Genomic DNA, 57,269 nt, shown 5'->3' with positions numbered 1-57,269 from the left:
CATCAGCGTCCGTCGGCACCCCGCCCGCGTGGCCGTCGTCCTGGCTCTGCTGGCCCTCGCGGTCGGCGTGCTCTTCCTGACGGCGCGCGGCGCGTCGTCCCAGCCGTCCGCCGCGGCCGGCTCGGCGCTGAGCTTGCGCTGGACCGGCCAGCAGGATGACCTGGAGATCGTCGCGGTGGGTTACCGCAAGCGGGAGATCGCTCAGGTACGGGTTGGTAGCGCAGCGTGGCGGGACGTGCGCGCCGATGACAACGGCACGGTGCGGCTGACCGTACCGGTGGATGGTGCCGCGGCCGGGACCACGGTCGTGGTGGACGGGCGGGCGGTGGCCGGCGGGTCACGGTCCCTGGTGAGCGGGGTGCCGCCGGTCGTGGCCGCGCGCGGCCCGGCCGATCTGGTGCCGTGGCTGGTGGCCGGTGTGCTGGTGCTGATCGCGGCGGCGGCGGCGTTCTCGCACCGCCGCCCCGCCGGTGGCGCCCAGCCGGACGGCCCGAACCACGCGGGCCTGCCGTACGGCCTGAACCACGCGGGCCTGCCGGACGGCCTGAACCACGGGGGCCTGCCGGGTGAGCCGGGTCGCGCGTGCCGTGCGGGGAGCGGCACGCGCGGCCCCCGGCATGCCGCGCCCGCGCTGGAGCTGCCGGGCCGCTGGCACCCCGGCGCTCACCGGCGGCCGGTGGGCGGTGGCAGCCCTGCCGATACCCGCCCGACGGGCGTGATGACCACCCTATGATCAGGAGGAAATGACCGATTCACGGCTTTCCGGCCCGCCGCTGCCCGCGGCGCCCGACCGGTCCGACATCCTCGCCGCGGTGACCGCGGCCGTCGACCGCTGCGCGCGCCGCTGGGCCTGGCAGGGCCCCGCCGGATCGGCCGAACGGTGGCTCGGCGAGAACGGACCCAAGGACCTCGACCTCTGGTACGCGCCCGCCCCCGGCCCGCAGACCCCCGCCCAGGCCATCGCGGCGGCCCTGCCCTGCGCCGTGGTCGCCGAGGCGCACGACCCGCGCCGGCTGCGCCACGTCAGCCTCGCCGTGGAGACCGCGGCCGGACCCGCCGTCGTGGACCTGTCGTACGGCGACCTGCGCGTCGGGCCCGTGCTGCTGGCGCCGGTCGACGACATCGACGTCGACCCGGTCACCCACCGCCTCACCGGCGCCGCCGCGGTCGCCGACCTGCTCGTGCGGCCCGTGCTGCGCGGGCGGCTGCCGGAGCAGTCCCGCCTGGCCGAGGCGCGCGACGCGTGGGCCGCGACCACCCCCGACGCCCGGGCGGCGCTGCGCGACCGGCTGGCCGCCCAACTCGGCATCCGGGTGGCCGGCGAACTGGTCGCGGCGGCGGGCGGCGCGGCACCGGACCCGGGACTGCCGGGCCGGGCCCGGGCCCGGCTGGCCGCCCTGAGCCTCGCGCGCCGCAACGCCACGGCGACCTGGCGGCAGCGGCGCGCCGTGCTGCCCGCGGGACGCTCGGCGGGCCCGCTCGGGCTGCGCACCCGGGGCGTCGTGGTGGCGCTGGTCGGCACGGACGGCTCGGGCAAGTCGACCGTCGCCGACGGCCTGCGCGCGCGGCTGCAGCGGTACGGCTTCTCGACCGCCACGGCGTACTTCGGAATGGCCCGGGGCAACCTGCCCGGCGTCGGCCTCGCCCGCCGCCTGCTCGGCGTACCCGCCGTCCCCGCCGATCCGGCGGCGCGGCCGGTGTCGTCCCCGCCCGTACGCGGGTCGCCCGGCGCGGACCGGCCGGTGTCGTCCCCGCCCGCCCGGGGGTCTCCCGGCCCCGACCGGCCGTCCGGGAACCCCGGCCTGCGCCGCGCCGCCGCCTGGTTCTACGCCGCCGAGTACGTCTGGCGCTACCTGAGCACGGTCGCCCCCGCCCGGGCCCGGCGCCGCGTGGTGATCGTGGACCGCTGGGTGTACGACCTGCGGGAGTCTCCGTGGCCCGGCTCGCCCGCCGCCCGCGTCGCCGAACGGCTCGTGCCGTCACCTGACGTGCTGGTGCTCCCCGACGCCCCGGCCGAGCTCATCCACCGGCGCAAACCGGAGCGGCCGCAGGCCGAACAGGCCGCCCAGCAGGACCGGTTCCGGCGGCTGCTGGCCGAGCACCCGGCCCGGCACGCCGAGGTGGTGGTGGACACCTCCGGTGCCACCGCCGACAACCTCGCGCCGCTCGTCGCGGCGGTCGTGACCGCGGCCCACCGGTCGCGCCGCGGCCCGCGGTGACCACCGCCGTACTGACCTGGGTCTCGCGTCACCGGCCGCACATCGACACCCGCTCGGCGCGGCTGACGACGGAATCCGGGCTGCTCGGGCTCGCGGTCGGCATCGCCGTGGTGGCCCCGTGGACCCGCGACGGCTACCTGATGCTGCTCGACTGGGTCGGCGGGCCGCACCAGGCGGTCGCGCAGGGCCTGTACGGGCTCGACCCGGCCGCCCTGGACGCGTTGCCGTACCGGCTGGCCACCCACGGCCTGCGGGTGGTGGTGGGTGCCGGTGCCACCGGCTGGCTGATGGTGCTGCTGTTCTTCCCGATCGCGGCCAGCGGGGTGTCCGCCCTCGCCGGTGGCGGCCGGTGGCGGCGGCACCCCGCGGCGCTGTTCGCCGTCTGCAACCCGTTCGTGGCGGACCGGATCCAGGTCGGCCACGTGCCGTTCCTGCTGTCGGTGAGCCTGGTGGCGTGGGTGCTGGCCTCCGCGGTGCGGGCCCGGCGCCGCGGCAGCTGGTTCGCCGCGCGCCCCGCGGGCTGGTACGCCAGCGCCATGGCGATCGGCCCGCACGCGGCCTGGCTCGGCGGGGTGGGCCTGCTGGCGGTCGCCCTGCTGCCGCGACCGCGCCGCAACGACCTCATCCGGACCGCGCTGATCGTCGTCGCGGCCGGCTGCATCTACGCGTACGCGCTGACGGTCATCCTCAACGCGATCCTCACGGTCCGGGTGGGCGACGCCGATCTCGAGGTGTACGCCACCCGCGCCGGACCTGGCGGGATGTTCGTCACCCTGCTGTCGCTGCAGGGCTTCTGGCGCGAGGACGACCTCTCCGGCCCGATCGGCAGCGTCGGCGCCGTCCCGGCGGCGGTGGGGCTGGTGGTGCTGGTGAGCGCCGTGGTCTTCGGGCTGGTCCGGCTCTGCCGGCACGACCCCGACCTGGGCGCCCCGCTCGCCGCGCTGGCCGTCTGCGGGATCGTGCTCGGTGCCGGCACCCAGGGTCCGTTCGGTGTGGCGTACCGGTGGGCCTTCGACGCCGTCCCGCTCTTCGAGGCGATGCGGGAACAGCAGAAATGGGTGGCGCTGGCGATGCTGGCGTACGCGGTCGGCGTCGGCGCGGCCGCGGAGGCGCTGGCCGACGCGGTGCCCCGGCGCTACTTCGGCAAGCGGGCGTACCGGCTGCGCCGGCTCGGCGCCGCGTTGGCGCTGGTCGCGCTCGGCGGCGTGAACGCCATCGTGGCCACCACGCTGGTCTGGGGCCTCGGCGGCGCGGTGCGGGTCACGGACTATCCGGAGTCCTGGTACGCCGCCGACCGGATCATGGGGGACGGCAGCGGCCTGGTGCTGTTCCTGCCCTGGCACCAGTACCAGCCGTTCAGCTTCACCGGCGGCCGGACCGTGGGCACCCCGGCCGCCGCGTTCTTCCGGCGCCCGGTGCTCACCAGCGACGCGGTCGAGCTGGGGGAGGTGCGCACCAACTCGGTGTCGCGGCGCACCGCGTACATGTCGCGCCTGATCGCGGCCGGCGGCACCGGGCACTTCGGCCGCATGGTCGCCCCGCTGGGCGTGGAGTGGGTGGTGCTGGCGCGCGACCGGGAGGCCACCACGTACGACTGGCTGGCCAAGCAGCCGGATCTGCGGCGGGTGCTGCGCAGCCGGCAGCTCGACCTCTACCGGGTGCTCGTGCAGGGCACCGGCCGCGTGGTCGCCTCCCGGCAGGGCGGTTTCGACGACGCGGTACGCCTGGCCGACACCGGCCAGCTCGGCAGTGAGGCGATGCTGCCGGAGGGCCCGGCGCAGGGAAAGGTGCCCTCGGCCCGCTACGGCGGGATCGACCGGATCGGGCCGACCCGCTGGCGGGTGGAGCCGGGGCCGCCGGGGTGGGTGGTGATCCCGGAGGAGTGGTCCGCGGGCTGGACCTCCGGCGCCGACCCGCCCCGGCAGACCGTGGCCGGCACGGTGGCGGTGCGGGCGGGTCCGGACGCGGTGACCGTCGACTACGAGCCGTGGCGCTGGCTACGGGTGGGCCTGCTGGTGTCGATGGTGTCGCTGGGGTTGCTGATCGTCGCGGGCCTGGCCGAGCACCGGCGGGACCTCACCGACTGGTGGGTCGGTACGCCGTCCTGACGCGCCCCGGGCCGCGCGACGCGACCCGGCTGGGGTGCGTCTCGCGGCCCGGAGGGGGCTGCGCGGCTCAGGCGGCCTCGGCCAGCTGCGGCACGGTGGCGAACTGCGCCGGGGCCGCCTCCGCGATCGGGGCCGGGGTGCTCGGCACGGTCACGCCGCGGTACTGGCGGCGCACGTGCAGGCGGGTGTAGATGGTGAAGGTGTCCCGGATGGTGCGGACGATGGCGCTGCGGCCGACGGTGGAGCCGGCGGTGCGCTGCTCGAGGCGGACGGGGGCGCCGACGAAGTCGCGGATGCCGGCGGCCTTGGCGGCGACGAAGAACTCGAGGTCGAAGGCGAAGCGGCGCTCGCGCAGGCTGGGCAGCAGGCCGGCGAGGACGTCGCGGCGGAAGATCTTGCAGCCGGTCTGGCTGTCCCGGACGCCGAGCAGGAAGAGCAGGGTCACCAGGGTCGAGTAGACGATCGAGATGAGCTTGCGGAAGCCGGTCGCGCCGCTGGTGGACAGGTGGTGGCGCTTGTCGGCGTAGACGCCGGCGGGGTTGCTGGTGCGGGCGACCTGCAGGTACTGCAGCAGGTGGGCGGGGTCGATGTCGCCGTCGGCGTCGATGAAGCCGACCCAGGTCCCGCGGGCGGCGGCGAAGCCGGTGTGCAGCGCGGCGCCCTTGCCCTGGTTGACCGGGTTGGTGATGACCCGTACGCCCGGGATGCCGGTCAGGGTGTGCTCGGAGCCGTCGGTGCTGCCGTCGGAGACCGCGATGACCTCGTAGCCGACGCCGGCGTCCCGCAGGCTGGTGGCGATGCGCTTGACGGTCGGGCGCAGGGCCATGCCGGGGTTGTAGAAGGGGACCACGACGGTGAGTTCGACGCCCGCGTCGGCGGGGCTCCACAGCCGGACCGCGTCGAACACCCGGCCGTTGGGGGCGGTGGTGGCGGCGGCCGGGGCGGTCGCGGCGGTGGCGGCGGAGAACAGCGTCGTCGTCATGCCAGCTACGTCGGCGGGCCACCTCAACGCCAGCTCTAGCCGGTTTCAAGCGAGATGCAAGCTTGGGTCGAGCCATTCCTGACTTGTCAGCTTGAGCCTGATACATGGCATTATTGCGACATGACCCTTGCCCGTTTCCGCAGGTCGGGCCCGCTGCTGATGGCAGCCGGGACGCTGGCCGCGGTGCTGACGCCCGGCGTGGCGCTCGCGGACGGCCCCGGCTACGGCGGCACCGCGGACGCCCTGACGGTGCAGTGGGAGGGTCGTGGGAACAACAACGCCGGGCGGGCGGTGGCCATCTACGCGGTCGGATTCCGCGGCGGCTCGTCGGTCGCCGTACGCGTGGGCTCCGCGCCCGAGCGCAAGGTCACCGCGGACGCGTTCGGCGGGCTGCGGGTGGTCCTGGTCGCCGCGGGCCGCAAGGCCGGCGCCGCGGCCCGCTCCGCGTCCGGCGTCGGCGCCGCGGCCGGCTTCGGATCCGCCGCCATGGTCGGCGCTGTGCCCGGCCCGGCGTCCACCCCCGCGTCCGGTACCGCGTCTGCGGCCGTGGACGCCGCAGCCGTGGAGGCCGCCGTCGGCGCGAAGGTGCCGCCCGGCACGGTGGTCGTGGCCATGGACACCCCGACGGGCGGCGAGCTTTCGTCCGGCACCGTGGTGCAGGCGATCGGTCAGAGCCCGGCGGGCAGCGTACGCACCCTGGTCGGGGCCGTGCCTCCGCCCGCCGCGGGGGGCGGCGTGCACACCCTCGTTCCCTGGAGCGGCTTCGCCGCGGTCCTGGTGGGCATCGGCGTGCTGCTGCGGCGGCGGCTCCGCCCGGCCCGGCCCGCAGCGGCGGGAGACGTACGCCGCCACCGGTACGCACCCCGGCACCGGTAACAGCCCGGCAGAGCACACGAACGAGCCCTGATCCGGCCCGCGAAGCTGCGGGCTGGATCAGGGCTCGTACCGCGTCAGGGGCGCGGCCGCCACGGGAACGGCTGCGTCAGGGAGCGGGCTCGAAGCGGTAGCCGACCCCGCGCAGCGTGCGGATGTAGCGCGGCGACGACGCCGACTCGCCCAGCTTCTTGCGCAGGTTGCCGACGTGCACGTCGATGATGTGGTCATCGCCGTACCAGTTGTCGCCCCACACGTCCTCGAGCAGCTGGTTGCGGGTGAAGGTCCGCCGGGGGCTGGAGGAGAGCAGGTCGAGGATGCCGAACTCGATCTTCGTCAGGTCGAGGATCCGGCCGTCCAGGGTCACCTCGCGCACCACGGGGTCGATGCGCAGCGGGCCGTACTCCCGGCCGGCGGCGGCCTCGGCGGCGGCGCCGCGCGGGCGGCGGCGCATGGCCTGGATCCGGGCGGCCAGCTCGCGCGGCGAGAACGGCTTGGTGACGTAGTCGTCCGCGCCGACCGACAGCCCGACGACCTTGTCCACCTCGTCGGCGCGGCCGGTCACCATCACGATGTACGCGTCGGTGAACTGGCGGATGCGCCGGCACACCTCGATCCCGTCGACGTCGGGCAGGCCGAGGTCGAGGATGGCGAGGTCCGGCTTCTCCCGCTGGGCCAGCTCGACGGCGCGCTCGCCGTCGGAGGCGACCATGACGTCGAAGCCCTCCTTCTCCAGGAGGTGCTGGCAGAGGAGCACGAACTCCGGCGAGTCCTCGATGACGAGTGCGCGGGGCCTGGGCACGTGACCTCCAGTTTCCTCGGGCAGGCAGACGTTACCCATCACTCTTCGACCGGCGGACGGCAAATCGAAGAGATCGGAGCGAACCGATCGCGAACCCGGGCCGGGCACCCCGGCGGCCCGGCCCCGTCAGCCGCCCCCGGCGGCGGCGAAGATCCGTGCGACATTGTCCTCGGCGAAGAACTCCGGTGCCGGGGTCACCCCGGCGTTGACCCGGGCGAACGCGTCCATCGCGGCCTGGTTGCCCTGCATCGCGGCCAGCAGCTGGGCCAGCGGTGGCGGTGGCGGCTCCAGCGCGGCCAGCTGTGCGGTCAGCTCGTACATCGGCAGGACGTGCCGGTCGCGGGCGGTGTGGTAGCCGGCCAGCGCCGAGTCGAAGTCCCGTTCGCCCGCGAGCGCGGCGTGTAGGGCGTCGGCGCACGACTGCGCGTCCCGGAAGGCGTCACTGATGCCCTGGGCGGTGATGAAGTCCCGGTTGTAACCGGCGTCACCCACCAGCGCCCAGCCCGGCCCGTACGGCTTGCGCAGGTAACCGGAGACGCTGGCGCCCACGATGCGCTCCTCCCGCCGGGCCGCGCCGATCCGCTGCGCGAACTCCGGGGCGAGCTCGAACGTCTTGCGCAGGTGCCCTTCGACGTCGCCCCGGTTGGCGGCGAACTCCGCGTACGGCCAGCCGCCGATCACCAGGGTGAGCCCGTCGTTGGTGGGCGCCGCCGCGAAGCCGCGCCCGTCCCGGGCGTACGCCTCGAACCGGCCGTGCATCTCCAGCCCGCTCCAGTACGAGTAGTAGCCCACCGTCATGGGGGCCCGCTCGTGAGAGGCGGGGGCGCCGACCCGCTGCGCCACCAGGGAGTGCTGCCCGTCCGCCCCGACGACCACCCGGGCCCGTTCCTCGACCGGCGCGCCCCCACGGGTGTGCCCGCGCACGCCCGCGACCCGCCCGTCGGCGATGATCAGCTCGTCGACCGTGAACGCGGTGCGGACCTGCGCTCCGGCCGCGGCCGCCGCCTCGACGAGCACCTGGTCGAGGATCCGGCGCCGAGGCGCGTAGGCGACCGGGGACTCGGCCGTGCCGGGCGCCCCGGAGAGCCGGACCGCGCCGAAGTCGAAGGCGTACGTGTCGATCGGCGGGCATCCCGTCGCGGTCACCCGGTCCAGCAGACCCCAGCCGCGCAGCGCCGCGACGCCCGGCGGGTGGATGACGTGGGTGGAGACGGTGTCGCTGGGGAACGTCGACCGGTCGACCAGCAGAACCCGGTGGCCCCGCGCGGCCAGCAGCATCGCCACCGGAGAACCGGCGCACCGCGCCCCGACCACGATCACATCCCAGACGTTGCCCGCCACGTCGCCTCCTTACGGTGAGAACGTCAGCGCGAACAGTAGGCCTTCGCCGGTACGCAAGGGAAGCCAGGTCAGCCCATCGGTCCGCGCGGTTCGTCCGCACGGACGAGCCGCACCGTCCTCAGCGGTCGCCCGCCGACCGGCCAAAGAGGATCTAGGCCGCCACCACCGCGTCGGAACCCGGGCCGGCGCCGCCCGGCGGCCGGCGAGGGCTTGGCGGGCCCGCCACTCGCACGGACCGCGCCCCGATCGGGTGGCGGGGGATGGCGCGAACATCGACGCGAATCCGCGGCTGATCAAGGTAGCGGCGCGGGCGCCGGGGACCGATGATGGGTGTCGTGTCCGGTCGGCATCGACGCCCCTCGCGCCGCCGCGCGCCCGCTTCAGCGGCCGCCGCGGTGGCCGTGCTGGCTGTCGCCGCCGGGCTACGGTTCGTGTTTCCGCTGCTGGCGGGCGGGGGATGCGGCGAGCAGGTCCGGTTGGACGTGGCGGCCGCACCGGACATCGCCCCGGCGGTCCAGGCCGCGGCGCGCGACTGGATCCGTACGGGGGCGGACGGCGCCCGGTGCGTGACCGTCGACGTGCGCGCGGCCGAGTCGGTCGACGTGGCCTCGGCCGTGGGCCGCGAGCAGCGGGCCACGTTCGGTGGGTGGGGCCCGGGTGCCGCCGGGGTCGCGGTCCCGCAGGTCTGGATCGCGGACTCATCGACCTGGCCGGTGCGGCTGCGCGCCGCGGTGCCCGGCTTCACCCTGGCCGAGCAGGGCCGGGTCGCGGTGAGCCCCGTGGTGTTCGCCGCGCCGGAGCCGGTCGCACGCGACCTCGGCTGGTCCGGTGGCGACGTCGGCTACCAGGACCTGACCACGCAACTGACGTCCAGTACGACCCTGCGCGCCGGCACGGTCGAGCCGTCGCGGGACGCGGTGGGCCTGTCCGGACTGCTCGCCCTCGACGCCGCGGCCGGTTCCGCCGGGCCACGGGTGCTGGGCGGGGTGCTGCACGCCCTGGCCGTCGGCCGTTCGGCGCTGCGCGCCAACCTGGTCCAGCAGTTCCCGGTGGCCGACGACCCGGCCACCCTGGCGAGTGGCCTCGGGCTGGCGGCGCTGTCCGAGCGCGACGTGGTCACCTACAACGCGGGCAGCCCGTCGGTGCGGCTGAGCGCGTTGTATCCGCGGCCCGCACCGGCGACGCTGGACTTTCCGTACCTGATCCTGCCGGGCGCCTCGCAGGGGCAGGGCACGGCGGCCCGCGCGTTGTTCCGGGCGCTGGGTGGCGCGACGTTCCGGGACCAGCTGGGTCGGCTCGGGCTGCGCGGGCCGGACGGTGCGGCGCGCGGCTTCACCGCGCCCGACGGCGCGCCGAAGGTGGCCGATCCCGGGGCCGGTCCCGCCCCGGACGCGGCCGCGATCGTCCGTGCGCTGGCGGGCTGGTCCGGCGTGGTCGCGCCGGCGCGGGTGCTGGCGGTGGTGGACGCGTCCGGCAGCATGCGCGCCCCGGACGGCACCGGCCGGGGCACCCGGATGGGTGCGGTGCTGCGGGCCGCGCGCGACGGCCTCACGCTGTTCAGCGACGACTGGCAGGTCGGGCTGTGGCGGTTCGCCGGCACCCGGCCCGGCCATCAGGAACTGGTGCCGATCGGCCCGCTGGCGGCCAACCGTGGCGCGGTCGAGGACGCTCTGGCGGGCATCACCGCGCAGGACGGCGACGCGGGCCTGTACGGCACGATCCTCGACGCGTACCGGACCGTGCAGGACGGCTGGCAGGCGGGCCGGGTCAACTCCGTCGTGGTGCTGACCGACGGGGTGTCGGCGGCCGGTGACCTGGCACTGTCCGACCTGCTGACCCGGTTGCGGTCGGTCAAGGACGACGCCCGTCCGGTGCAGGTCGTGGTGGTGGGGGTCGGCGACCGGGTGGACCGCGCGTTGCTGGACCAGATCACCCGTACGGTCGGTGGCGGTGTCTTCGTCGCGCGCGACCCGGCACAGGTGGGCGACGTGTTCCTGCAGGCCATCTCGTTGCGGGTGGCGGTCGCCCGCTGAGGGCACGCACACACTTCTTTTCCTATCTGCGATGTAGGTATTCTGGATGCCGACAGAGCGGAGACTGTGATGAGGACGCAGGTGCCCGGCCGGATCGGTGGTCGTGGTGACGCGGCGGCGGTTCGCCACCAGTTCGAGCGGGACGCCATCTGGAGCCGGATGGTGGCACCGGGCGACCGGCTCCCGGCGGTCCCGGTGGTGGAGGTCGACCTCGGACCGATCCATCTGGACCGGATGCGCCAGACCGGCCCGGTCGTGCTGGTCTTCTTCCACCACGCCACCTCGGCACCGTGCCTGGCCGCGCTGCGCCGGTACGCGACGACCCTGGCGCCCGCCCTGGACGATCTCGGCGCGCACCTGCTGGCGGTCAGCCCGCAGGAGCGGGGCCGGCTGGAATCCCTCAAGTTCCGGCTCGGCGCGGACATGTTCGTGACCTCCGACCCCCGCCACACCCTCATCGACGCGCTGAACATCGGGTTCACCTCGCCCGCCGCGGCCGGCGTGCTGGGCACCGGCCGTACGGTGCTGCCGTTCCCGGCCGTGGTGGTCGCGGACCGCCGGGGCGTGGTCCGCCTCGTCGACGTGTCCGCCGAACGGACCCCGGCGGCGACGATCACCCAGGCGGTTCGGACCATCCAGGGTGGACCGTCACGTACCGGTGGCCTCTCGCGTATCCGGTGACCGCCGCGACCTGCGCCGCGTGCGTGACGACCGCATGAGGCGTCGCCGACAGCCCGGACCGTCGCCCTTTCGGGCGGGCTTCGACGGGCGCCGCGCCGTTACCGTCCGGGGAGATTCCCCGAACGACTCACGAGGGCGAGAACATGGCGGGCGAACCGGAACTGCATCCCCACACCTCCAGCGAGTGGGTGACCTATCTGCAGCAGCTGCTCAATCACTACGGCGTCTGGTCGGGGCCGGAGGACGGCGACTACGGTGACGAACTGCTCGCCGCGGTTCGCGGCCTGCAGCAGCAGTATCAGCTGACCCCCGCGGACGGGGTGGTCCGTGCCGACCTGTGGGCCCTGCTCGCCGGCGAGTCGAGCTCCGCCCCCACCGACGGCGGCCACCCGGACGGCGGGCACCCCGACGGCGGCCACCCCGACGGCGGCCACCCCGACGGCGGGCCGCACGGCGACAGCCACACCCTGCACGGTACGGGGGCGCACGCCGAGGAGTTCCCGGCGTCGATGATGGCGGGCGGCCTGCCCGCGTTCAAGTACAACCTGCCGAGCGTGCCCATCGCCGAGGTGTCGTTCGACACCGGCAACGCCGCGGTCGACATGCGGCTCTCGCTCATCGGCAGCGTGACCGTCACGTTCGAGCACGCCGCGCAGGGCGTCACCACCACGGTCAACGACCAGACCTGGCGCCTGGCCGCCCAGCAGTCGCTGGACGGCATCACCGAGGGCATCCAGATCCAGGGCGTCGGCGGCGACCGGGTCAGCTTCAGCACGACGTTCGGCAACCAGTTCGAGCAGACCGAGGTGCGGTTCACGCCGCCGAACACGATGTCCTTCCTGGGCAGCTGCCTGATCGGCTACCACGTCGACACCGAGGTCGGACAGGCCACCGTACGCGGCTCGGTCGGCTTCCAGCTCGACGTCACCGTGACACCGCACCCGACGTCCGAGCCCGCCCCGGAGGTCCAGGACGAGCGCGGCTGGTTCGAGGAGTACGCCCCGGTGATCCTGACCGGCACGGTGATCGCGCTGGTGGTGGTCGTGGCGATCGCCGCGGCCCCGGAGACCGGCGGCGGCAGTCTCGAACTGATCCCGCTGGCGGCGGGGGCGCTGTAGCGACCTGTCAGGCCGGCCGGGGCAGCCCGGCCAGCGCCGACACGAGCCGGTCGACGTGTTCGGCCCGGGTGCCCAGACCGAAACTGGCCCGCACCGCGGCCGGGGCCGGGGTGGCGCCCGGGTCGAGCCGCGCGGTGGCCTCGGCCAGCAGGCGCCGGGTCAGCGGGTGCGCGCAGAACAACCCGGTCCGTACGCCGATGCCGTGTCCGCGGCCGAGGGTGGTGGACAGCTCGTCGGGGTCCGCGCCGAGCACGGTGAACGAGACGATCCCGACGCGCGGTGCCGCCGCGTCGAACAGCCGCAGCTCCTCGACGTGTGGCAGGGCGGCCAGCGCGGCGCGGAACCGGGTGACCAGTGCCCGCTCCGCCGGGTGGTCCTGCCCGGCGAGGACCCGGCATGCGGTGGCCAGCGCGACCGCGCCGAGCAGGTTCGGGGTGCCGGCCTCGTGGCGGGCGGGCCCGGTGTGCCAGCGCACCGCGAAGTCGGACCGTACCTCGGCGCTGGCCCCGCCACCGGCCAGGTAGGGCGCGGCGGCGTCGAGCCAGTCGGCGCGCCCGGCCAGCACGCCCGCCCCGAACGGGGCGTACAGCTTGTGGCCCGAGAACGCGAGGTAGTCGGCGCCCAGCTCGGGCAGGCGGGCGGGGGCGTGCGGGGCGAGTTGCGCGGCGTCGACCGCCAGCCGGGCGCCGTGGCGGTGGGCGACCTCGGCGAGCCGGGCCACCGGCCACAGCTCGCCGGTGACGTTGCCCGCCGCCGTGACGGCCACCAGCACGGGACCGTGCAGCCGGGACAGTGCGGCGTCGAGCGCGGCGACCGCCTCGGCCGGTGTGCCCGGGGCGGGCAGCCGTACCGGGTGGCGCCACGGCAGCAGGTTGGCGTGGTGCTCGGCGTCGAAGGTGACCACCGTCGTGCCCGGCGGCAGCGCGTGCGCCAGCAGGTTGAGCGCGTCGGTGGTGTTGCGGGTGAACACGACGTGGTCGTCGGGGCCGCAGCCGACGTACTCGGCGACGGACTCGCGGGCCTGGTCGTACTCGCGGGTGCAGCGCTGGGCGAGGGCTCCGGCGCCACGGTGCACGCTGCCGTAGAACGGCAGCAGGTCCGCGACGGCCTCGGCGACCGGGGTGAGACAGGGGGCGGTGGCCGCCACGTCGAGGTTGGCGAACTCGACGCTGCGGCCGTCGGGGAGTTTGACCTCGCCGGGACTGAGGACAGTGAGCACGGGGTGACCTTCCGCTCGCAGCCGGTGTGCTCCGCCACTGTGCGACAGGACCGCCCAGGAAGTCAATTATCCCTATAGCCTAGGTATGGAATGTTCACCTCGGTCCAGCACGTCGTCGGCGGGGCAGCGCCCGCGCAGCACGTACCGTTCGAGGTACCCGGCCACCGCGTCGCGCAGCGGCCGGGCGACGCCGTGGCGGGCCAGCGCCGCGTACGCCGCGAGGAAGCACTGGCGCGCCGCGACGGCCAGCGCCGGGTCGGTCAGCGCCGCGCGGGCCGCCCGGCTCCACAAGCCCGGCGTGCCGGCCAGCGGCGCGGTGGCGGCGAGGGCCGCGTCCCCGGCACCCGGGTCGTCGACCAGCGCGGCGATCACCGCCAGCGGGACGCGCCAGCCGTCGCCGGGCTGCCGGTCGGCCACGTCGATCTCCAGGTGCCCCCGGGCGGCCACCGGCGGCCGTACGGTGCGCAGGTGGCGCTCAAGGTCGCGAAGGGTAGGTGCCGCCGTGCCGCCGGTGCGCAGCCAGTCCCGGAAGCTCGGCGGCGTCGACCCGGCACCGGCCACCGGCGCGTCGAGGACCACGGCGGCCCAGTCCGCGCCGGGATCGCTCGCCCGCGCCGCCGCGCCGGACCGACGCGACCCCGCCGCGCCCGGTCCGGGTGTTCCGGACAGGCGTGCTCCACCCACGCCGCCCCCGGCCGGGTGCCGCAGGGCCAGGCGGGTGCTGCGCCACCCGGTCGGGCGGCCACGCCGCAGCGGCGAGTTGGCGAACGCCGCGGCCAGGACCGGGGCGACCGCCTGCGCCACCTGCCAGCGGCGGGCGGTCCCGCCCGGCCCGGCGTCCTCGGTGCCGGCCTCCAGCGCCACCCGCACCCCGGCGGTCGCGTACGCCTGCGGGGCGCCCGGTGTGGCGTCGGCGGCGGTGTCCAGGACGCCGAGTCCGTGGCCGGTCACCAGGGCCCGGGCGGAATCGAGGTCCTGGGCCATGCGTTCGGCGCAGCTCTCGATGCCGGGGGAGGGCGGGCCGCTGGCCACCAGGACGCGGGCCGAGCGGGCGGTCAGGTAGCCGTGGCGCATCCGGGGGCGGGCGGCCAGCGACTCCACCAGGGGCTGTGGCAGGCCGGGGCGCTCCAGCAGCAGCTCGACCGTGAGGCCGAGCAGTCCCGGGGCGGCCGGGGTGAACGCGGTCGCGGCGAGGTGCTCCTCGGCGGCGGCCTCGGTCAGCGTGATCACGGGGGTCTCCTGCTCGACGTGGGAGTAACGATCCTATCCCGCCGATGGGATTTGTGGGTAGGGCGTCGCGTCGCCCTTGACGGACCGTCCACATACCGGGACGCTGCCTAGAGAACCGATAGGAGAAGAGGTGGGAGTGATGGCGGTCGGGGTGGCGGTGGTGGAGACGTCCTCGCTGGGGGACCGGAGCTACCTGGTGCACGACGGCGACGCGGCGGTCGTGGTCGACCCGCAGCGCGACATCGACCGTGTGCTGGCCCTGGCCGGACGCCTCGGCGTCACGATCACCCACGTCGCCGAGACCCACCTGCACAACGACTACGTCTCGGGCGGGCTCGCGCTGGCCCGCCTCACCGGCGCGGACTACCTGGTGGCCGCAGCCGAGCGGGTGGCCTTCGACCGCATCCCCGTCGCCGACGGCGACGAGATCACGATCAGCGACGAGCTGCGGCTGCGCGTCGTGGCCACCCCCGGGCACACCTTCCACCACGTGTCCTACGTGGTGCTCGGCGACGGCGCCCCGGTCGCCGCCTGCACCGGCGGCTCGCTGCTGTACGGCACCACCGGCCGCACCGACCTGCTCGGCGCCGAGCACGCCCGCACCCTGGCCGCACACCAGCACGCCTCCGCCCGGAAGCTGGCCGACCAGCTCCCCGCGTACGCCGCGCTCTGGCCCACGCACGGGTTCGGCAGCTTCTGCTCGGCCTCCGCCCCCGACGCGGACACCTCCACGATCGGCCGTGAGCGCGACGTCAACCCCGCGCTGCTGCTGGGCGCCGAGCAGTTCGTCGCGCAACTGCTGGCCGGCCTGGGGGAGTACCCCGCCTACTACGCGCACATGGGGCTGCGCAACGCGGCCGGCCCCACCCCGATCGACCTCGGCCGTCCGGCCGGCGCCGGGGCGCGGGAACTGCACGAACGGGTCGCGGCCGGCGAGTGGGTGGTCGACCTGCGGACCCGCAAGGCGTTCGCGTACCGGCACCTGGCCGGCACGCTGAGCTTCGGCCTCGACGGGCCGCTGGCCACCTGGCTGGGGTGGCTGCTGCCGCACGGCGCCCCGCTGACCCTGCTCGGTGAGTCGGCGGCGCAGGTCACCGCGGCCCAGCGGGAACTCGCCCGGATCGGCATCGACCGGCCCGCCGCCGCGGCCACCGGCGCCCCGGAGGACTGGGCCGGTGGCCACGAGCTGCGCCTCGCGACGCTGGCCACGGCCACCTTCGCCGACCTGGCCGCCGCGTACCCGGGGCTCGGCGGGCGGGTGATCGACGTCCGCCGGCGCCAGGAGTGGGCGGACGGGCACATCGACGGCGCGGTGCACGTACCGTTGCCCGAGCTCGCCGACCGGCTGGCCGAACTGCCCGACGGCGCCCTGTGGGTGCACTGCGCGGCCGGTTACCGGGCCGCCGCCGCGGCGAGCCTGCTGGCCCGAGCCGGGCGCCGCGTCGTGCACGTGGACGACACCTGGGCCAACGCGGCGGCCACGGGCCTGCCCCTGGTAGATCAGGACCTCCGGACGGGTCCACCGATCACCGCAGGTGACTGAGGCTCTTGCTCAGGGACGATGCGCTACTGAAGGTCCGGCTCGTCCGACGACAGCGACAACGTGCTCCGGTACGCACCGCTTGGTGCCTGCCCCGCAGGTTTGTCGATCGGTTTGGATTCCGCTGGCCAAAATCGAACGGCGCGGTAGGGAATCCGTCCTGGCCGGGTCGTTCCCACTCGACTGTGACGGCTTGACCGGCGCCGAATGCGAAGTATCCGGGCACCGCGGCGGCACTGAAGTGCGCCCAGCACCGTCCTGGGGTTTCGTTTGAGTCGATGACACCCCCACCCTCATTCTGGTGCCACTCCCGAATGATGCCGACCACACTCATGGTGGCGACGCTACTGCGTCGCTCAGTCGCCGAGGAACTCCTCCAGGACCGTGGCCAACCGTACGGGTGTCTCGTACATCGCGTAGTGGCCCGCGTCCGGCAGCACCTCGAGGCGGGCGTTCGGGTAGTGCGCCAGCCAGGTCGGCTTCATCGCGGCCTCGCCCAGGGCGGGGTCGTGCGCGCCGACGACCGCCAGCGCGGGCACCGGGTTGCCCTGGATCTCACCGGTGAAGTCGGTGCGCGCCCACGCCGGCAGGTACGCCCGGAACGCCTCCACCGTGGACCCGGCCAGCGAGGCCTCCACCATGGTGTCGAGCCAGTGCCCGGACAGCCGGTTGCCCGTGGTCAGGTCGATGATGGCCCGCCGGTTGCCGGGATCGTCGGCGGCGCCGCTGAACAGCGTCCAGCCCTGCTCGTCGAAGGGCACCCCACCGGCCGGTACGGGGCTAATCCCCACCAGCCGCCGTACCCGCCCGGGCGCGTCGGCCAGCACCCGCTGGGCCGCGCTGCCGCCCATCGAGTGCCCGAGGACCGAGAACCGGTCCCAGCCCAGTTCGTCAGCCAGGGCGAGGGCGTCGCGGCTGATCTCGGCGATGCTGAAGTCACCGGCGGTGTCGCGGCGCTCGCCGTAGCCGCGGTAGTCGAGGAAGGCGTACGTGAATCGCGCGGGGTCGACCAGATCCGGCAGTGCGCCCCAGCCCCGGGCCGAACCGAACCATCCGTGCAGGGCCAGCACCCGGTGCGGCCCGCCACCCACAATCGTCGTCATGCCGGGCATTCTGCTGCATCGCCGTCACCGGGAGAACCCGTACGGTGACGTGTCGCGTGGGCTCAGGCCGGGGTGAACGCGCGGTCCGTGGGCGCGTTCCAGTCGGGCAGCCGCGCGTCCGGCGCCGTGAACGCCGCGAAGTCCGTGGTGCGGCGGAAGGCGGGCAGCGCGTACAGGTCCCGCGCGTAGGCCCACAGGTGGGGGTAGACGTGCAGGCCGGGGTTGATCGTGCGGGCGGCGTTCGGCCCGGCGTCGTAGCGCACCAGCGTCACCCACAGCCGGATGTCCGCGTCGGTGAGCACCCGGCCGAGCAGGAACCGCGAGCGGGCCAGCCGCGCGTCGAGCAGCTCGAACGCCTCCAGTAGCGCGGTCCGCTCCGCCGCGCTCGCGCGTACGGCGACGCCGCGCCGCACCGTCGCGCCCAGTCGCCGGTCGACGTCCTCGATGCGGTCGCGCGCGGCGGCCGGGTACGTCTCCACCACGGGGCGCCCCAGGTGCGCGAAGCGGGTGGCGAGGTCGATGCCGATGGCGCGGGCGTCGTCGCTGACCACCCGGCAGCTCAGCCGGTCCCACAGCGCGGGCACCCGGACCTGACCGGCGAAGCCCTCCTCGGACGCCTCGTACGCCTCCCGCAGCAGCGTGAAGCCGTTGACCGGATCCGGCCCGTTGCGTTCCCGGAACGCCCAGCCGCGGCCGTCGCGGGCGCCGTCGACGTACGACATCGTGACGATGTCCGGCAGGCCCGCCAGCTCCCGGATGATCGCGATGCGGTGGGAGCCGGGACAGAAGCGGCCGCCGTACACGTGGTAGCGGAACGGGCGGGCGGTGAAGGGTCCCTCGTCGGTGATCCGGCCGCGGAAGCCGGGCGGGACGTCGAGCCCTGGGGCCGACGGGTACTCGCCGTAGGTGGCGGTGTCGGCGGGACTGGCGAGATGGCTGGCGGGTGACAGCTTCAGCATCGGATTCCTCCTGCCGGGTCGGCCTGCCACCCACTGTCGTCCAGCCGCGCCGACCTGTCAACAAAATCTATATGCGAAGTAGGAATGCCAGGTCAGGGCCGCTCAGGCGTGGGCCATCCGGCGGGCGAGTTCGGTGGCGCGGCCCAGTTGCACGGCGCGCGCCTGCCGGAGCACGAAGGCGCGCAGCACACCGGGGCAGCGCACCTCGACGGTCTCCGTGACCCGCGTGCCGGTGCCGTTCGGCGCCAGCTCCACGGTGGCCACCAGCCGCACCCGGCCCGGGCTGACCACGGTGCTGACCAGCGCCGATCCTGCCGTTCGCAGCGTCACGGCGATCGGGTTGTCCCAGCGCAGCGGCCCCAACCGGAACCGCTCCACGGCCACGTATCCGACCGCGTCGCGGCCCTGCGCGTCCCGGACCGGCCGCACGTCGCGGACCGCCACCACGAGCGGGGACAGCCCGACGTAGCTGTGCGGGTCGGCGAGGTGCGCGTGCACCGTCTCCGGCGGCGCGGCCACGGCGAACCCGTGGCGCAACGTATCGATCGGCATGGCCCATGCTGACACGGCGCGACCCGGCCCGGATCACGACGTGACCGGCGTCGCGGCCGCGCGCCCGCTCAGCAGGCGCCCGGCCCGCCATAACGGAACGTACGGTCACTGAGCGCGACCGCGCTGTATACGCCGCCCGTGGCGCTGACGACCAGCTTCACCGGCTCGGTGGAGTCCGGGTAGGAGGCGCTGCCGATCCGTGCCGCGTTGGGGTCGTTCGCCGCCAGCCCGTTGCCCATCTGGGTGCACGGCCGCTGGGTGGCCGCCGCCACCTCCCCGAAGAACTTGACCTTGCCGGTGACGGTGAACCGCCCCTCCCACAGACTGTCCGGGAAGGACCCCACCCAGTCCGTGTCGTACGCGATCCACCACGCACCGCCGGAGTGCACGATGCCGAACTGCTTCGAGGCGCCCACCGGCAGCGTCATTCCGGCCGTGGCCCCGCCGCCGTACGGCACGAACCCGCAGCCGTTGTAGCAGGTCCCCTGGCCGTCCTTCCAGTGGTAGACGAACAGGTGCGGGTTGAGGTCGCCGGAGTTCACGTCCCGGTCGACCGTCCAGCCCACCTCGACGATCTGCCGGCCGTCCGCGGACATCATCGCCAGTTCGGCCAGCGAGTGGAAGTCCTGCTGCGCCACGGTCGGCTTCGCCACGGTGAAGTTCGCGTACGCCTTCTGCACCGCCACGGTCTGCGCGCCGGTGCCGTACATGTAGTGGATCTGCGGGTCCGCGGCCGCGGACCGCGCCGGCGGCGCGGCACCGGTCGAGGGCAGGCGGCCCTTGGGCGCGTACGCCGGGCGGGTGGTGGCACCGCCCTGGCGTGCCCGCGGCAGCGCACCCCACGGCAGCCGGGCGGGCGGCGTCAGCGCCGGGCCGGCCGCCGGGGTCGGTGGTGGCGGCGCGGCGGCGGCGTCCAGTGTGGAGACCGCGCCGATGGCGGCGGTGGTGGCTAGGGCGAGACCGGCGGCCAGCAGGCCGCTGCGCATGGTCGACACTGTCCGTCCTCGTCGGTCGAAGCTCGCGGGGCGTCGCCGACCATACATCGAGGTGGATCAGCGTCACCCCGGCCGATCGGGTCCTTACCGGACACGGTCGGCCGGTTGCGCGCCGGGATCACCCGGGCGGCGGCCGAAGCGGTGACGGATCGGGTCAGCCGGCGGCCGAGCCACCCGCGTTGATCGACGACGACTGCAGCGCACCGGTGGACAGCCCCCAGCGCAGCAGCAGGTCGTTGTACGCCCCGGAGCGCATCAGCCGGTCCAGCGCGTCGCGCAGGGCGTCGCGCAGCAGGGGCTGGTTCTTCGGGATCGCGATGCCGTACAGGCCCGGCTCGTACTGCACCGTGGAGGCGAGCTGGTAGTACGCCCGGGTCCGCTGGTCGTTGGCGAGCTGGGTGGCCGGCGGGAAGTCGTTGAGGGCCGCCACCGCCCGCCCGGTACGCAGCTCCATCAGCGCGTCGGCGTTGGTCTTGAAGGTCTTGATCTCGATGGGGCTGTCGCCGCACCCGGCCTGCGAGCGCTTCAGCAGGTCCTCCTGGACCGTGGTGTGCTCGACGGCCACCACCTGGCCGCACAGGTCCTTGAGGTCGGTGACGCCCTTCGGGTTGCCGCGCTGCACCACGATCGAGGTCCCGGCCGAGAAGTAGTTGACGAAGTCGGCCTTCTTCTCCCGCGCGGCGGTGTCCGTCATGGCCGACAGCACGCCGTCGTACTTGCCCGCGGCGGCGCTGTCCAGCGCCGTGCTGAAGTCCGCCTGGACCAGGGTGATGGAGACCCCGAGGATGGCGCCCAGCGCGGCGGCCAGGTCGGCGTCGAAGCCGACGATCGTGCGGCCGTCCGGCGCGTACGACTCCATGGGCGCGTAGCTGGGGTCGGTCGCGAAGCGCAGGGCCCCCTTGTTCTTGACGTCGGCGGGCAGCCGGTCGTGGATCGCCTTGTCGAACTCGACTCCCGGGGAGTCGCCGCCGGCCGCGGGGGCGTCCGGCTGGGCGCACCCGGCCGCGGCCAGTACCAGCGCGGCACCGAGCGCCACCAGGCCCCGGCGGCGGGAGGAGTTGTTCATCGGACGAGCCCCTTTGCGTGCTGAGGTGCGGAAACGGCGGTCGGTGTGGCGGTGTCGGCCGGGTCGGTGCGCTCCAGCAGCTCGGCCCACGGGGCCGGGCGGGCGAACAGGTAGCCCTGCGCGTCGTCGCAGCCGGCGTCCACGAGCCAGCGCTGCGCCTGCGCGGTCTCCACGCCCTCCGCGGTGACCCGGCAGCCCAGGCCGTGCGCCAGCTCGATCACCGAACGGACGATCGCCCGGTCCTGCGCGTCGTCCTCGATCCCGCGGACGAACTCCCGGTCGATCTTGATCTCCCGGACCGCGAGGGTGCGCAGCTGCGACAGGCAGGTGTAGCCGATGCCGAAGTCGTCGACGGCCACGTCGACGCCGAGCGCGGCCAGCTCGCCCAGCACCTGGACCGCGGTCCGCGCGTCGCCGGCCATGGCGGTCTCCGTGACCTCGATGGTCAGCCGCTCCGGCGGGGTCCCGAATTCCTCCAGGGCCAGCGCCACCGAACGGGCGAATCCGGGCGCCTCGAGGTTGCGGGCCGACACGTTCACCGACACGCTCCACGGCCGTCCGGCGGCGGTCCACTGCGCCTGGTCGGACAGGGCGCGGCGCAGCACCCACGCGGTCAACGGCTCGATCAGCCCGGACTGCTCGGCGGCCGGCAGGAACTCCGGGGGCGGCAGCAGCCCACGCTGCGGATGCTGCCAGCGGACCAGGGCCTCCACCCCGTACGTGGAACCGTCGGCCAGCCGGACCTTCGGCTGGTAGAACAGCACCAGCTCGTCGCGTTCGATGGCGTGCCGCAGCTCCGCCTGCACCACCAGCCACTGGGTCGGTGCGGCGGCGTCCTCGCCGGAGTACAGCACGATGCGCGAGGCGCCCCGCTTGCCCTGGTACATCGCGGCGTCCGCGCGGCGCAGCAGCTCCTCGATGGAGTGCCCGTGCTTCGGGTACAGCGCGATGCCGAAGCTGGCCTCGATCGTCAGCGGCACCCCGTCGAGGGTGATCTCCTGGCTGACCGCGTCGCGGACCCGGGCCAGCAGCGCGTGTGCCTGTTCGGCGCCCAGGCCGGGCAGCACCAGGCCGAACTCGTCGCCGCCCAGCCGCGCGACGACGTCGTCGCTGCGCACGGCGGCGGCCAGCCGTCGCGCGACGATCCGGAGCAGTTCGTCGCCGGCGTGGTGGCCCAGGGTGTCGTTGACCTCCTTGAACCGGTCCAGGTCCACGATCACGATGGCGCCGTCGTCGCTGCCGCGCACGGCGGCGTCGAGCGCGTGCTCGGCCCGTTGCCGGAACGCGTCGCGGTTGGGTAGCCCGGTCAGGCCGTCGTGCAGCGCCTCGTGTTCGCGCCGGGCCGCGTGGCGGCGCAGCGACCGGGTGGTCGACCACGAGATGAGGGCGAGCACCACGTACAGGCCGAGCAGGCCGGCACCCAGCCGCAGGTACGCCCGGCGCATCTGGTCCTGCAGGTGCGCGGCGATCGACTCGTACGGCAGGTACAGCTCCAGGACCCCGATGGCCTGCCCCGACGCGCCCGCGATGACCGGTACCAGTACCCGGATGACCTGCCCGATGCTGCGTTCGGCGTCCGGGACGACCTCGACGTCGGGGTGCCCGATGGCGGCGGCGCGGAACGCCCGGTGGTTGGCGGGCACCCCGCCGACGGTCGAGCCGTCGTCGGAGAACACCACCTTGCCGCTGAAGCTGCGCAGCCGCAGCCGGATCACCGAGCCGTGGAAGATCGCGAGGTCGGTGGAGGCCTGCAGCCGGTCGCGTTGGGTGGCGCTCAGGCCGATGTTCAGGTCGGCCCCGTCCAGGGCGGGCGCCACCGACATCTCCTCGATGACGGCCGCCTGCGCGAGGCCCTGGTCGCGGCCGCGGCTGTCCGCGTCCTCCCGGGCACCCTGAAGCAGGACGGCGCCGAGCGCGATCACGGACACCAGGCTCGCGGCGGCGTACGCCAGGAACAGGCGGGAGCCTGTCCTGGTGCCGCGTGTGCCGGAGGGTCTGGGCCGCATGGGCCTCTTATCGGCGTGTAACCGGCGCAGTGAACACTTTCCCCTGGGCGGTCCCTACCCTTGGGCGCAGGCTGCGGGGGAGGACTGTGGTGGACCGGATCGAGGTCGCGCTGCTCGGCGCGTTGCGGGTGACCCGCGACGGCGCCCCCGTGGAGGTGCCCGGGGCGCGGCTGCGCGGTCTGCTGGTCCGGCTGGCCCTCGCGGGTGGCCGGGCGGTCGACGTCGCGGCCCTCACCGGCGCGCTGTGGCCGCGGGAGCGCCCGGCGGACGCCGGCAACGCGCTGCAGTCGCTGGTCTCGCGGCTGCGCCGGGTGCTGGGGTCGGCGGACGCGGTGGCGCAGGCGGGCGGCGGCTACCGCCTGGCCGTCGGCGCCGACGACGTCGACGCCGTCCGGTTCGAGCGGCTCACCCAGGCGGGCCGGGCCCGCCTGCGGGCCGGCGAGCCGGAGGCGGGCGCGGCCCTGCTGGCGCAGGCGGTGGCGCTGTGGCGGGGCCCGGTCGCCGCGGAGGCCGTCGCGGTGGCCCCCGGCGTGGCGACGCGGCTGACGCAGGACGGCACCGAGACCGCCGCCGACCTCGCCGAAGCCGACCTGGCACTCGGGCGGCAGGCCGAGGCGGCTGCCCGGCTGACCGCCCTGCTGGCCGAGGAGCCGGTGCACGAGCGGGTCGCGGGCCTGCTGATGGACGCCCTCGCCGGGCTGGGGCGCCAGGCCGAGGCGCTGGCCCTGTACGACCGGGTCCGCCGGGACCTGGCGGACCGGCTCGGCGCCGATCCGGGCGTGGCCCTGCGCGAGCGCCACCTGCGGCTGCTGCGCGGCGCCGACTCCCCGCAGCGGGCGGCCGTCGCGACCGCCCCGCCACCGCCCGCCAGCCCCGCGCCGGGCAACCTCCCGGCGCCGTTGACCACGTTCATCGCCCGCGAGGACGACCTGGCCCGGGTGCACGACCTGCTGCGGGGCGGGCGGCTGGTCACCGTCCTGGGCCCCGGCGGGGCGGGCAAGACCCGGCTGGCACTGGAGGCCGCACGGCGCGACCGCGACGCCTGGGCCGACGGCACCTGGCTGGTGGATCTCGCCGCCGTCACCGAGCCCGGCAAGGTGGCCGCCGCGGTCATGTCGGCGCTCGGGCTGCGCGGTGGCGCCCTGTTCGAACAGGGTCCGGCCCGCCCGGCCGCCGAGGGCCGCGACGACCTGGGCCTGCTGGTCGAACGGCTGTCCGGGCGCGAGTGCCTGCTGGTGGTGGACAACTGCGAGCACCTGATCGAGTCGGCCGCCCAGGTCACCACCGCGCTGCTGATCCGCTGCCCGCGGCTGCGGGTGCTGGCCACCAGCCGGGAACCGCTCGCCGTCGACGGCGAGGCGCTGGTGCCGCTCGGCCCGCTCGGTCTGCCACCGGCCGGCGCGGACCCGGCCACCGCGGTCCGGGCGGCGGCCGTACGGCTGTTCGCCGAACGGGCGGCCGCGGTCCGGCCCGGTTTCGCCGTCGACTCCTCGACGGTCGACGACGTCGTACAGATCGTGCACCGCCTCGACGGCCTGCCGCTGGCGCTGGAACTGGCCGCGGCCCGGCTGCGTACGCTGCCGCTGGCCGAGCTGGCCGCCGGGCTGTCCGACCGGTTCCGGCTGCTCACCAGCGGCAGCCGCACGGCCCTGCCGCGGCACCGCACCCTGCACGCGGTGATCGCGTGGAGCTGGGACCTGCTCGGCGAGCCGGAGCGCGTGCTGGCCGAGCGGGTCGCCGTGCTGCCCGCCGGGGTCACCCCCGGCTCGGCGGCCGCCCTGTGCGCGGACACCGGCATCGGCGCCGGGCAGGTGCCCGAGCTGCTCACCGCCCTGGCCGAGCGTTCGCTGCTGAACGTGGCCGGGGACGGCCCGCGCTACCGGATGCTGGAGTCGCTGCGCGAGTTCGGCACCGGCCGGCTGGCCGAGCAGGCGCTGGCCGGCCGGGTCCGGTCGCTGGCGGCCGGGCACCTGGCCGCCCTGGTGGCCGAGCAGGACGCCCGGTTGCGCACCGCCGACCAGCTCGACGCGCTGCGGACGCTGCGCGACGAGTACGACAACGCGCTGGCCGCGCTGCGTCACCTGTGCGACTCCGGCGACGCCGCCGCGGCGGTCCGGCTCGCCCTGGACCTGTGCTGGTACTGGCAGATGTTCGGCCGCCGCGCCGAGGCGGTGTTCTGGCTGGGGGAGGCGCTGGCGGTGCCGGGCCCGGCCGACCCGGTCGCCCGCGACTGCGCCGAGGCGGTCCGCACGCTCAACGCGATGGGCACCGACCCGGTCCTGGTGGCCGAGTCGGTGCCGCAGCGCCACGACCGCCTGCGCGACCTGGCCGTGCGGCTGGCCGCCCACCCGGAGCTGCCCGGCCTGGTCGGCGCGCTGGCCGCCGTGGTGCTCTACCTCGCCGACGAGCCGGACGCGGCCCGCGCCCGCATCGACCGGCTCGTGGCCGGCCCCGACCGGTGGCTCTCGGCGTTCGCCCGCCTGTTCCGCGCGCAGCTCGCCGAGAACGAGGGCGACGTGGCGCGGGTGCGCCGCGACATCGACGACGCGCTGGCGGTCTTCCGGGCCGTCGGGGACCGGTGGGGCCAGGCGACCGCGCTGCCGTTGCGGGCGCTGACCCGCGAGTACGACGGCGACCTCGACGGCGCGCTCGCCGACCTGGACGCCGCGCGGGCGCTGTCGCGCGAGTTCGGCTCGCTGGACGTCAACGACGAGATCTTCCTGGAGTTCCGCTGGGCCGACGTGCACCTGCGCCGGGGCGAGCCGGAACGCGCCACGGCCGCCCTGGCCGCCGCCCGGGCCCGCGCCGAGCACGCCGAGTCCGCCGAGCTCATCGTGCTCATCGACGCCATGGAGGCGGGGATCTCCACGCTGCGCGGCGACCTGGAGCGCGCCGCGACGCTGCTGGAGCGCGCCGACGAGCGGGTGGCCGCCGTCGATGGTGGGCTGGCCCGAGGTGACCACGGCACGGCCATTCTGGGTGCGGTGCGCGCCTCGCTGGCCGTGGCGCGCGACGATCCGGCGGGCGCGGAGGCCGCCCTGGCCCGGGCGTACCCGGCGGCGGTGGCCAGCCGGGACATGCCGATCGTGGCGATGGTGGCGGTGGTCGCCGCCGAGCTGGCCGACCTGCAGGGCCGGCACGCCGACGCGGCCGCGCTGCTGGGTGCGGCGGCCCGGCTGCGCGGCGCGCACGACCGTACCGATCTGCGGGTCGCGGAGCTGACCCGGCGGGGCCGGGCCGCGCTGGGGGAGGAGGCCTTCACCGCGGGGTACGCGGGCGGGTGGGCGCTGGACGCCGCGCAGGCGCGCGCCCTGGCCGACCCGGCCCGGCTGGTCCGGGGGGCGCTGCCCGGCCCGGGCAGCGCCCCGTCGATCGGAGCGGCCGCTCAGGCGCGCCGGGCGTAGGCCCGCAGCGCCAGCGGCACGAACACCACCAGCAGCCCGGCCATCCAAGCTCCGGTGACGGCCAGGTGGCCGGCCACCGGCCCGCCCACGAGCAGTCCCCGCATCGTTTCGACCAGCGGGGTGATCGGGTTGACGTGCACGAACGCCTGCAACCAGCCGGGCAGCGTGTCGGTGGCCACGAACACGTTGCTGCCGAACGACAGCGGGAACACCAGCAGGAACATCACGCCCTGCACGGCGCCGGGGGTGCGCACGAGCATCCCCACCCACACAGAGATCCAGCAGAAGCAGAGGCCGAACCCGATGGCCAGGGCCACCGCGGCGATCGCGGCGCTGGGGCCGGTCTCGATCCGGAAGCCGATCAGCGTGCCGAAGCCGAGCATCACCACGCACACGCTCAGGTAGCGGATGACATCCGCGCCGACCGCGCCGACCAGCGGAGCCGAGCGCGACACCGGCAGCGAGCGGAACCGGTCGAAGACCCCCTTCTCGATGTCGGCGTTGAGGTTCTGCCCGAGCGCGATGCCGCCCATCGCCAGCGACTGCGCCAGCATGCCCGGCAGCAGGAACTGCAGGTAGGCGTGCCGGTCACCGGCCGCGATGGCCCCACCGAACAGGAACGTGAACAGCAGCAGGAAGATCACCGGCTGTACGGTCACGTCGATCAGCGCCTCCGGCGTGCGCATCGTCTTGATGAGGCTGCGCCGGGCCAGCGCGAGGCTGTGCCGCGCCAGGGCGGCCGCGGACCCGCCCGCGCGGCGCGGCGCCGGTGTGCCGCTGTCGCGGACCACGCCGGCGAGCCCGGAACCGGCCTGACGCGGAATGCCGTCCCGCTGTTCGGTGCGGATCGTCATGACGTGCTGGCCGGACATGCCCTCGCTGCGCTCGGTCATACCAGTTCCTCCGATCGGGCGGGCGCCTTGGTGGTGAGCGCGTGGAAGACCTCGTCGAGGCTCGGCAGGTGCAGCGCCAGCTCGGTCACCTCGATGCCGGCGCGGCGCAGCGGTGGCAGCAGTTCGTCGAGGGCCAGGTCGGCGGTCACCGGCACGGACGCGGCGCCGGGGCGGGACCCGGCTGCGGTGTCCGCCGAGGCGGCGGTGCCGGGTGCGGCGACCGCGTCGAGCAGCGTGAGCACCTCGGGCAGCCGCGCCGGGTCGGTCGGGCGTACCCGCAGCGTCTGGCCGCCCACCCGGCGCTTGAGGCCGTCCGGGGTGTCGTGGGCGATGACTCGGCCGGAGTTGATCACCACGATCTCGTCGGCCAGCGCGTCCGCCTCCTCCAGGTACTGGGTGGTCAGCAGCACGCTGGCGCCCTGGGTGACCTGGGTACGCACGACGTTCCACATGTCCTCGCGCTTGGCCGGGTCCAGCCCGGTGGTCGGCTCGTCGAGGAAGATCACCTCCGGGTGGCCGACCAGGCTGGCCGCCAGGTCCAGCCGGCGGCGCATGCCCCCGGAGTAGGTCTTGGCCCGGCGCCCGGCGGCCTCGGCCAGGTCGAACCAGCCCAGCAACTCGTCGGCGCGGCGCCGGGCGTCCTTGCGGGTCAGGTCGAGCAGTTCGCCGATGAGCACCAGGTTCTGCACGCCGGTCAGATCCTCGTCGACGGAGGCGTACTGCCCGGTCAGGCCGATGCGCCGGCGGACCTTCTGCGGCTCGCGCAGCACGTCGAGCCCGGCGACGTGCGCGGTGCCGGCGTCCGGGCGCAGCAGGGTGGCCAGCACCCGTACGGCGGTGGTCTTGCCGGCGCCGTTGGGCCCCAGGACTCCGAGTACGGTGCCACGGCGCATCGCCAGGTCGACCCCGTCGAGCGCTTGGGTTTTCCCGAACCGTTTGCGCAGCCCCTCGGCGCGTACGGCCAGTTCGGTCACGATGGTGTCCTTCCTCGGTGGCCCGGCCGGTGCCGGGCCTCGCGAGAAGCAGCGTGCCGGGAGCCGCTGACACCGGCCGCACCGCGCGCTGGCAGGGCGCGCACCGGACGCTGGCACGGCCCGCACCGCGCTGACAGCGCCACCACGACGAGGCGATCCCGCGTCCGGTAAGCCCCCGACGGCCTTCGCGTGGTGGCCCGGCGGCGCGCCAGGGTGCCGATTTGCACCGTTCCGGTTTCTTGTCCACCGGCCCCATCGGCCGATCTGCGGATGGGACCGGTGATCCGCTCCCACTTCGGTCGGATACCGCGACTTGCGTCGATCTAGCACGCTGTCGCACACGCCCGTGATCGCGGGCGGGGACAACGGGGAGGCGGGGCATGGGCGTGCCGGTGAGCCGGCGGGGGGTGCTGCGCGGCGCGCTGCTGGCCGCGGGCGGCGCCGGGGCCGGCGTATTCGGCACCACCGTGCTGCCCCGCTGGTTCGGCTGGGACCAACCGCCGGTCACCGGCGGGTACGCCGCGGCCGCCGACAACCTGGACGCGGTGGCGCACCCCGAGGTGCCGGTCCGGTACTACGTCCAGACGACCGAACCGGTGGTGGCGTTCACCTTCGACGACGGCCCCGGGCCGCAGTGGACCCCGATGGTGCTCGACATCCTGGAGCGCGAGCGGGTGCCCGCGACGTTCTTCATGGTCGGGCGTCAGCTCGCGGCGCACGCCGACCTGGTGCGCGGGCGGCTGGCCGGGCACGAGGTGGGCAACCACTCGTGGGGGCACGAGGATCTGGCCACCCTCGACCTCGCCCAGATCCGGGCGAATCTCGGGCGTACCCACGAGATGATCCGCGACGTCACCGGGCAGGCGCCGACGCTGCTGCGCCCGCCGTTCGGGCACCTGGGCGGCTCGACCCTGCTGGCCGCCGACGCCATGGGTTACGACGTGGTGCTGTGGTCGTACGCGATGCACGAGCGGCGCTACCGCGACGATCCCGGCGCCCAGGTCCGCGACGTCGTCGACAACGTCCGCCCGGGCGCCATCATCCTGGCCCATGACCTCGGCGACGAGCGGCGGCTGGTGACGATCCGGGGCCTGAGCGCCATGATCGCCGGATTGCGGGCGCGCGGGTTCCGTTTCGCCACGGTCTCGCAGCTGGTGTCCGGTGCCGCCGCCCCGGGTACGCCACCCCCGGGCGGCCGGAGCTAGCGGGTTTCAGGAACCACGGTTGTCCTGCGGCTGGACGTGGGCGTCGGGCCCGGGGAAGCACAGCGTCTGCTCGCCGTCGACCCACCGCACCAGGTACGGCGGGGTGCCGTCCGAGTGGCGTACCTCCTCGATCCTGCCGATCCGTCGGTGGTCGTCGACGTGCGTTCCCTCCATGATCAGCTGGTCACCGACCCTGGCCTTCATCTCGCCTCCCGGAGTGTGTCGCCGGCGGGTGTCCTCCCCATACGGTGGCCCCCGCGCGCCCGCCCGGCAAGCGGTTCGGGCGGACCGGCACGACCTCCGGCGGGCCGCAGCGGCATGAACCGGGCAGGTTCGCAGGTCAGGTCCACCCGGCCAGGACGTCGGCCACGGACACCGCGTCGCGGTCCGGGTCGGGCGACGGCCGCGGTGGCGCCGCCGGGGTCCGGTCGAAGCGTGGCGCCGGGGCGGGCTGCACCTCGCCGCCCACCGTCACGAACGTGTCCCGGGCCCGGTGGTGCGGATGGCCGGGCGCCTCGTCGGGGGCGAGCACCGGGACGACGCACGCGTCGCGTCCCTCGAACACCGTGGCCCACTCGTCGCGGGTGCGCTGCGCGAACCGGTCGGTGAACCGGCGGCGCAGTTCCGCCCAGCCCGCCGGGTCGTACTGGGCGGGCAGGCTGTCACCGGCCAGGCCGAGGCCGTCCAGCAGTTCGGCGTAGAACGCGGGCTCCAGCGCCCCCACGGCCACGAAGCCGCCGTCGGCGGTCGCGTACGTGTCGTAGAACGGCGCCCCGCCGTCGAGCAGGTTCCCGCCCGGCGGCGCCGGCCACTGGCCCGCCGCCCGCATGCCGCGCAGGAACGTGGTGAGCAGCGCCGAGCCGTCCACCATGGCCGCGTCGACCACCTGCCCGGCGCCGGAGCGTTCCCGCTCCAGCAGCGCGGCCAGCACCCCGAACGCCATCAACATCCCGCCGCCCGCGAAGTCGGCCAGCAGGTTCAGCGGGGCGCGCGGCGCCTCGTCGCCGCGCCGCAGCGGATCCAGCGCGCCCGCCACGGCGAGATAGTCGATGTCGTGCCCGGCGCGGCGGGACAGCGGTCCGTCCTGGCCCCAGCCGGTGATCCGGGCGTACACGAGGCGGGGGTTGCGGGCCCGGCACACGTCCGGGCCCAGCCCCAGCCGCTCGGCGACCCCGGGCCGGTAGCCCTCGACGAGCACGTCGGCGCGTTCCACGAGGCGCAGGACCTCGGCGATCCCGGCGGGCGACTTGAGATCCACCGGGACGACCCGGCGGCCGCGCTGCAGGGCGGTGGCGGGCGCGGCGATGCGGCCCGCGCCGGGGCCACCCGGCCGGTCGACGCGCACCACGTCGGCGCCGAGGTCGGCCAGCATCATGCAGCCGAACGGGCCGGGCGCGAGGCTCTCCAGCTCGACGACCCGTACCCCGGCCAGCGGCCCGTGATGTCGCGGCGGCGTCACGCGGTCAGCCTATCGACCGCCGTCCGCGCGTCCACCCCGCTTGCTGATCTTGGAAGCCGCCCGACCGTGCTGACCTGCGGATCCTTCCGTTGCCATGCCCGTCGATGCGCCGCTATCCCTGTCGACTCGGGCCGCCAGCGGGTAGCGTCCAGGAGAACGTCCGCAACCCTGGGAGAATCGTGGCGATTGTCCGGCCCGGCACCGCCGAGGACCGTCGCGTGCTGCTCGACGAGGATCAGGCCGCGGAGCACATGTCAGGGATCTGCTTCAAGACCGGCCCCCCGAGCCGCATCGGCGTCGAACTCGAGTTCACGACCCACCACGACGACGCGCCCGACCGCCCGCTGACGGTCGCGGCCCTGCGCGAGGCCCTCGGCACGTACGCCCCGGACAGCCTCGCCCCCCGCACGCCGCGGCACCCCGCCGAGCCGGTACCGCCCCGCCCGCTGCCGGGCGGTGGCCTGGTCACCATCGAGCCCGGCGGCCAGTTGGAGATCTCCTCCGCCCCTGCCGCCACGCTGGCCGACCTGCACACCGCGGTCAACGCGGATCTGGCCCGGCTCAGCGGCCTGCTCTCCGGTCACGGCCTGCGCCTGGGCGCCACCGGCATCGACCCGTACCGGGAGCCGCGGCGCCTGCTCGACAGCCCCCGCTACGCCGCCATGGAGCGCGCGTTCGATCGGGCCGGGCGGCACGGGCGCACCATGATGTGCAGCACCGCCGGGCTGCAGGTCTGCCTCGACGCGGGGCCGGCGCCCCGGCTGGCCGACCGGTTCGCGGCCGTCACCGAACTCGGGCCGGTGCTGCTGGCGACGTTCGCCAACTCGCCCCGGCACGCCGGCCGCGACACCGGGTGGGCGTCCACCCGGATGCAGGCCTGGCTGGGCATCGACCCCGCCCGCACCCGGCCGGTCGGCACCGGCGCCGACCCGGTGGGCGCCTGGATCGGGTACGCGATGGCCGCGCCGCTGCTGTGCGTGCGCCGCGACGACGGCTGCTGGGACCCGCCGCCCGGGGTCACCTTCGCCGACTGGCTCGCCGGGGCGCTGCCCCGCCCGCCCACCGCCGACGACCTGGACTACCACCTCAGCACGCTGTTCCCGCCGGTGCGCCCGCGCGGCTACCTGGAGGTCCGCTACCTGGACACTCAGCCGGGCGACGAGTGGCTGACCCCGGCGGCCGTGCTGGCGGCCCTGCTGGCCGACGACGCCACCACGGACGCGGCCCGGGCCGCCGCCGCCCCGGCGGCCGACCGATGGTTGCCCGCGGCCCGCGCGGGGCTCGCCGACCACACCGTGCGCGGCGCCGCCCGCGCGGTGCTCGACCTCGCCGGGCGCGCCCTGCACCGCGCCGGGCTGCCCGGGCACCTGCAGGACCGGGTGCACGCCGCCATCGAACACCGCCTGCTGACCTGACCAGCGCCGCTGTTCGCTGTTTGACCGCCCGCTGTCGTGGAAGGGACTCCCACATGACCGTCGAGACCGAACGCCTGCGCTCTGCGGTGGCCGTCGAACTGGACCGGGCGCGCCGGCGTACCACGACGCTCACCGAGGCCGTGGACGACGACGACCTGGTCCGCCAGCACTCCCGGCTGATGTCCCCGCTGGTGTGGGACCTCGCCCACGTGGGCAACCAGGAGGAACTGTGGCTGGTCCGCGACGTGGGCGGCCGCGAGCCGGTACGCCGCGACATCGACGAGCTGTACGACGCGTTCCAGCACGCCCGCGCCGACCGGCCCGCGCTGCCGCTGCTCAATCCCGCCGAGGCCCGCGCGTACGTCGCCACCGTGCGCGACAAGGCGCTCGACGTGCTCGACGCGGTACGCCTGGACGGCCGCCCGCTGGTGACCGGCGGGTTCGCCTTCGGGATGATCGTCCAGCACGAGCAGCAGCACGACGAGACGATGCTGGCCACCCACCAGCTGCGCACCGGGCCGCCGGTGCTGCACGCCGAGCCGCCGCCGCCCGCGCGGGTGCCCGCCACCGGTGAGGTGTTCATCCCGGGCGGGCCGTTCACCATGGGTACGGACACCGAGCCGTGGGCGCTGGACAACGAGCGCCCCGCGCACGTGGTGGACGTGCCCGCGTTCCACCTCGACGTCGCCCCGGTCACCAACGCCCGGTACGCGGAGTTCATCGACGCGGGCGGCTACGACGACGCCCGCTGGTGGAGCGAGGCGGGCTGGGCGCACCGGCAGCGGGCCGGGCTGGGCGCCCCGCTGCACTGGCGCCGCGACGGCGACCGCTGGGTGTACACCCGCTTCGGCCGGACCGTCCCCGTGGCCCCGGACGAGCCGGTGGTGCACGTCTGCTTCCACGAGGCGCAGGCGTTCGCGGCGTGGGCGGGGCGGCGGCTGCCCACCGAGGCCGAGTGGGAGAAGGCGGCCCGCTTCGACCCGGCCACCGGCCGCTCGCGCCGCTACCCGTGGGGCGACGAGGACGCGCAGGAGCGGCACGCCAATCTGGGCCAGCGGCACCTGTCGCCCGCGCCGGTCGGCGCCTACCCGGACGGCGCCTCCCCGCACGGGGTGCAGCAGCTGATCGGCGACGTGTGGGAGTGGACCAGCACGGACTTCCACGGTTACCCGGGGTTCCGGGCGTTTCCGTACCGGGAGTATTCGGAGGTGTTCTTCTCCCCGGAGTACAAGGTGCTGCGGGGTGGCTCGTTCGGCACGGACCGCGCGGCGTGCCGGGGCACGTTCCGCAACTGGGACTACCCGATCCGGCGGCAGATCTTCGCGGGGTTCCGGTGCGCCCGCGACGCGGAGCCGGGCGAGTCCTGATGTGCCGCCACCTGGCCTACCTGGGGCCGCCCCTGGCGCTGTCGCGGCTGCTGTTCGAGGCGCCGCATGCCCTGGTACGCCAGTCGTGGGCGCCGAAGGACATGCGTGGCGGCGGGACGATCAACGCGGACGGCTTCGGCGTGGGCTGGTATCCGGCCGCCGGTCATCCCGTACGGTACCGGTCCGACCGGCCGATGTGGGCGGACGCGTCCCTGCCGGGCCTGGTCGCCGCGACCGCGGCGGGCGCGCTGCTGGCCGCGGTGCGCTCGGCCACCGAGACGATGCCGGTGACCTCCACCGCGGCCGCGCCGTTCACCGAGGGCCCGTGGCTGTTCAGCCACAACGGGGTGGTGGCGGGCTGGCCGGACACGGTGACCTCGCTGGCGGCCCGGCTGCCCACCCGGGACCTGCTCACCCTGGACGCGCCGACCGACTCGGCGCTGCTGTGGGCGCTGGTCCGGCACCGGCTGCGGGCGGGGGACACGCCCGCCGCGGCCGTGGCCGCCACGGTCGCCGAGGTGAGCGCCGCGGCCCCCGGCTCCCGGTTGAACCTGCTGCTCACCGACGGCGCGAGCATCGCCGCGAGCACCGTCGGCCACGCCCTGTCGGTGCGCCACGGCGACGGTTCCGTCCTGGTCAGCTCCGAACCCCTGGATGACGACCCCGGCTGGCGGGCAGTCCCGGACGGGCACCTGCTCGTCGCCGGGCCCGCCGGACTCCACCTCACACCACTAGGGAGAACGTGAGCGTGTTCGATCTGGAAATCCACCTCGACGAGCAGGACCTGGCCCGCGCGCTGCGCGCCGATGTCGCCGCCGGGCTGCGTGCGAGCCCGAAGTGGCTGCCGCCGAAGTGGTTCTACGACGCCCGGGGCAGCGAGTTGTTCGAGCGGATCACCCGGCTGCCGGAGTACTACCCGACGCGGACCGAACGGCAGATCCTGGCCGAGCACGCCGCCGACGTCGCCCGGCTGACCGGCGCGAAGACCCTGGTGGAGCTGGGTTCGGGCTCGTCGGAGAAGACCCGGCTGCTGCTGGACGCGCTCACCGCGCACGGCACGCTGGGCGGGTTCGTGGCGCTGGACGTGTCCCCGGCCGCGCTGCGCGACGCGGCGGACAAGCTGATCGTGGAGTATCCGGGTCTGAGCGTGCGCGGCCTGGTGGCCGACTTCTCCCGGCACCTGGGCGCGGTGCCGCGCGGCGGGGACCGGCTGGTCGCGTTCCTGGGTGGCACGATCGGCAATCTGCTGCCCGCCGAGCGCGCCGAGTTCCTGGGCGACCTGCGCGCGGTCCTGGACGACGGGGAGTACCTGCTGCTCGGCACGGATCTGGTGAAGGACCCGGCGACGCTGGTGCCCGCGTACGACGACGCGGCCGGGGTGACCGCCGCGTTCAACCGCAACGTCCTGCGCGTGTTGAACCGCGAGTTGCGGGCCGATTTCGTCGAGGACGATTTCGCTCACGTCGCACTCTGGGATCGCGAGAACGAGTGGATCGAGATGCGGCTGCGGGCCCGGCGGGACCTGACCGTGTCCGTGCGCGACCTGGACCTGACGGTCGATTTCGCGGCGGGGGAGGAGCTGCGTACGGAGGTGTCCGCGAAGTTCCGCCGCGAGGGGGTGCAGCGTGAGCTGGCCGCCGCCGGGTTCGACCTGCGGCACTGGTGGACCGACCCGCAGCAGCGGTTCGCCGTGTCCCTGTCGCGCGCCACGGTGCTGCCCTGACCTTCGTGACCGGGCGGGTCGACCCGTCCCACCTGGTGTGGGATCGGGGCGTCCCGCCCGTTTCGCGAATGTTTCTTGCGTAAGGCGCTGGCGTTACCCGACGGTTATTGCAAACTCTTGCACACATCGATGAAACAGGTTTAGCGTGCCTCCACACCAGCCCATAGGAAGGCTCCGATGTGGAAGCAGCGCACCGTCGCGGACCCGTCCCCGGTCCCGGCACCGTCCCGCACCGGCGCGTGAACCGGCGCCGCACCGCTCGCCTCGCGCTGGCCGCAGCGCTGGTGACGAGCCTGATCGCGCCGCCCGCCGGCGCCCTCGCCGCCCGGGCCGAGCGTGCCCCGGAGCCGAGCACGGCCGTCATGGCCCACTGGGGCTCTGACCGGGCCGCCTCCGCCGAGCAGTACTACTTCGTACTCCCGGACCGCTTCGCCAACGGCGACACCCGCAACGACCAGGGCAAACTGTCCGGAGACCGGCTGAGCACCGGGTACGACCCCACGGACAAGGGCTTCTACCACGGCGGCGACATCAAGGGCATCATCGACCGCCTCGACTACATCCAGGGCCTCGGCACCACCGCCATCTGGCTGGCCCCGGTGTTCAAGAACCGGCCGGTCCAGATCAACGGCTCCGACACCTCCGCCGGGTACCACGGCTACTGGATCACCGACTTCACCCAGGTCGACCCGCACTTCGGCACCAACGCCGACCTCAAGCGGCTGGTCAGCCTCGCGCACAAGCGCGGCATGAAGATCTTCCTGGACATCATCGTCAACCACACCGCCGACGTCATCAAGTACAAGGGCGACAAATACGAGTACGTCGACAAGGCCACCACCCCGTACCGGGACGCGCAGGGGCGCCCGTTCGAGGACCGGAACTACACCGACGGCACCTTCCCGGACGTGAACACGAAGTCGTTCCCGTACACCCCGGTCTTCACGAACCCCAAGGACGCGAAGGTCAAGACCCCGGCCTGGCTGAACGACCCGACCCTGTACCACAACCGGGGCAACTCCAGCTTCGTCGGCGAGAACAGCGAGTACGGCGACTTCGGCGGCCTCGACGACCTGTGGACCGAACGCCCCGAGGTCCTCCGCGGCATGACCAAGATCTACGCCGACTGGATCGCCGACATCGGCATCGACGGCTACCGCATCGACACGGTCAAGCACACCGACCTGCCGTTCTGGACCCGGTTCTCGCGCGACATCACGAAGGCCGCGCGGCAGGCCGGCAAGCCCGACTTCTTCATGTTCGGCGAGGTCTACAGCGGCGACCAGGAGGTCGAGTCCACGTACGTGCGGCGCGGCGGCCTGCCCGCCACCCTGGACTTCTCCTTCCAGTCCGCGGCGTCCGGCTTCGCCAAGGGCGACGGCTCCGCCAAGGCCCTCGCGGACGTGTACGCCAAGGACGACCTGTACACCGCCCGCGACACCGGCGCCGACCGGCTGCCCACGTTCCTCGGCAACCACGACATGGGCCGCATCGGCTCCTTCATCGCCAAGGGTGGCGCCGACCCGGCCACGTTCCTGCGCCGCGACCAGCTCGCCCACGAGCTGATGTTCCTCACCCGCGGCCAGCCGGTGATCTACTCCGGTGACGAGCAGGGCTTCACCGGCCCCGGCGGGGACAAGGACGCCCGGCAGGACATGTTCGCCAGCAAGACCAAGGACTACCTGGACGACGACCTGATCGGCACGGACCGCACCCACGCGGTCGACAACTTCGACACGAACCACCCGGTGTACCGGACGATCGCCGCCCTGGCGGCGCTGCGCAAGGCCCACCCGGCGCTGCGCGAAGGCCTTCAGCTCACCCGGTACGCTGCCGACGGCGCGGGCGTCTTCGCCACCTCCCGCATCGACCGCGCCAACCGCACCGAGTACCTGGTCGCGGCGAACAACGCGGCCACCGCGCAGACCGTCACCGTGGACACCTGGACCCCGTCCGCCGGCTTCGCCGCGCTGTACGGAGCCACCGGCGCCCTCTCCTCGGGCGCCGACGGCAAGGTGAACATCACGGTCCCGGCCCTGTCCACGGTCGTGTACCGCGCCGGCACCCCGGTCGCGGTGCCCACGGCCGGGCCCACGGTCGCCTTCACCGCCCCGGCCACGGACGCCCTGGTGCCCTCGCGTACCGAGCTGGTCGCGCAGACCACGGGCGACCCGATGGCCACGGTCACCTTCGCCGCCCAGGTCGGCACCGGCCCGTGGCAGCTGCTCGGCACCGCCCAGCGGGCGCCGTACCGGGCGTACCACGACCTGAACGGCCTGGCCGGCGGCACCGAGCTGCGCTACAAGGCGGTCGTGCGCGACAGCAAGGGCCGCACCGCCTCCACCACCACCCGCGCCCGCGTCGGCACGCCGGTCACCGCGGCCGGGCCCGGCTACGCGCTGGTGCACTACCAGCGCCCCGCCGGCGGCTACGACGACTACGGCCTGTACGCCTTCGGCGACATCGACCCCTCCGCGCAGACCACCTGGCCGCAGGGCCAGCCGTTCGCGGGCGAGGACTCGTACGGCCGGTTCGCCTGGGTGAAGGTCAAGCCCGGTGGCACCAAGGTCGGCTTCATCGTGGTCAGCAAGGACGGCCAGAAGGACGTCGAGCAGGACCGCTTCATCGACCCCACCAAGGACGCCGAGGTGTGGGTCAAGCAGGGCGACGCCACGGTGTACCCGACCCGGCAGGCCGCCACCGGCAAGCCCGACCCGGAGCAGGACGAGAACACCGCGATCGTGCACTACCGGCGCGCCGACGGCGACTACTCCGGCTGGGGCATGCACGTCTGGGACGGCGCGGCCAGCCCCACCGACTGGAGCAGCCCGCTGCAGCCGTCCGGCACGGACGCGTTCGGCGCCGTGTTCCGGGTGCCGCTGTCGGCCGGTGCGAAGGGACTCAACTACATCCTCCACAAGGGCGACACCAAGGACCTGCCCGCCGACCAGCGTCTCGACTTCGGCAAGGCCGGACGCGAGGTGTGGTTGCTGGCGGGCGAGCCGCAGCGGCTGCTCCCGCAGGAGGCGGTCGCCGGGGTCGGCGAGATCGACCTGGCCAAGAGCCGGGCGGTCTGGCTCGACCGCACCACGATCGCCTGGAAGACCGGCACCGCCGGTTCGCTGGACGCGATCGGGGCCGCCACCGACGGCCGCGTCTACGACCTCGTGTACGCCCCGGCGGGCGGCCTCAGCGTCGCCGACGGCGAGCTGACCGGCGCGCGCCAGAGCCTGCGGCTGACCGCGGTCCGCACCGGGCTCACCGAGGCGCAGCGCGCGAGGTACCCGCACCTGTGGCAGTACACCGCGTTCACCCTGAACAAGCGCGACCAGCGCCGGGTCGCCGAGGCCCTGCGCGGGCAGGTCGCGGTCACCGAACGCGACGCGGCCGGCAAGCTGCGCTCGGCCACCGGCGTCCAGGGCGCCGGCGTCCTCGACGACCTGTACGCCGGCGCCACCGCCGCCCGTCTCGGCGCGACCTTCGACGGCGGCCGTCCCACCCTCGCGGTGTGGGCGCCGACCGCGCAGGACGTGACGCTGGAACTGTCCGACACCCCGGCCGCTACGCCGCGCACGGTCGAGATGACCCGAGACGACCGCACGGGCGTCTGGTCGGCCACCGGCGCCCGCGACTGGACCGGCAAGTTCTACCGGTACCGGGTCACCGCGTGGCAGCCCGCCGCGCAGAAGGTGGTCACCGCGTCGGTCACCGACCCGTACTCGGTGGCGCTGTCGGCGGACTCCACGCACAGCCAGATCGCCGACCTCGCCGACCCGAAGCTCACCCCCGCGGGCTGGTCGGGGCTGCGTAAACCGGCCGCCGTGCCGTCCGCGAAGATCCAGGTCTCGGAGCTGTCCGTCCGCGACTTCTCGATCGCCGACAGCACCGTGCCGGCGGCCGAACGCGGCACGTACGCGGCCTTCACCCGCCCGAACGCGGCGGGCATGACGCACCTGCGTCAGCTGGCCCAGGCCGGCACCACCCACCTGCACCTGCTGCCGGTGTTCGACTTCGCCACCACGCCGGAGAAGCGGGCCGACCAGAAGCAGCCCGCGTGTGACCTGCCGAAGCTGCCCGCGGATTCCGACGAGCAGCAGAAGTGCGTCGCCGCGGTCGCCGACGCCGACGGCTACAACTGGGGCTACGACCCGCTGCACTACACCACCCCGGAAGGCGGCTACGCGACCGACCCCTCGGCGCGCACCCGCGAATTCCGGCAGATGGTGGCCGGTGTCAACGGCGCCGGGCTGCGGGTCGTCATGGACGTGGTCTACAACCACACCTCGGCCGCCGGCACCGGCCCGCACTCGGTGCTCGACCAGATCGTGCCCGGCTACTACCACCGGCTGCTGGAGGACGGCAGCGTCGCCAACTCCACCTGCTGCGCCAACACCGCCCCGGAGAACGCGATGATGGGCAAGCTCGTCGTCGACTCCGTGGTCACCTGGGCCAAGGCGTACAAGGTGGACGGTTTCCGGTTCGACCTCATGGGCCACCACCCCAAGGCGAACATCCTCGCGGTGCGCGCCGCCCTGGACCGGCTCACCCCGGCCAAGGACGGCGTCGACGGCAGGAACATCTACGTCTACGGCGAGGGCTGGAACTTCGGCGAGGTCGCGGGCGACGCCCGCTTCGTGCAGGCCACCCAGGCCAACCTGGCGGGCACCGGGATCGGCACGTTCAACGACCGGCTGCGCGACGCGGTCCGGGGCGGCGGCCCGTTCGACGGCAACCCCCGTATCCAGGGCTTCGCGTCGGGCCTGTTCACCGCGCCCAACGGTGACCCGGTCAACGGAAGTGCCGCCGACCAGAAGGCCCGGCTGCTGCACTACCAGGACCTGATCAAGGTCGGGCTCTCCGGCAACCTGGCCGGGTACCGGTTCACCGACAGCGCGGGGCGCCAGGTCACCGGCGCCGAGGTCGACTACAACGGCTCCCCGGCCGGGTACAACGCGGCGCCCGGCGAGGCGATCACGTACGTCGACGCGCACGACAACGAGATCCTGTACGACGCGCTGGCCTACAAGCTGCCGCAGGGCACCTCGGCGGCGGACCGGGCCCGGATGCAGACCGTGGCGCTGGCCACCACCGCCCTCGGGCAGGGGGCCGGCTTCGTCACCACGGGCAGCGAGCGGCTGCGTTCCAAGTCGCTGGACCGCAACTCGTTCAACTCCGGCGACTGGTTCAACGAGATCCTCTGGGACTGCGCGGGCGGCAACGGCTTCCGCAAGGGCCTGCCGCCGGCCAAGGACAACGAGGACAAGTGGAAGTACGCCAAGCCGCTGCTGGCCGACGCGAAGCTCGTGCCGGACTGCGCCGCGGTGCGGTTGGCCGACGCCCGCTACGCCGAGCTGCTGAGGATCCGGCAGTCGTCGCCGGTGTTCGGGCTGCCCACCGGGGCCGAGGTGCAGAAGCGACTGTCGTTCCCGCTGTCCGGCGCCGCGGAGACCCCGGGTGTCGTGGTGATGCGGCTTGACGGGCGTGGCCTGGACAAGCGCTGGTCGTCGGTCACCGTGGTGTTCAACGCCACCCCGGCGGTCGTGAAGCAGACCGTACCGGCGATGAAGGGCGCGAACGTCGGGCTGCACCCGGTGCTGCGCGGCTCGGCCGACCCGGCGCTGCGCACGGCGTCGTTCGACCGGGCGACGGGCACCTTCACCGTCCCGGCGCGGGGGGTGGCGGTCTTCGTCCAGAACTGAATCCGGACGAGAACGTGAGGCACCCCGGCCGCCCCCGCCGGGGTGCCTCACCGTCCGCGGCGACCGCGCGGGTCAGCGCGGCTGTGGCACCCACCGGTCGCCGAGCAGGCTCTGCAGCGCCAGCACCACCAGGCCGATCACGAAGGCCGACAGAATGCCGAGGAGCAGACCGCGCACGCCGCGGTCGCGCTGGTCTTCGTCACCGGGCGCGGCGGTCGTGCGCGACCACGGATGGTCGCGGAACATCCAGAACAGCATCCCGAGCCCGTACGGCGCGACGGTGACCAGCCAGAACCAGTACCACCGGGTGCCCAGCCGGGGGGCCGGACCGGCCACGAGCACGCCGATGAACAGCAGCCCGAGCGACGCCTCGATCCCGGTGACGATCGCCGGACGGCCGACGTCGCCGAGCGCGTTGTCCAGGCCCGCGTCCCGCAGCTCCTTCGCCAGGGCGGCGGCGCCGACCCCGGCGTACTGCTTCTCCAGGGCGGCGCCCGTGGCCATGACCTCGCCGAAGTCGGTGGTGTCCGTCCAGTGCCAGCGGCCGTCCGGGGTCCGCCACGCGAACAGCGGCCCCAGCGTGTCGGAGGACTGCAAGCCGTAGTCGTCGAACCAGCGCCGGGTGTTGCCGTCCCAGCGGTCGCCCCACTGGTAGGTCGTCACGCGGCCCGCGGCCACGTCCGCCCGGGCCTGCGCGTAGCTCTGCTGGCGGGGCGCCGTCCACCAGGCGGTCGCCGCGGCCAGCACCCACAGCCCGACGACGGCGATCCGCAGCACCGCCCACCACGGCCAGCGCGCGAGCGGACGCACACGATCCTCCCCGGATTGATCACTGTCAGCGGGAAGGGATCGTACTGGTTGTCGCGGCCGCGTGGCGTACCGCAATCCTGCGGACGGGCGCGAGTTCGCGCGGGCACCGCACGGGCACGGGCGGTGAACCGAATTCGTGCAGAAGACGTATCACCGGACGTGCGCCACTTGGCGCCACCCGCACCGCCCGCTCCGCACGGATCCGTTCGTGCGCCGGACCAAAGGATCTTCGGGTTGTCGCTGCTCACGCGCCTTCGTCCCCGGCCTGACCAGGAACACGCGACCCCGGAGGCTTCGCCGACCAGCCGCTCGTGGCGTAGCGTGCCCGGCCACGTGCTCACCGTTGCGGCCGCGGTGCTGGTGTTCCTCGCCCTGGTCGTGCCGGAGGGCATTCTCCGGCACCGACCGGGCGTGTTCCTGCCCGGCGCGTTCCTGCGCATCCCGCTCGAGGGCATCCTCGGGGCGGCGCTGCTCATCGCGGCCCCCGCCCGGGCGCGCCGGCCCCTGGCGGCGGTGCTCGGTGCCGGGCTGGGCGCCCTCGCGGTCCTGAAGGTCGTCAACATCGGCTTCCTGGTGGTGCTCGGCCGGCGTTTCAATCCGGTGCTGGACTGGCCGCTGTTCGGCGACGGCTACCGGGCCCTGGCGGAGACCTCGGGGCGGGCGGGAGCGATCGGGGCGGCGGTCGGGGCCGTCCTCGGCTCGGCCGCGCTGGCGGTCGGGCTCACCCTGGCGGTGCTGCGGCTGGCCCGGCTCACCGCCCGGCACCGGCTCCCGGCCCGGCGGGCGGTCACGGCCCTGCTGGCCGCGTGGATGGTGTTCGCGCTGACCGGTACGACGCTGTTCCCGGCCGCGCCGGTGGCCTCGGACAGCGCCGCCGGGCTGGCCAAGCGGGCGTTCGTCACCGTGCCGGCCGCGCTGCGTGATCGGGCCACGTTCACCGCCGAGGCGCGGGTGGACGCGTTCGCCAAGACCCCGCCCAGCGAGTTGCTCACGGCCCTGCGCGGCAAGGATGTGGTGATCGGCGTGGTGGAGAGCTACGGCCGGTCCGCGCTGTCCGACCCGCTGATGGCGGGTATCGTCGGCCCCGCGCTCGCCGCCGGCGACAAGCAGCTCGCCGCGGCCGGCTTCGCCGCCCGCAGTGGCTACCTCACGTCATCGACGTACGGCGGCGGCAGCTGGCTGGCGCACGCCTCGTTCCAGTCCGGACTGTGGATCAACAATCAGCAGCGGTACCGGCAGCTGGTCTCGGGTGACCGCCTGACGCTGACCAACGCGTTCCACAAGGCGGGCTGGCGCACGGTGGGTGTCGAGCCCGGCAACACGGTCGCCTGGCCGGAGGCCAAGTTCTACGGCTACGACGAGGTCTACGACTCCCGCAACATGGGCTACCGCGGCCCCCGCTTCGGCTGGTCGCGCATGCCGGACCAGTTCACGCTGGCGGCCTTCCAGCAGAAGGAGTACGGCCGCCGGCACGCCCCGCTGATGGCCGAGGTGACGCTGACCTCCAGCCACGAACCGTGGACGCCGGTCCCGGACATGGTCGACTGGGACGCGGTCGGCGACGGCACGATCTACGGCCCGATGGCGCAGCGCGGCGAGGACCGCTCCGTGCTGTGGAAGAAGTCGAAGCAGGTCCGCACGGAGTACGCCCGCTCGGTCGTCTACTCGGTGGGCAGCCTCGTGTCGTGGGCCGAGCGCTACGGCGACAAGGATCTCGTGCTGGTCATGTTCGGCGATCACCAGCCGATCTCGCTGGTCAGCGGCCACGGTGCCAGCCACGACGTGCCGGTCACCATCGTCGCCAAGGACCCGGCCGTACTCGATCGCATCGCCGGCTGGGGGTGGAGCCCCGGGCTGAACCCGGGCCCCGCCGCGCCGGTGTGGAAGATGAGCGACTTCCGCGACCGCTTCCTGACCGCGTACGGCAAGGGCGCCGAGCCCACCCGCTCGCCGCACTGACCGCCCCGGACTAGGCCGGCAGGATGATGTGCTCGTCGAGTCCCTTGCCGGTGCCGACCAGCTCGCATGCCCGGGCGGAGATCAGCCGGGCGGGGTGCTCGAGCAGTTCGCGGGCACCGTGGTCGTCGCCGATCGGCCGCACCCCGAGCAGGCGCTCGCCGCGGGCCGCGATGTCCCCGGCGAGTTCGGGGAAGGAGCAGTAGACGGCGCGGTTCTCCGCCGAGCCGAGGTATTCGAACGGGCCCGAGCCCGCCAGCGGCTGCAGGTTGATGCCGAGCATCGCCATGTTGCGGTACGCGCGGCGGTCCAGCATGGTCACTACGTGCCGGACCTGGGCGCGGGCGCCGGCGACCAGGAACGTGCGGTGGATCAGCGAGCTGACCATCAGCTGTGACTGGCCGCCGCGGTACTGCGGCAGCACCGCGACGGTGGTGTAGTCCCACGCCTTCTCGCCGGTCATGCCGTGGGTGGCGAGGATGGCCTCGGCGGGAACGCCGATGTGCGCGGGTGCGTCGTCGACGGTCTTCAGGCCGATCCCGGTGCCCTCGACGATCCGGCCGGCGCCGGCCGGGACACCGTCCTTGCAGTCGATGATGACGAAGAACAGGCTGCGGTCCTCGTACGGGCCGTACTCGGCGAGCATCACGGCGGTGTCGTTGCCGAACGCCTCCTCGAAGATCAGCCGTTCGACGGTGCGCCCCACGTTGGCCAGCGGGTGGTCGTTGGCGACGACCGCGGAGATGAACCGGCTGGTCTGGCCGGGGTGGGCGGCGAGGTAGGCGGTGACGCGGCGCCGCACCTCGGCGGTGTCGAGGTCGTAGCGGACTTCGGTGGTGGTCTGCACGGTTCAGAACTCCTTGGCCACGATCTCGGTGGTACGGAAGTACTCCCGGGTGAACTCGATGACGGCCTCGGGGTCGAACTGCTTACACGTATAAACATCGACGCTGAAGAACTGGATCGGGCGCTCCCACGAGTAGAAGTGGGCGCCGGAGGTCTCCCAGTGGATCCAGCCGGCCCAGCCGTACAGGTCGCTGATGTGGGTCACCGGCTCGATCAGCGTGATCATGTCGGTCACGACCGAGAGCTTCTGCAGGTACTCCTTGATGTGCTCATCGGTGATCACGAATGTGGGGTATCCCTCGACGACCAGCCGCTGGCGGGTGATGGACGGGGCGAGGTCCTTGAACTCGAGCACGGGGAGCCTTTCGGGTTTGGGAGCCGTCAGTACCGCCTCGCGTGACGACTTGCCATCACTGATCGTGGTGGCGTGGCGCGCGGTGGGCCGCATCCGAACTCCTGGGACCGGGTGAACTGGGTAAAACCGGCGTAGCTGGCTTATGCACCAAATCTAGCAATTCATTACGGACCGTCAACCCATCTCCAAGCACGACTACTCAGCGTCATGGGACCGCTCCGCCCTCGCGGTGGTTCGGGTACGGTTCCGCTGACCTCATGCGACCCAGGACGCGGCAGCGGCCCCAGTGATTCGGTCTGCTGGGGAGGAGGGCGATGGCGGGGCACGGAGCTCGTGAAGGGCCCGAAGGGAAGGGAAGAGGACGCACGCTCGAGCCGGGTTAACCGGATCACATCCGGCCGACATCACCCAGAGCTGTGTTGACCCCGCACGAGAGCGCCAACAAGGGGTGGCAGCGCCGCGTCAGGCGGTGCGGTCGACGGTGACGGTGCCCAGCCCGGCCACCGCGTCGACGTCGAGGCGGTCCGTGGCCCCCGCGAAGTCGGCGGTGGCGACGGAGCCGCCGCGCGGCACGCCGTCGCGGACGCGGCCGTCGATGACGACGCGGTTCGCCCCGCCGCCCGCGCGGATCCGCAGCGGGCATCCGGCCGGGGCGTGCAGGCGCAGCTCGTTGACGCCGGCGCCGACGCGCACCGGCACGGTGCCGCCCGGGCGGGGCAGGGTCAGCTCGACCCGGGCCGCTCCGCCGGCCAGATCGACGGCGGCGAGGCGGGCCGCCCCGAGGTCCAGTCGCGCCTCGGTGACGCCGGCGGTGGTCCGTACCGTCCAGCGCACGTCCAGGTCGAGGGTGATCTCCACGGCCGGGGCGCCCTGGGCCGGTGTCACCCGCACGACGGTGCCCGCGCGGTCCGCGCGGGCCCGCCCGCCGCTGACCCGTACGAGGTCGCGTCCGGTGTCCGCGACCCGGACGCGGATGCTGGTGGTGGCACCGGCCAGTTCGAGCCGCGCGGCCCGCGCCCGGGTGGGGGCCGACGACGGGGTCCGCCCGGGCGCCGCGAGCGTGGTCGGCGCGGCCCGGGTCTGCCCGGGTCCGACGGAGATGGGTGGCGGGTCGGTGTCCGGGTCGCGGGTCAGCGCCGCGAGCACCACCGCGCTGCCCGCCAGCAGCGCCACGGCCAGCGTGCCGCCCAGCCACACCACGATGCGGCGCGGCTTCGGCGGCGCCGCGATGATCCGCGGCCCCTCGTCCGCCGCGACCTGCCCGGCGTCCTCGGCTTGCCCGACCACCCGGGTGCCGGTCGGTGCGGACTTGTCCACGGCGTCTCCTGGGCGTGCGGCGGCGCGCGGCGTCCCGCCACGCTGTCCGGGAGAGTACGGACGGCGCGGTCCACCGGATCAGCACGCTCCGTGGCGGGCCGGGCGCGTCCGCTGCGGTGTTCCCGCGGATCGGAAATGCTGGGTGCATGCCCGCGCACCCTGAGCCGCCCGCCCGGTCACCGTGGCGCTCGCGCCGGCTCGACCCGGACGCCGGGCGAGGGCTGCCGCTCACCCTGGCCACGGCGTCGTTGCTGCTGTGCGGGCCGTTCGCGCTGCTCACCGTGCTGGTGGTGAGCGGATGGGGACCGCTGCTGGCTGTGGACGACTGGGTCACGGCCGGGCTGCACGGCTATGCCCTGCGGCATCCGGCGTGGGTGCACTCGATGGCTGCGATGAGCGCGGTGTTCGGGCCCAACTGCCTGCGCGTGGCCACCGCCGTGCTGGTGGTGTGGCTGTTCCGGCGTCGGCGGCGCCAGCTGGCGGTGTGGGCGGCCGTCACGATCGCGGCCGGCGGTCTGCTCGCGCTGGCGGTGCGGCTGCTCGTCCGGCGCAGCCGCCCCGACCTGCCCGATCCGGTGGCGCGGGTCGAGGGGTACGCCTTCCCATCCGGGCACGCGATCAGCGCCGCGCTGGCCGCCGGGGTGTTCCTGCTGATCCTGCTGCCGTCCACGCGGGGGCGGCCGGGACGGCGCGTGCTGCTCTGCGTCGGCGCGGCGGCGGTCGCGGTGCTGACCGGGGTGAGCCGGGTCGCGCTGGGGGTGCACTGGAGCAGCGACGTGCTGGGCGGGTGGGTGCTGGCCGCCGTGGTGTTCGCGGCCACCACGGCCGGGTTGACGGCCGCGCGCGCACGGCGCGGCCGTCCGGCCGTCACAGGTACAGGTCGACGCCCCGGCCGTCGCTGAGGTTGGCGACCACCAACTTCATCGGCAGATCCGAGGAGACCAGCGCGTTGAGCAGGTCGGCCTGTGCGTTGACCTGCGCCTGCTGCGAGTACGGGTCCTGCTGCTGGCCTGCTGCGATTACCGCGAACGGCGTGGAGCCGATGGCACCGACGGACATGACCACCTCCGGGGTAGGAACAAGATGATCTCAGTCATCGTCCGGCGCCGGGAGAACCTGAAGAAAACCGTGGCCCGGGTTGAGCCGCGCTTGAGCTTGTCCGACCCCGCGTTTGCGCTTCAGGTGCGGTGCTGTGAGCGGCGCAACTCCCGCGGGGTGACCCCGAACCAGCGTCGCGCCGCGCGGGTCAGCGCGGACTGTTCGGTGAGGCTGACCATCGCGGTGACCTGGGACAGCGGCACGTCGCTGCGGGCGATCAGCTGGTACGCGGCCGCGCGCCGGGCGTCGTCGAGCAGCGCGGCGAACGTGGTGCCCTCGGCGGCGAGGCGGCGCTGCAGGGTCCGCGGGTGGGTCTGCAACTGCCGGGCGATCGCCGCGATGTCGATCGGGGCGGAGCCCAGCGACTGCGCCAGCAGGTGCTGCACCCGGGCGCTGACGGTCTGGCCGGGTGCGGGGTAGTGGTGGGTGAGGTAGTCCAGGGCGATGTCGCGCAGCACCTGGTCGCCGCCGGGGACGGGGGTCGCGGTCAGGTGCGCGGGCACGCGCAGGACGGCGGCGGGTTTGCCGAACCGCACGTCGGCGCCGAAGAACGCGGTGTACCGGGCCACCGGCGCCAGCGGCGGGTGCGGCAGGTGCACCGAGCGCAGCCCGTACGGTCCGCCGTGCAGCAGCACGATGATCCGGTGGAACAGGCCCACGCCGAGGTCGAGTGCCTGCGGCGGCAGCGTGTCGTCGGTGCCCGCGTAGCGCAGTCCGATCACTCCGGCCTGGCCGGCGGGGTCGGGGATCCGCGACACGGCCAGTGCCGGGCTGTGTACGAACAGGTACCGGGTGGCGCAGTCGAGTGCCGCGCCGAAGGTGGGTGAGTTCTCGATGGCCACGGCCAGCGGCCCTAGCACGGTCATGTCCTGCTGTTCGGCCAGCCGCAGCCCGAGGTCGGGGCAGGCCAGTTCGGCGGCCGCGGTCTCCAGGATCCGGTCGGCCGTGGCCGCGCCGATCACCGCGTCGTCACTGTCCAGCGCGGCCGGTGGCACCCGGAAGCGGGCCAGCAGGGCGGCGCCGTCGCCGCCCAGGTCGTCCACGAGGTGCGGTAGCCCGCGCAGACCGGCAGCGCGAACCATCGATCCCATGTCGCCTAAGGTTAAATGAGTGTCGCGCAAAGGCAAGTCCCGCGTGGATGGGTGCCCGAGACTGAGCGGAACCAGCGCGGCGATCGAAGGAGTCCGATGTGCTGACGGAACACCTCGACGTCCTCGTCATCGGCGCCGGCCTCTCGGGGATCGGCGCGGCGTGGCGGTTGCGCCACGAACGCCCCGGCATCCGGTACGCGGTCCTGGAGGCGCGCTCCTCGATCGGCGGCACCTGGGATCTTTTCCGCTATCCGGGCGTACGGTCCGATTCGGACATGTACACGCTCAGCTATCCGTTCCGCCCGTGGCGCGGCACCGAGACGATGGCCTCGGGCGCCAGCATCCGCCAGTACATCCGCGACACCGCGGACGAAGCCGGCATCACCGGCCATATCAGGTTCAACACGCGGGTGCTCAGCGCCGAGTGGTCGTCGGTCGCCGCCCGCTGGACCGTCCGGGCGGCCGTCGGCACCGACCCGCAACCGCAGACCTACACCTGCGACTTCCTGTACTCCTGCACCGGCTACTACGACTACGCCCACGGCCACGAGCCCGACTTCCCCGGCCTGGCCGACTACACCGGCCGGTTCGTGCACCCGCAGTTCTGGCCGGAGGACCTCGACCACACCGGCAAGCGGGTCGTGGTCATCGGCAGCGGCGCCACGGCGGTCACCATCGTGCCCGCGATGGCCGGCGCCGCCGCGCACGTGACCATGCTGCAGCGCTCCCCGTCGTATCTGACCCCGCTGCCGGCCACCGACGTGGTGGCCCAGGGGCTGCACCGGGTGCTGCCGGCCCGCGCCGCGTACCGCGCCGCCCGGGTCAAGAACATCCTGCTGGCGCAGGGCTTCTACCAGCTCGCCCGGCGTCGCCCGGAGCGCGTCCGGCGGATCCTGCGCCGCTTCGCCGTGCGCCACCTCGGCGACCCCGCGTACGTCGACGAGCACTTCACCCCCACCTACCAGCCGTGGGACCAGCGCCTGTGCGTCGTGCCCGACGGCGACCTGTTCGAGTCGGTACGGCAGGGCCAGGCCTCCGTGGTCACCGACCACATCGACCGGTTCGTGCCCGAGGGCATCAGACTGGCCTCCGGCGAGATCCTGGACGCCGACATCGTGGTGTCCGCCACCGGCCTGTCCCTGCTGGCGCTCGGCGGCGTCACGCTCAGCGTGGACGGCGAACCGGTCGACATCCCAGCGCGGATGACCTACCGCGGGGTCATGCTCGGCGGCGTGCCGAACTTCGCCTACTGCATCGGCTACACCAACGCCTCCTGGACCCTGCGCGCCGACCTGTCCTCCCGGTTCGTCTGCCGCCTGCTGACCTACCTGGACCGCCACGGCTACGCCAGCGCCACCCCGGTGCCCCCGGTCGGCGGCCGCCGCCGCCCGCTGCTCGACCTCAGCTCCGGCTACGTGCAACGCGGCGTGGACCGCTTCCCGGCACAGGGTGAACGGGACCCGTGGATCGTGCGGCAGAACCACCTGCGCGAGGCGTTCACCACGCCACGCGCCGACGTCAGCCGCGACATGACGTTCACCCGGCGCGCCACCCCCGCCGCCCCGGCCGACTCCACGCTGGAGGACATCGCCCCATGACCCGCCTCAGCCCGTACCGTTTCGCCGGGCGCACCGCCGTGCTCACCGGCGCCGCCAGCGGCATCGGCGAACAGCTCGCCCACGGCCTCGCCGCCCGGGGCAGCGACCTGGTCCTGCTCGACCGCGACGCGCTGCGCCTGGACGCGGTCGCGGAGGCGCTGCGCACGGCATACCCGGGCGTCACGGTACGGACGCACGTCGTGGATCTCGCCGACCGCGCCGCCGCGGTGGCCGCCGCCGAGCGGATCCGCGCCGAGCACCCCGCGATCAACCTGCTCATCAACAACGCGGGCGTCGCGCTGGGCGGCCGGTTCGAGCAGCTCACCCTCGAGGAGTTCGAGTGGGTGATGGCGGTCAACCTCAGCGCCCCGCTGGTGCTCATCCACCACCTGCTGCCCGCCCTGGCCGCGGCCCCCGGCAGCCACCTCGTCAACGTCTCCAGCCTGTACGGCCTCATCGCCCCGGCCGGGCAGTCCGCGTACAGCTCCAGCAAGTTCGCGCTGCGCGGGCTCAGCGAGGTGCTGCGCGGCGAGCTGCGCGGCCGTGACATCGGGGTGACCACGGTGCACCCCGGCGGCATCCGCACCCGGATCGCCGAGACCGCCCGCGTCGGGGTCAACGTCTCCGCCGAGGAGTCCGAACAGGGCAAGCAGATCTTCCGCGCGATGCTGACCTTCCCGCCGGAGAAGGCGGCCGAGCAGATCCTCGACGGCGTACGGCGCCGCCGCGCCCGGGTCCTCATCGGCGCCAGTGCGAAGCTGCCCGACGTGCTGGCCCGGATCACCCCGGCCCACCACATGCGCGTCATCCAGGCGCTCACCGCCGCGGTGGTCCGCGCCGCCGCGAGCCGCACCAGACCCGGTGCCGAGCAGCCCACCACCGGACAGGAGGCCGCCCGATGACCGCGACCGTCGACGCCCCCGGCACCACCTACGTCTCCGTCCGCGGGGTCCGCATCCGGGTCCGCGAGACCGGCGACCCGGCCGGCCCGCCCGTGCTGCTGCTGCACGGCATCGGGCGCAGCCTGGAGGACTGGGCGCCCCAGCACGACCGCTTCGACGCCGAGTTCCGGGTGCTGAGCGTGGACCTGCCCGGCTACGGGCTGTCCCAGCGGATGCCCGAGACCACCACCCTGGCCACGCTCGCCGACGGCGTCGCCGCCACCCTGGACTCGGTGGGCGAGCGGCGGCCGGTGCACCTGATGGGCAATTCCCTCGGTGGCGCGGTCGCCCTGCAGATGCTGGCCCGCGACCCGTCCCGGGTGCAGACCCTGGCGCTGGTGAACAGCGCCGGGTTCGGCCGTGGGGTCACCTCGATGCTGCGCGTGCTGGCCGTCCCCGGGCTGGGCCGGATGCTGCTGAGCCGCACGGACCCGCGGACCGCGCGGCACGTCGAGCGCCAGCAGTTCCACGACCGCGCGTACGCCACCGAGGCCCGCATCGCGCACGCCCTGCGGGTCGCCGCCCAGCCGGACCGGGTGCCGGTGTTCCTGGAGACCGCCCGGGCCCTGGGCACCTTCCGCGGCGTCCGGCCGGCCTGGCGCTCCACGCTGCTGCGGGAGGTGGCCGCGCACCCACGCCCGACCCTGATCGTGTGGGGCGACCGCGACCTCATCCTGCCCGCCACCCAGCTGGCCGCCGCCCGTACGGCCCTGCCGCACGCGCGCTCGCACATGTTCGCCGACACCGGGCACATGCCCCAGATCGAACGCGCGGACGACTTCGCGGCGCTGGTGCGCCGTTTCCTCGCCGAAGCGCAGACCGAGGCACCGGCCTGACGAGGGGATCGCCGCGCTGTATCGGAGGCCGGGTGTGGGGTTCCGCTACGCCTAACGAACGTTAAGCTTGGTGCCGTGACGGTCGATCGCATACTTCCCACGGACGAGGCGTACGAACTGATCGGGCTGGCCCAGGAGATCGCCGACGGCGAACTGGCGCCCCGGGTCGACGACTTCGAGGCACGCGGTGAGTTCCCCCGCGAGGTGCTGCGTACGGTGGGGCGGGCCGGGCTGCTCGGCCTGCCGTACCCCGAGGCCGACGGCGGCGCGGGCCAGCCGTACGAGGTCTATCTGCAGGTCCTGGAGGTGCTGGCCGGGCGCTGGACGGCGATCGCCGAGGCGGTCAGCGTGCACACCCTGTCGTGCTTCCCGGTTGCCGCGCACGGCAGCGAAGGCCAGCGCAAGATGCTGCCCGACATGCTCGGCGGTGACCTGCTCGGTGCGTACTGCCTGTCCGAGCCGCAGGGCGGCTCGGACGCGGCCAACCTGGCCACCCGCGCGGAGCGCGACGGCGACGACTGGGTGCTCACCGGCACCAAGGCGTGGATCACCCACGGCGGCCAGGCCGATTTCTACAACATCTTCTGCCGTACGGGCGGGCCGGGCGCCTCGGGCATCTCCTGCGTGCTGGCCGACCGCGACACGCCCGGGCTGCTGCCGCAGAAACCGGAGAAGACCATGGGCCTGCGCTCGTCGCCGCCCGCGCAGATCGTCCTCGAGGGTGCCCGGGTGCCCGGCGACCGCCTGGTCGGCACCGAGAACGGCGGGTTCCGCATCGCGATGGAGGCCCTGGACGCCGGGCGTCTCGGCATCGCCGCGTGCTCGGTGGGGCTGGCCCAGGCGGCGGTGGACTACGCGGCCTCGTACGCCCGGGAGCGCGAGCAGTTCGGCCGCCCGATCGCGGAGTTCCAGGGGCTCAGCTTCATGCTGGCGGACATGGCCACCCAGGTGTCGGCGGCCCGGGCGCTGATGCTGGCGGCGGCGCGGCTCAAGGACGCCGGGCGGCCGTTCTCGGTGGAGGCGGCGAAGGCCAAGCTGTTCGCCACGGACGTCGCCATGCGGGTGACCACGGACGCGGTGCAGGTCCTGGGCGGGTACGGCTTCGTGGCCGACCACCCGGTGGAGCGCTGGTTCCGCGAGGCCAAGGTGATGCAGATCGTCGAGGGCACCAACCAGATCCAGCGGCTGGTGATCGGACGGTCGCTGACGCGCGGCTGACGTCGGGCGCTCCAGCTTCGACCGGTATCTTGACGCCGTGGAAGAGATCGATCGGGCGATCGTCGGCGCCCTCACGGTGGACGGGCGGCTGTCCTATACCGACCTGGCCGAGCGGGTGGGCCTGAGCGTGTCCGCGGTGCACCAGCGGGTGCGGCGGCTGGAGCAGCGCGGCGTCATCGGCGGGTACACGGCCCGGGTCTCCTACGAGGCGCTGGACCTGCCGATGACGGCGTTCGTGGCGATCCGGCCGTTCGACCCGTCGCAGCCGGACGACGCCCCGGAGCGGCTGGCCCACCTGGCGGAGATCGACTCCTGCTACTCGGTGGCGGGGGAGGACTTCTACCTGCTGCTCGTGCGGGTGGCCAGCCCGGCGGATCTGGAACGGCTGCTGCAGGAGATCCGTACGGCGGCCAACGTCACCACCCGCACCACGGTGGTGCTGTCCACGCCGTACGAGAACCGCCCTCCGAAGATCTTCCCCACGGACTCCTCTTCCACCTAGCCTCCTAGGACGGCGTAGGCGACGAGCGCCCGATCACCCCTCGAACGACCGCGATGGATGGCGCACCCCGCCCGTGGGTACGGGTACCGCAGGAGTCGATTGCGGTCCCGCGAAGGGGGAGGCCATGCCACAGCAGTCCTGGAGCAGTAAGCGCGAACGGCAGTACGAGCACATCAAGGAGAGCGAACGGGAGCGCGGCCGTTCGACGGACCGGGCGAAGGAGATCGCCGCCCGTACGGTGAACAAGCAGCGCGCCGAGTCCGGCGAGGCCCGTTCGAGCGGTCGCTCGAAGGAGGCCCTGTACGCCGAGGCCAAGCGCCGGCACATCACGGGTCGCTCGAAGATGACCAAGGCCGAGCTCGAACGCGCCCTGAGATGAGGCACCCGCTCCTATTTCACAGGATCCTAGGACGCCGTACGGGGTGTGCGTCCCGTCTCGGCACGACGCCCAGGGGGTTTCAAGTCGGAGCCCTCCGGGCACTGAATTTCCCCGAAAGGCAAGAACTTCCGTTTCGAGTCGCCACTGGAGGTTGACGATGAGCTTCACCGACAAGATCAAGAATGAGGCGGAGGAGCTGACCGGCAAGGCGAAGCAGAAGATCGGCGACGCCACCGACAACGAGCGCCTGCAGGCGGAGGGCCAGACCCAGGAGACCTCTGCGCATGCGAAGCAGGCCGGTGAGCACGTGAAGGACGCCGGTCGCGACGTGCGCGACGCGTTCAGCTGAGTCATCGGAGCTTCCGGCTGAAGACGACAACGGCCCCCGGGAACACCCGGGGGCCGTTCGCGTGTGCTCGGCTCAGGCGGTCGCGGCGCCGTCCTCCTGCTGCTTGCGCCACCACTGCTGGCCGGACTCCGGCAGCGTGTCGATCGGGTCGTAGTACGCGTAGAGCTTGCTGAGCGCCTCGGTGTCGTCGGCCTCGATCGAGGTCCGGTAGTTCTTCGTCCAGTACGAGATGCCGTGCTCGCGGTCGTACTCGGAGACCATGTGCACCCAGCGCTTGCCGACGAACGGGACGTCGCAGACGATCCGGGGGGTGGCGTAGCCGGGCAGGTAGCCCATCATGTCGTGCTGCAGCTGCTGGGCGTACCAGACCGGGACGCGCCAGTGCTCGGCGTTGGGGATCATGTCGCACATGTAGAAGTAGTACGGCAGGATGCCGGCCTCGCCCTGCAGCCCGAAGCACAGGTCGAGCAGGTCCTCGGTGGTGGCGTTGACGCCGCGCATGAGCACGCCCTGGTTGCGCACGTCGCGGACGCCGACCTCGATGAGGGTACGGGCGGCCTGGGCGACCAGCGGGGTCAGCGAGTTGACGTGGTTGACGTGGGTGTGCACCGCGAGGTTGACGCCGCGCCGTTCGGCGGTGATGGCGACGCGGTGCAGGCCCTCGACGACGTCGGACTGCAGCCAGTGCTGGGGCAGGCCCATGAGTGCCTTGGTGGCCAGCCGGATGTCGCGGACGGTGGGCACGCTCAGCAGGCCCATGAGGTAGTTCTCGAGCTGCTTCCACGGCACGTTGGCGACGTCGCCGCCGGAGACCACGACGTCGCGGACGCCGGGGTGGGCCTTGAGGTAGGCGAGGTGGGCGTCGTAGCGGTCGACCGGCTTGAGGGTGAGCTTGAGCTTGTCGACGGTGGGGGTGCTGTTGCCGACCAGGTCCATGCGGGTGCAGTGGCCGCAGTACTGGGGGCAGGTGGAGAGCAGCTCGGCCAGGACCTTGGTGGGGTAGCGGTGGGTGAGGCCCTCGGCGACCCACATGTCGTGCTCGTGCAGGGAGTCACGGGTGGCGTGGGGGTGCGACGGCCAGTCGAGGTGGCGGTCGGTGGCCACGGGGATCATGTACCGCCGGATGGGGTCGGCGTAGAAGGACTCCGTGTCGGGGGTCTTGTCCGGCACCATGGTGTTGAGCATCTGCGGCGGTACCAGCATCGACATGGTGGCCAGGCGCGCCATGTCGGCTTCGAGGTCGGCGTAGAAGCGCTCGTCGAGCAGGTCGCCCATGACGGCGCGCAGCTGCTTGATGTTCTTGACGCAGTTGACGCGCTGCCATTGGGCGGATTCCCACTGGGCGGCGGTGACGTCGCGCCAGCCGGGGAAGCGGGTCCAGTCCGGTTCGACCAGGGTGCGGCGCTGGTACTCGTAGGGCTGCCCGGTGGTGGGGATGGCAGCACCCGTGGGGATCTGAGTCAACGGGTCCTCCTGGGTCGGCTGTGTGGACGGCTAGACCATACTGGAGAATCTTCGGTCTAGAAACCATCGGTCCGTAGGATTTACGGTAGTGCAGCTTCACGACAGTTTTGTTTCAGGTGAGGGTGGTGGGAATGTCGTTTCCGGTGGGTTTGTCGCGGGTGGTTGAGCCGGCGGGTGTGTTGCCTCAGGCCGCGTGGCGGCTGGATCCCCGCCCGCAGCTGGGCGCCGACGAGGTGCGTATCCGGGTGGAGCGGCTGAATCTGGACGCGGCGAGCTTCCGGCAGCTGGCGGAGAAGCACGGTGGTGACGGGGCCGCGGTCCGCGCCGAGGTGCTGGAGATCGTCGGCACGCGCGGCAAGATGCACAACCCGGTGACCGGCTCGGGCGGGATGCTGATCGGCACGGTCGACGAGGTCGGCCCGGAGTCGCCGCTGCCGGTGAAGGTCGGCGACCGGGTGGCGACCCTGGTGTCGCTGACCCTGACCCCCCTCGCCATCACGGACGGGCTGGCCGGGTGGGACGGGCGCAGCGAGCAGGTGCCGGCGCAGGGTCACGCGATCCTGTTCGGGCGTTCGGTGGTGGCGGTGCTGCCCGACGACATGCCCGGGGAGTTGGCCCTGGCGGTGTTCGACGTGTGTGGCGCCCCGGCGTTGACCGACCGGGTGGTGCGCGGGCACGCGGCGAACGGCCCGGTGAGTGTGGCGGTGCTGGGCGGCGCCGGTAAGAGCGGGTCGCTGGCGTTGACGGCGGCGCGGCTGGCGGGCGCCCGTACCGTCGGGGTGGTCGTCTCGGAGGCCGAGCGGGACACGCTGACGGCGGCCGGGTTGGCCGACGAGGTCGCGATCGCGGACGCCCGCAATCCGGTGGCGGTGTCGTCGGCGGTGGCGCAGGCCCTGGGCGGCCCGGCGACCGTGACGGTCGTGTGCGTGGACGTGCCGGGCTGTGAGCACGGGGCGATCCTGGCGACGGCGAACGGCGGCACGGTGATCTTCTTCTCGATGGCGACGAGTTTCTCGGCGGCGGCGTTGGGCGCGGAGGGCCTGGCGGCGGACGTGACGATGCTGGTGGGCAACGGGTACGTGCCGGGTCACGCGGAGTTCGCGGTGGATCTGGTGCGGCGTTCCCCGGCGGTCCGCGCGCTGTTCGAGGCGCGGGTCGCGGGACACTGACGTCCATGACTGATTCCCCCTCGGTGCGGTATGTCAACGGCAGGTTCTATTCGGCGGCGGAGCCGCGGGCCACGGCGATGCTGGTGCGTGACGGCCGGGTCGCGTGGCTGGGTGCGGCGGAGCAGGCGCCCGTGGCGGACGTGACGGTGGATCTCGATGGGGCGCTGGTGACCCCGGCGTTCGTGGACTCGCATCAGCACGCCACCGACACCGGCCTGGTGGCCGACGGGTTGAACCTCTCGGGGGTGCGTTCGGCGGGTGAGCTGCTGGACGCGGTGGCGCGGTTCGCGGGGTCGCGGCCGGGTGACGCGGTGGTGCACGGGCACGGCTGGGACGAGTCGACGTGGCGGGAGCAGACTCCGCCGTCGGCGGCG

General features: G+C 73.9%; 48 protein-coding genes (2 of these 48 cut by a window edge). 26 read left to right on the top strand and 22 right to left on the bottom strand.

Annotation, left to right across the window (positions count from 1 at the left end; translation table 11 throughout):
- The 3 genes in view from EV385_RS31470 to EV385_RS31460 are tightly spaced (at most 10 nt apart) and all read left to right on the top strand, a layout consistent with a single transcriptional unit that may run on beyond the window.
- Positions 1 to 733: the 3' portion of a hypothetical protein gene (locus tag EV385_RS31470; RefSeq protein ID WP_130512739.1), read on the top strand. Its footprint begins 8 nt before the window's first position; the window shows 733 of its 741 coding nt (coding positions 9-741); its start codon lies off the left edge, out of view; its stop codon occupies positions 731 to 733.
- 10 nt (positions 734 to 743) lie between these two features.
- Positions 744 to 2,219 carry a thymidylate kinase gene (locus EV385_RS31465; RefSeq protein WP_130512738.1) on the top strand — a complete coding sequence of 492 codons (1,476 nt, stop codon included), beginning with the start codon at positions 744 to 746 and terminating at the stop codon, positions 2,217 to 2,219.
- Positions 2,216 to 4,327 (top strand): hypothetical protein, encoded by a 2,112-nt coding sequence (locus EV385_RS31460; protein WP_130512737.1) that lies wholly within the window; start codon positions 2,216 to 2,218, stop codon positions 4,325 to 4,327. The genes EV385_RS31465 and EV385_RS31460 overlap by 4 nt, the downstream gene beginning before the upstream one ends.
- Positions 4,328 to 4,394: 67 nt before the next feature.
- On the opposite strand, the gene EV385_RS31455 is transcribed toward EV385_RS31460, so the two are convergent.
- Positions 4,395 to 5,309 carry a glycosyltransferase family 2 protein gene (locus EV385_RS31455; RefSeq protein ID WP_130512736.1) on the bottom strand — a complete coding sequence of 305 codons (915 nt, stop codon included), beginning with the start codon at positions 5,307 to 5,309 and terminating at the stop codon, positions 4,395 to 4,397.
- A 120-nt stretch (positions 5,310 to 5,429) separates the two neighbouring features.
- Between EV385_RS31455 and EV385_RS31450 the strand changes: the two genes are divergently transcribed.
- Complete coding sequence (locus EV385_RS31450) at positions 5,430 to 6,185, top strand: hypothetical protein (RefSeq protein ID WP_130512735.1); 756 nt, start codon at positions 5,430 to 5,432, stop codon at positions 6,183 to 6,185.
- Between the two features lie 106 nt (positions 6,186 to 6,291).
- On the opposite strand, the gene EV385_RS31445 is transcribed toward EV385_RS31450, so the two are convergent.
- Positions 6,292 to 6,984 carry a response regulator transcription factor gene (locus tag EV385_RS31445; RefSeq protein ID WP_130512734.1) on the bottom strand — a complete coding sequence of 231 codons (693 nt, stop codon included), beginning with the start codon at positions 6,982 to 6,984 and terminating at the stop codon, positions 6,292 to 6,294.
- Positions 6,985 to 7,110: 126 nt separating this feature from the next.
- A complete protein-coding gene (locus EV385_RS31440) occupies positions 7,111 to 8,325 on the bottom strand; it encodes an NAD(P)/FAD-dependent oxidoreductase (protein ID WP_130512733.1) in 1,215 nt (404 codons plus the stop codon).
- A 395-nt stretch (positions 8,326 to 8,720) separates the two neighbouring features.
- Between EV385_RS31440 and EV385_RS31435 the strand changes: the two genes are divergently transcribed.
- The 3 genes from EV385_RS31435 (at position 8,721) to EV385_RS34140 (ending at position 12,157) form a co-directional block, all read left to right on the top strand.
- Positions 8,721 to 10,358 (top strand): VWA domain-containing protein, encoded by a 1,638-nt coding sequence (locus tag EV385_RS31435; RefSeq protein WP_130512732.1) that lies wholly within the window; start codon positions 8,721 to 8,723, stop codon positions 10,356 to 10,358.
- A gap of 69 nt (positions 10,359 to 10,427) precedes the next feature.
- A complete protein-coding gene (locus EV385_RS31430) occupies positions 10,428 to 11,039 on the top strand; it encodes a redoxin domain-containing protein (protein WP_130512731.1) in 612 nt (203 codons plus the stop codon).
- Positions 11,040 to 11,182: 143 nt separating this feature from the next.
- The gene (locus EV385_RS34140) at positions 11,183 to 12,157 is read left to right on the top strand and encodes a peptidoglycan-binding domain-containing protein (RefSeq protein ID WP_165449668.1); all 975 of its coding nucleotides are present in this window, start codon (positions 11,183 to 11,185) and stop codon (positions 12,155 to 12,157) included.
- A 7-nt stretch (positions 12,158 to 12,164) separates the two neighbouring features.
- Here EV385_RS34140 and EV385_RS31420 read toward each other — a convergent pair whose 3' ends face one another.
- Positions 12,165 to 13,376 (bottom strand): aminotransferase class V-fold PLP-dependent enzyme, encoded by a 1,212-nt coding sequence (locus EV385_RS31420; protein ID WP_130512730.1) that lies wholly within the window; start codon positions 13,374 to 13,376, stop codon positions 12,165 to 12,167.
- A gap of 72 nt (positions 13,377 to 13,448) precedes the next feature.
- The gene (locus EV385_RS31415; RefSeq protein ID WP_130512729.1) at positions 13,449 to 14,606 is read right to left on the bottom strand and encodes a glutamate-cysteine ligase family protein; all 1,158 of its coding nucleotides are present in this window, start codon (positions 14,604 to 14,606) and stop codon (positions 13,449 to 13,451) included.
- A 139-nt stretch (positions 14,607 to 14,745) separates the two neighbouring features.
- On the opposite strand from EV385_RS31415, the gene EV385_RS31410 reads away from it, so the two are divergent.
- On the top strand, positions 14,746 to 16,149 hold the full coding sequence (locus tag EV385_RS31410; protein WP_130512728.1) for an MBL fold metallo-hydrolase: 1,404 nt from the start codon (positions 14,746 to 14,748) through the stop codon (positions 16,147 to 16,149).
- Positions 16,150 to 16,502: 353 nt separating this feature from the next.
- On the opposite strand, the gene EV385_RS31400 is transcribed toward EV385_RS31410, so the two are convergent.
- The 6 genes from EV385_RS31400 to EV385_RS31375 all read right to left on the bottom strand — a co-directional run bounded on the left by EV385_RS31400 (position 16,503) and on the right by EV385_RS31375 (position 22,827).
- On the bottom strand, positions 16,503 to 17,249 hold the full coding sequence (locus EV385_RS31400) for an alpha/beta fold hydrolase (protein WP_130512727.1): 747 nt from the start codon (positions 17,247 to 17,249) through the stop codon (positions 16,503 to 16,505).
- A gap of 62 nt (positions 17,250 to 17,311) precedes the next feature.
- Positions 17,312 to 18,208 carry a glutathione S-transferase C-terminal domain-containing protein gene (locus EV385_RS31395; protein ID WP_130512726.1) on the bottom strand — a complete coding sequence of 299 codons (897 nt, stop codon included), beginning with the start codon at positions 18,206 to 18,208 and terminating at the stop codon, positions 17,312 to 17,314.
- A gap of 102 nt (positions 18,209 to 18,310) precedes the next feature.
- On the bottom strand, positions 18,311 to 18,760 hold the full coding sequence (locus EV385_RS31390) for an SRPBCC family protein (RefSeq protein WP_130512725.1): 450 nt from the start codon (positions 18,758 to 18,760) through the stop codon (positions 18,311 to 18,313).
- Positions 18,761 to 18,828: 68 nt separating this feature from the next.
- The gene (locus EV385_RS31385) at positions 18,829 to 19,746 is read right to left on the bottom strand and encodes a neprosin family prolyl endopeptidase (RefSeq protein ID WP_242625179.1); all 918 of its coding nucleotides are present in this window, start codon (positions 19,744 to 19,746) and stop codon (positions 18,829 to 18,831) included.
- A 163-nt stretch (positions 19,747 to 19,909) separates the two neighbouring features.
- Positions 19,910 to 20,821 (bottom strand): ABC transporter substrate-binding protein, encoded by a 912-nt coding sequence (locus EV385_RS31380; RefSeq protein ID WP_130512723.1) that lies wholly within the window; start codon positions 20,819 to 20,821, stop codon positions 19,910 to 19,912.
- The gene (locus tag EV385_RS31375; protein WP_130512722.1) at positions 20,818 to 22,827 is read right to left on the bottom strand and encodes a putative bifunctional diguanylate cyclase/phosphodiesterase; all 2,010 of its coding nucleotides are present in this window, start codon (positions 22,825 to 22,827) and stop codon (positions 20,818 to 20,820) included. Before EV385_RS31375 ends, EV385_RS31380 begins: the two co-directional genes overlap by 4 nt.
- Positions 22,828 to 22,916: 89 nt before the next feature.
- Between EV385_RS31375 and EV385_RS31370 the strand changes: the two genes are divergently transcribed.
- Positions 22,917 to 26,231 (top strand): ATP-binding protein, encoded by a 3,315-nt coding sequence (locus EV385_RS31370; protein ID WP_130512721.1) that lies wholly within the window; start codon positions 22,917 to 22,919, stop codon positions 26,229 to 26,231.
- Here the strand turns inward: EV385_RS31370 and EV385_RS31365 are convergent.
- Both EV385_RS31365 and EV385_RS31360 read right to left on the bottom strand, forming a co-directional pair.
- Entirely contained in the window at positions 26,213 to 27,124 is a 912-nt protein-coding gene (locus EV385_RS31365; protein WP_242625178.1) for an ABC transporter permease, read from the bottom strand. The two genes, EV385_RS31370 and EV385_RS31365, sit on opposite strands and share 19 nt — an antisense overlap.
- Entirely contained in the window at positions 27,121 to 28,098 is a 978-nt protein-coding gene (locus EV385_RS31360) for an ATP-binding cassette domain-containing protein (protein ID WP_130512720.1), read from the bottom strand. The genes EV385_RS31365 and EV385_RS31360 overlap by 4 nt, the downstream gene beginning before the upstream one ends.
- A gap of 380 nt (positions 28,099 to 28,478) precedes the next feature.
- Here EV385_RS31360 and EV385_RS31355 point away from each other — a divergent pair, with 380 nt between their 5' ends.
- Complete coding sequence (locus tag EV385_RS31355) at positions 28,479 to 29,303, top strand: polysaccharide deacetylase family protein (RefSeq protein ID WP_130512719.1); 825 nt, start codon at positions 28,479 to 28,481, stop codon at positions 29,301 to 29,303.
- Between the two features lie 6 nt (positions 29,304 to 29,309).
- On the opposite strand, the gene EV385_RS31350 is transcribed toward EV385_RS31355, so the two are convergent.
- Together EV385_RS31350 and EV385_RS31345 are read right to left on the bottom strand one after the other, a co-directional pair.
- Positions 29,310 to 29,507 carry a DUF1918 domain-containing protein gene (locus tag EV385_RS31350; RefSeq protein ID WP_130512718.1) on the bottom strand — a complete coding sequence of 66 codons (198 nt, stop codon included), beginning with the start codon at positions 29,505 to 29,507 and terminating at the stop codon, positions 29,310 to 29,312.
- Between the two features lie 136 nt (positions 29,508 to 29,643).
- Positions 29,644 to 30,762, bottom strand: a complete 1,119-nt coding sequence (locus EV385_RS31345; RefSeq protein ID WP_130512717.1) for a CaiB/BaiF CoA transferase family protein — start codon at positions 30,760 to 30,762, stop codon at positions 29,644 to 29,646.
- Positions 30,763 to 30,947: 185 nt separating this feature from the next.
- On the opposite strand from EV385_RS31345, the gene egtA reads away from it, so the two are divergent.
- The 5 genes from egtA to pulA all read left to right on the top strand — a co-directional run bounded on the left by egtA (position 30,948) and on the right by pulA (position 40,966).
- Entirely contained in the window at positions 30,948 to 32,177 is a 1,230-nt protein-coding gene (egtA, locus tag EV385_RS31340; protein ID WP_423203141.1) for an ergothioneine biosynthesis glutamate--cysteine ligase EgtA, read from the top strand.
- A gap of 53 nt (positions 32,178 to 32,230) precedes the next feature.
- Entirely contained in the window at positions 32,231 to 33,544 is a 1,314-nt protein-coding gene (gene egtB, locus EV385_RS31335) for an ergothioneine biosynthesis protein EgtB (RefSeq protein WP_130512715.1), read from the top strand.
- Positions 33,544 to 34,290, top strand: coding sequence for an ergothioneine biosynthesis protein EgtC (gene egtC / locus EV385_RS31330; RefSeq protein ID WP_130512714.1), 747 nt, complete (start codon positions 33,544 to 33,546; stop codon positions 34,288 to 34,290). The genes egtB and egtC overlap by 1 nt, the downstream gene beginning before the upstream one ends.
- Positions 34,287 to 35,267 (top strand): L-histidine N(alpha)-methyltransferase, encoded by a 981-nt coding sequence (gene egtD, locus EV385_RS31325; protein ID WP_130512713.1) that lies wholly within the window; start codon positions 34,287 to 34,289, stop codon positions 35,265 to 35,267. The genes egtC and egtD overlap by 4 nt, the downstream gene beginning before the upstream one ends.
- A gap of 239 nt (positions 35,268 to 35,506) precedes the next feature.
- A complete protein-coding gene (gene pulA / locus EV385_RS31320; protein ID WP_242625177.1) occupies positions 35,507 to 40,966 on the top strand; it encodes a pullulanase-type alpha-1,6-glucosidase in 5,460 nt (1,819 codons plus the stop codon).
- 72 nt (positions 40,967 to 41,038) lie between these two features.
- Here pulA and EV385_RS31315 read toward each other — a convergent pair whose 3' ends face one another.
- A complete protein-coding gene (locus EV385_RS31315; protein ID WP_130512712.1) occupies positions 41,039 to 41,776 on the bottom strand; it encodes a hypothetical protein in 738 nt (245 codons plus the stop codon).
- A gap of 234 nt (positions 41,777 to 42,010) precedes the next feature.
- On the opposite strand from EV385_RS31315, the gene EV385_RS31310 reads away from it, so the two are divergent.
- Positions 42,011 to 43,735, top strand: a complete 1,725-nt coding sequence (locus tag EV385_RS31310; protein WP_242625176.1) for a sulfatase-like hydrolase/transferase — start codon at positions 42,011 to 42,013, stop codon at positions 43,733 to 43,735.
- A gap of 10 nt (positions 43,736 to 43,745) precedes the next feature.
- Here the strand turns inward: EV385_RS31310 and EV385_RS31305 are convergent, their stop codons facing one another.
- From EV385_RS31305 to EV385_RS31295, 3 genes are all read right to left on the bottom strand, one after another.
- The gene (locus EV385_RS31305) at positions 43,746 to 44,579 is read right to left on the bottom strand and encodes a hypothetical protein (RefSeq protein ID WP_130512711.1); all 834 of its coding nucleotides are present in this window, start codon (positions 44,577 to 44,579) and stop codon (positions 43,746 to 43,748) included.
- 3 nt (positions 44,580 to 44,582) lie between these two features.
- Complete coding sequence (locus EV385_RS31300; protein ID WP_130512710.1) at positions 44,583 to 45,026, bottom strand: S-adenosylmethionine decarboxylase; 444 nt, start codon at positions 45,024 to 45,026, stop codon at positions 44,583 to 44,585.
- Positions 45,027 to 45,395: 369 nt separating this feature from the next.
- Entirely contained in the window at positions 45,396 to 46,250 is an 855-nt protein-coding gene (locus tag EV385_RS31295) for a hypothetical protein (protein ID WP_130512709.1), read from the bottom strand.
- Positions 46,251 to 46,396: 146 nt separating this feature from the next.
- Between EV385_RS31295 and EV385_RS31290 the strand changes: the two genes are divergently transcribed.
- Entirely contained in the window at positions 46,397 to 47,152 is a 756-nt protein-coding gene (locus EV385_RS31290; RefSeq protein ID WP_130512708.1) for a phosphatase PAP2 family protein, read from the top strand.
- On the opposite strand, the gene EV385_RS31285 is transcribed toward EV385_RS31290, so the two are convergent.
- Positions 47,118 to 47,309, bottom strand: a complete 192-nt coding sequence (locus EV385_RS31285) for a hypothetical protein (protein ID WP_130512707.1) — start codon at positions 47,307 to 47,309, stop codon at positions 47,118 to 47,120. The genes EV385_RS31290 and EV385_RS31285 overlap by 35 nt on opposite strands.
- Before the next feature lie 119 nt (positions 47,310 to 47,428).
- Entirely contained in the window at positions 47,429 to 48,439 is a 1,011-nt protein-coding gene (locus EV385_RS31280; protein WP_165449667.1) for an AraC family transcriptional regulator, read from the bottom strand.
- A 98-nt stretch (positions 48,440 to 48,537) separates the two neighbouring features.
- Between EV385_RS31280 and EV385_RS31275 the strand changes: the two genes are divergently transcribed.
- From EV385_RS31275 to EV385_RS31245, 7 genes are all read left to right on the top strand, one after another.
- The gene (locus tag EV385_RS31275) at positions 48,538 to 50,037 is read left to right on the top strand and encodes a flavin-containing monooxygenase (protein WP_423203090.1); all 1,500 of its coding nucleotides are present in this window, start codon (positions 48,538 to 48,540) and stop codon (positions 50,035 to 50,037) included.
- Positions 50,034 to 50,939, top strand: coding sequence for an SDR family NAD(P)-dependent oxidoreductase (locus EV385_RS31270; protein ID WP_130512706.1), 906 nt, complete (start codon positions 50,034 to 50,036; stop codon positions 50,937 to 50,939). The genes EV385_RS31275 and EV385_RS31270 overlap by 4 nt, the downstream gene beginning before the upstream one ends.
- Complete coding sequence (locus EV385_RS31265) at positions 50,936 to 51,814, top strand: alpha/beta fold hydrolase (RefSeq protein WP_130512705.1); 879 nt, start codon at positions 50,936 to 50,938, stop codon at positions 51,812 to 51,814. Before EV385_RS31270 ends, EV385_RS31265 begins: the two co-directional genes overlap by 4 nt.
- A 75-nt stretch (positions 51,815 to 51,889) precedes the next feature.
- Complete coding sequence (locus EV385_RS31260) at positions 51,890 to 53,032, top strand: acyl-CoA dehydrogenase family protein (RefSeq protein WP_130512704.1); 1,143 nt, start codon at positions 51,890 to 51,892, stop codon at positions 53,030 to 53,032.
- A gap of 37 nt (positions 53,033 to 53,069) precedes the next feature.
- Entirely contained in the window at positions 53,070 to 53,534 is a 465-nt protein-coding gene (locus EV385_RS31255) for an Lrp/AsnC family transcriptional regulator (protein ID WP_130512703.1), read from the top strand.
- 124 nt (positions 53,535 to 53,658) lie between these two features.
- Positions 53,659 to 53,913, top strand: a complete 255-nt coding sequence (locus EV385_RS31250; RefSeq protein WP_130512702.1) for a plasmid stabilization protein — start codon at positions 53,659 to 53,661, stop codon at positions 53,911 to 53,913.
- Positions 53,914 to 54,070: 157 nt separating this feature from the next.
- Entirely contained in the window at positions 54,071 to 54,262 is a 192-nt protein-coding gene (locus EV385_RS31245; RefSeq protein WP_130512701.1) for a CsbD family protein, read from the top strand.
- 72 nt (positions 54,263 to 54,334) lie between these two features.
- Here EV385_RS31245 and EV385_RS31240 read toward each other — a convergent pair whose 3' ends face one another.
- Positions 54,335 to 55,726 (bottom strand): KamA family radical SAM protein, encoded by a 1,392-nt coding sequence (locus EV385_RS31240; RefSeq protein WP_130512700.1) that lies wholly within the window; start codon positions 55,724 to 55,726, stop codon positions 54,335 to 54,337.
- 131 nt (positions 55,727 to 55,857) lie between these two features.
- On the opposite strand from EV385_RS31240, the gene kdd reads away from it, so the two are divergent.
- Together kdd and EV385_RS31230 are read left to right on the top strand one after the other, a co-directional pair.
- On the top strand, positions 55,858 to 56,895 hold the full coding sequence (kdd, locus tag EV385_RS31235; RefSeq protein ID WP_130512699.1) for an L-erythro-3,5-diaminohexanoate dehydrogenase: 1,038 nt from the start codon (positions 55,858 to 55,860) through the stop codon (positions 56,893 to 56,895).
- Positions 56,896 to 56,900: 5 nt separating this feature from the next.
- Positions 56,901 to 57,269, top strand: the 5' portion of a protein-coding gene (locus EV385_RS31230; RefSeq protein WP_130512698.1) for an amidohydrolase. It continues 1,167 nt past the right edge of the window; 369 of the gene's 1,536 nt are visible here — the first part of the coding sequence; the start codon lies at positions 56,901 to 56,903; its stop codon lies off the right edge, out of view.

The organism is Krasilnikovia cinnamomea (assembly GCF_004217545.1).
GTDB classification, from domain to species: domain Bacteria; phylum Actinomycetota; class Actinomycetes; order Mycobacteriales; family Micromonosporaceae; genus Actinoplanes; species Actinoplanes cinnamomeus.
The sequence above is the reverse complement of the archived record's forward strand: the minus strand, read 5'-3'. Positions and strand labels throughout refer to the sequence as shown.

Excerpts from the sequence above, each read along its gene's own strand:
- EV385_RS31465 (WP_130512738.1), top strand. The coding sequence starts at position 744 with ATGACCGATTCACGGCTTTCCGGCCCGCCGCTGCCCGCGGCGCCCGAC.
- EV385_RS31455 (WP_130512736.1), bottom strand. The coding sequence starts at position 5,309 with ATGACGACGACGCTGTTCTCCGCCGCCACCGCCGCGACCGCCCCGGCC.
- EV385_RS31450 (WP_130512735.1), top strand. The coding sequence starts at position 5,430 with ATGACCCTTGCCCGTTTCCGCAGGTCGGGCCCGCTGCTGATGGCAGCC.
- EV385_RS31430 (WP_130512731.1), top strand. The coding sequence starts at position 10,428 with ATGAGGACGCAGGTGCCCGGCCGGATCGGTGGTCGTGGTGACGCGGCG.
- EV385_RS34140 (WP_165449668.1), top strand. The coding sequence starts at position 11,183 with ATGGCGGGCGAACCGGAACTGCATCCCCACACCTCCAGCGAGTGGGTG.
- EV385_RS31410 (WP_130512728.1), top strand. The coding sequence starts at position 14,746 with ATGGCGGTCGGGGTGGCGGTGGTGGAGACGTCCTCGCTGGGGGACCGG.
- EV385_RS31400 (WP_130512727.1), bottom strand. The coding sequence starts at position 17,249 with ATGACGACGATTGTGGGTGGCGGGCCGCACCGGGTGCTGGCCCTGCAC.
- EV385_RS31395 (WP_130512726.1), bottom strand. The coding sequence starts at position 18,208 with ATGCTGAAGCTGTCACCCGCCAGCCATCTCGCCAGTCCCGCCGACACC.
- EV385_RS31390 (WP_130512725.1), bottom strand. The coding sequence starts at position 18,760 with ATGCCGATCGATACGTTGCGCCACGGGTTCGCCGTGGCCGCGCCGCCG.
- EV385_RS31385 (WP_242625179.1), bottom strand. The coding sequence starts at position 19,746 with ATGCGCAGCGGCCTGCTGGCCGCCGGTCTCGCCCTAGCCACCACCGCC.
- EV385_RS31380 (WP_130512723.1), bottom strand. The coding sequence starts at position 20,821 with ATGAACAACTCCTCCCGCCGCCGGGGCCTGGTGGCGCTCGGTGCCGCG.
- EV385_RS31375 (WP_130512722.1), bottom strand. The coding sequence starts at position 22,827 with ATGCGGCCCAGACCCTCCGGCACACGCGGCACCAGGACAGGCTCCCGC.
- EV385_RS31365 (WP_242625178.1), bottom strand. The coding sequence starts at position 27,124 with ATGACCGAGCGCAGCGAGGGCATGTCCGGCCAGCACGTCATGACGATC.
- EV385_RS31355 (WP_130512719.1), top strand. The coding sequence starts at position 28,479 with ATGGGCGTGCCGGTGAGCCGGCGGGGGGTGCTGCGCGGCGCGCTGCTG.
- EV385_RS31350 (WP_130512718.1), bottom strand. The coding sequence starts at position 29,507 with ATGAAGGCCAGGGTCGGTGACCAGCTGATCATGGAGGGAACGCACGTC.
- egtB (WP_130512715.1), top strand. The coding sequence starts at position 32,231 with ATGACCGTCGAGACCGAACGCCTGCGCTCTGCGGTGGCCGTCGAACTG.
- egtC (WP_130512714.1), top strand. The coding sequence starts at position 33,544 with ATGTGCCGCCACCTGGCCTACCTGGGGCCGCCCCTGGCGCTGTCGCGG.
- EV385_RS31300 (WP_130512710.1), bottom strand. The coding sequence starts at position 45,026 with ATGCGGCCCACCGCGCGCCACGCCACCACGATCAGTGATGGCAAGTCG.
- EV385_RS31290 (WP_130512708.1), top strand. The coding sequence starts at position 46,397 with ATGCCCGCGCACCCTGAGCCGCCCGCCCGGTCACCGTGGCGCTCGCGC.
- EV385_RS31285 (WP_130512707.1), bottom strand. The coding sequence starts at position 47,309 with ATGTCCGTCGGTGCCATCGGCTCCACGCCGTTCGCGGTAATCGCAGCA.
- EV385_RS31280 (WP_165449667.1), bottom strand. The coding sequence starts at position 48,439 with ATGGGATCGATGGTTCGCGCTGCCGGTCTGCGCGGGCTACCGCACCTC.
- EV385_RS31270 (WP_130512706.1), top strand. The coding sequence starts at position 50,034 with ATGACCCGCCTCAGCCCGTACCGTTTCGCCGGGCGCACCGCCGTGCTC.
- EV385_RS31265 (WP_130512705.1), top strand. The coding sequence starts at position 50,936 with ATGACCGCGACCGTCGACGCCCCCGGCACCACCTACGTCTCCGTCCGC.
- EV385_RS31250 (WP_130512702.1), top strand. The coding sequence starts at position 53,659 with ATGCCACAGCAGTCCTGGAGCAGTAAGCGCGAACGGCAGTACGAGCAC.
- EV385_RS31245 (WP_130512701.1), top strand. The coding sequence starts at position 54,071 with ATGAGCTTCACCGACAAGATCAAGAATGAGGCGGAGGAGCTGACCGGC.
- kdd (WP_130512699.1), top strand. The coding sequence starts at position 55,858 with ATGTCGTTTCCGGTGGGTTTGTCGCGGGTGGTTGAGCCGGCGGGTGTG.